The sequence below is a fragment of the Chryseobacterium piscicola genome, assembly GCF_900156685.1.
Classification (GTDB): domain Bacteria; phylum Bacteroidota; class Bacteroidia; order Flavobacteriales; family Weeksellaceae; genus Chryseobacterium; species Chryseobacterium piscicola.
The window spans coordinates 1-45,210 of record NZ_FTOJ01000013.1 but is presented as its reverse complement, the minus strand read 5'-3'; the positions used below and the strand labels follow the sequence as shown (position 1 = coordinate 45,210).

Below are 45,210 nucleotides of genomic sequence, written 5' to 3'. Positions count from 1 at the left end.
TCTTGGGTGTTTTCATAATAATTCAAATTTAAGGATTTTGAAAACACTCTCTTAGTTTTGAACTAAATCAGTCCACTTTTTGCTGACGATTTACAGAAGAAAATATGGTTTTCGGAACAGTTGCAGAACAAGCTTATTTAATGCGAAGTATTGCGGTAAGAAATGCACGAAGCAGTCGTCCGGTTTTACATTTATCGATAAGCTTTCATCAGGAAGAAAAAATTTCTGAAGAGATGCGTGAAGTGATTTTTGATAAAATTTTGGAAGAACTGGGAGCGACCAGAGACAATAATCAATTCATCATTGCTCAGCATTTTGATGCAGCACACGAACATTATCATATTGTACTTAATAAAGTCGGTTTCGACAGAAGTAATATTAATACAAGTTATATTATCAACAAATGTCAGGTTATAGCGGATAAAATAGAACTCGAAGTGGGTCTAAGAAGAACCTTGGGGCGAACCGTTGTTTATGACCCCACTAACCCTAAAGGTTTCAGGTATACAACACAAGAAGAGAGAAATGAAAAGAAAATATTTTTAGACAAAAGCGTAGGTATAAGAGATGTGAAAACATTTCTCAGAAATAATATTGATGTCTCAATGCAACAGACTTTCAATGTAAAAGAATTGCTTGAAAAGTTAGAAGAAATTGGCATTGATTGTAATGCTAATTTTAATAGTGAAGGATTTTTAAAAGGTATTTCTTTCAGATACAACAATCAAGCTTATAAGGGAACCCAATTAGGGTTAAAATCTAAAGCAATAGAAAACTATTATAGTCTGAAAAATAAAGATTCAATAGTGGAAAATGAAAAGGCGAATGAAGTGCCAATTCCTGCAGATAAAATTATAAGATCTGAAAAACAAATTTTTGATGAAACTAAAAAAGAACTTTTGACTGCTGTTGAGAAGCTGACAAATTTTGGGGATCATTATAAAAATACGACACAAGAAATAGCAGAAAAAATTAGAGCTGGAGAAAATAGAAAAGATGTATTACTTCAAACATTTGTGGATTCCAATTTTAAGATCCAGGATGATCAACTTATTTACGGAAGATATTCCTTTGATCTCAAAGTCGTTGATGATTGGATTGATAGAAGTATACTTTCTTTTCAAAAACAAGTAATGGAATTTGAGAGGAAGAAATTAGATTATGATACTCTAATGAGTCAGAATCAACAAGACATTTCTTTTTTCATGCTACCAGGCACAAGGACCAGAATTAAATCTGAAAATAAAGAATTAAAATCAAAGCAAGAGCTTGCAAAAACTCCTGAATTGGAAATTTCCGGAATCGGCAATGAGACGAGCTTTCAACAAAAAATTATTTCTCAAATTAAAAAGTATAAAGAAAAATTGCAGGACATTGAATTTAAAGAACGACTTAGAATTTCTCATGAAAGAGAAGTGGCAATAAACAAAGAAGCTGAAAAGTCACTTTCTCATTCAGATTTTAAATCGTATTCAGATAATCGAATGAAGTATAGTACTGCAGAAGATTACAAAACAAATTTTTTAGAATATTATAAGCATGAAAGTACTTTTAAAGATTTGCTTTGGTTAGACAAGCGTTTTAGTATTTTGGAAAATGAAGATGATAAAATTGAATTTTTAAAAGAAAATTTTGGACTTAATGATAAAGAAGCATTTTTTCTAAGTGAGAGATTTTTTGAATCAAATGAAAGAATAGGTATACTTAAAAAAGAGATTATCAATTGGCTTCCAGATCGATTGATAAGAGATGGGGAGAATGAAAATAAGATTGACATAGGTATGAGGTTGAGATAACTTAAATTTTTTTTCTAGAATAAATTAAGGTTCAATTAGTATTTACATCCTTGGTAAAAAGTCTTTCGCTTAGCGAGAGACTTTTTTTATTATCATTCTAATTGTTTTCGATGTTATGGAATAGATGGTCACAGATAATTTTTAAAAGATTTTTACCGGATATTGTTGTTTTGTATTGTTGCTTAGGGTGAGTAGGAGTTTCCGGATATTTCATTTTCACCCAATTTAAATCGAGTATAGGATCAAGATATCTCTTCCTGTTGGTTGAGTTGTTAGCCAATCCTATCTTCGTAAACATTTCCTCTCTACTAATCCAGTCTGTCATTTGATTAAGCATTTCAATAGCTTTATTATTAACAGCATGTTCAACAATAGAATTAACTCCGTCACTAACTCCGTCATCAATAGACTTTATAAGAGATATAACATTATCTAAACTATTGATACTTTTAGGAATACTTTTATTAATAATAGCTTTAATTTCAACTAAAGGATGTGCAGGTAATGTTGCTAAAAAATAGGTACTCTGCGTATCTGTATTGAAACTGGGTTGTGGAGAACCGTTTCTTTCCATCGCTTTATATATTGTGGGAAGACCAGTTCCTCTTCCCTCTGTAAGATCAAGTTCTTTCAAAAAATCTCCAATACGTCTGTTTCGGTAATCTCTTGCAACAATACGTTGTTGACTTTGCAATATTTGAGCATCTACTGGAGGAACAGGACCAGGGTAACTTAATATTTCTATTTTATCAGGCCATATCTGAACCTCAATAGGATTTCCTATCTCATATATTTCGCGGCCATATCATATTCCTCTGGATGTATTTATTTGGCTTGCAATAGCCAAATAAATATCTGCAAAGTGAGGACGCTTTGCAGATAGGGAAGTTGGTAATTTATGATAATAGTTCTATAAAAAGCTGGAAATTATGTTTGAAACAATACCAAATTATTTTTGCTTAAGAAAATTTTCAAAAGAATTTCCCAAATCATCTTCTACTCCTTTTACTAAAACGACTCCTGCTAAGCATTCTAATTTGAAGTCAGCTACTTTATCTACTAATCTATATAAATTGTCCATTTTTTTTTCGTTAAAAAATTTTTCAACATACAAGTCAGGATTATTCCAAGAGAAAATTCCTTGAATATATTCACAATCAGCCAGTATTAGATAAATAACATTATCTGTTTTATTATTTACAATTCTGATTGCAATCTTTTTATGGCTAATTTCATATAAAAAGAATTGAGCTTTGTCTCCTTTAAATCTTTGCAAAATCGTATTTATTCGATTTAGGCTTGTTACGATTTCCATACTATGGTTTTAAAAATTGCGTTCCATCCCAATTAACCTTACTCCCATTTTTTATAAATGTCGTTTTTTGTAGTAAAGAGGGATTACTAATTATATGATTAAATTCAAAATTGGTTATACCTGGTTTATGAAAAAATGGATTAAAACTTGAAACTTCAAATCTTATGGCATTTGCTTTATTTGCTGCTTCTAAAAATGAGGACTTAAAATGATATTTGTCGATAAAAGCTTTCCCCCAATCAACATCTGTTAATCCAGCCTTTTGCCATCCAGCCTCTCTCCAAGTAATTGCTCCTGTACCGCGATGAAGGGCCAAATCATCAGCTATTCCTAAACCTATGGTTTTCCCTTCCGCTCTTAAAACATCATCTGTAGCTTTGCCTCTAGATAACCCTATAGCTAAAATTCCTACAGCGGTTGCAGCATAAGTGTTTTCGGGCTTATTATTAGCTAAAACCAAGCCAACTACATCCCACATATTGCTCATCATTTCCACTTTAGGATGAAATCCGGAAGCACTGAAGGGATCGTATTCTGGGACTTTAGAGGTATCCATGTTATTCAAACTAACATATCTAGTACCTGGAGTGCCAATTTGAGGAGCATTACTTCCATACATTGCAGCTCCAGACATTGGAGTTGGTGTACCTGTCATATTACTTCTTCTGTCTTCGCTAAATGTAGAACCATAATTGAGGTCGGTTACTGTTCCTTTTTGATTAATATATGATCCTGATCTCCCTATACGATATAATGTTTCACAATTCTTTCCTTCAATCTGATCTGCTTGACCTGGATGCCAAGAAACATTACCATAAATATCTCTATACCAATCCTTAGGTCTACCCCCAACTTTTTCCCCCATCATTCCTGTAGGATCTGCTAAGGTAACAGGATCATTCCAAACATAAGCATGAGAGAATTGGTAATTTCAGATAACGGGTCTACAGATAGCCAGAAACTACGTTTTGGGTCGTAATATCTTGCGCCGTAATAGTAATATCCCGTAGCCATATCATGCTCCTTCACATTATATTTGTTAGGGTTATCATAGCTGAAGGTTGTGTTTTCCATCAGCATTTCACCGTACGGCATATATTCATACCAATTGGTGACAATTCCTTTACCGTTTAATAATATAGAAGCTCCGCTGAATGGCACTTTGCGGAGCAGGGCGTTTTTATCTCAGTGAATCCCCACTTTGCGGAGAAAGAAGGTTTGTATTATCAACACTGATTAATATCAAAGATTTCAATTCTATTATTCTCTAAACAAATACCATTATTTTGTTGAGCAATTTCTTCCACTAAAAAAAAACGATTTTCTCGTAATAAAAGCCACTGATATGGTTCACTTTTCTTGTAATCTGTTATGACTTCTTCATTTAAATAATTTGCTATCAGAATTCCAAGTGTAATATTATTATCAAGCCTTACGTCATTTAATTGATTCTCATCTTGAATATAAACGATTAATTCTACATTAAATTCTGAGATATTATCTAAAACCCTATTTTCATATCTAATTAAACAATCTTCTTCACTCAATAACTCTTTAACTTGCGCCTCTTTGTATCCAAAAATATCACTTAACATTTTTTCTAGATATAAATCTCTCCTTTTACTTTTTAAATAAAAAACTAACATATCATCAATATTTTTTAATAAATTCTCTGGCAAAATTAGCATCTGCTGATGAAACTTTCGCTCCTTTTAGTGCTTTATCTAAGCTGCCTGAAGGAACTCTTTTTATTAATTGAATGGCTTTTATTTGGCCTTGCGTTAAATCAATAAATTCAGGAGCTCCTCCACTTCTAGGAAATATGGTTGATCCTTGATTTTTAACACCATATCTTCTACCGTTAATAATAACATCATGACCGGATTGTTTATACCAACCCAAATTGTAACTTGCTAAATCTTTTGCCAATAATTCCCTAGGACCAACAGTTGAATCCATTGTTTTTCCTTTTGCAATGGAATTTGAGTCTAAGAAGTGTCTTGGATCCATTGTAACCTTTTTAGATCCCGAACTTGTAGCTGATGTATGTATATCAACTGCCATCTCTATAGCATCAGCGACATTGCCGCATGGAACACAAACTCTCTTAGCAATTTCTTTCATTAGAGGATTTGAATCAACCATAACATAATCAAAATGACTTCTTCCTCTGGAAGGACTTGGAGAACTTATAGTTGGAGCATTAGAACCTATATTTTTATATATATCATACCAAGCCTGTTTTGGAGGTGATTGAAGATTTGATTGTGAGTATAAATTTTCAGACCAATTCCCGTTTTCACCTAGCACAACAAAGGTACCTTTATCTGAATTGTAAGTATTATTGGTTTTACCATCTGAATACCCATCATAACCAAGTTTTTTATAATTATGTTTAGTTATCTCTTTTTTCCATTCCCACTTATCGCCTTTTCTTCCCCAATCATCTGGTTTATTTAGCTTTTCCCCCATCAACCCCGTAGGATCTGCAAAGTTAACAGGATCATTCCAAACATAAGCATAAGGAGAATTGGTAATTTCAGATAACGGGTCTACAGATAACCAGAAACTACGTTTAGGATCATAATATCTTGCTCCATAAAAATAGTAACCGGTAGCCATGTCATATTCTTTCGCATTGTATTTGTTCGGGTTGTCGTAACTGAATGTGGTATTTTCCATCAGCATTTCGCCGTATGGCATGTACTCATACCAGTTGGTCACATTACCACCATTATCTTTCTAGTGGCGTGTAATCTGCCATACATTCATCAGAAAAAAATTGCGTTCATGCTTCACAAATTTGTCCGCCTTGCATAGAAGCTGAATTATTTAACTGACTTTATTCCGCAAAGAGGCCACCTTGCGGCGCGGGAAATCCTAATTGGTATCCTTTAGAATCACTTTCTAGATCAGGGTCAATATATATTTCTTTTAAAATCAATTTCAAACTTCTTTAATCAGACTATAAAAAAATTTTAATGTTACTCCAAAAGACAATAATTTAAGATCATTATCTCCCGATAAATTCTTTTGAATCATATCAGCTGGTTGGGATATAAAAGATGTACTTGTATCTTGCGTAACCGTATTGTCTTCATCTAGGGTTGTTTCACCATCTTTATAATTAAGATATGATCCAGATCTCTATAGACGTGTGAGTTCTTCTTCATTTTTACCTTTTGTATGATCCTCCTGTTTATGCTGAGATACATTTCCAAATCGGGATCAATGCCCTAAATTACTAGACTATTGAAGACTTTAAGAGTCTGTTTAAATTTTATTCAATAAATTTTTTAAAGCGGATAATTTGACCATGTTTTCTGAATTTTCCATCAGGAGTTCATAATTCCGACACAATCTTCTATCATTATCAAACCAAGCGAAAGTTCTCTCAATAATCCATCTTTTGGAAATAGGCTTAAAATCTTTTTTCTTTTCATCGTTTCTCATCACCACATTTATTAGATAACCAAACTTATTTTTTACCTGTTCTATGACTTCGCCTCTGTAACCTCCATCAGCAAGAATAATCTTCACCGGAGATAAGAAATATGCCAAAGTTCTCATGAGAAAATCTACAGCTTTACTGTCATGAACGTTGGCTACAGTAACCATTATTGCTAATAAAAACCCGTTTTTATCAACTACCACATGTCTTTTAATTCCTTTTACTTTTTTATTCCCGTCAAAACCATTTAATGCACGGTTGTTCCCCCATCTTACACTTTGACTATCCATTATACCTAAACTTGGTTCTTTTTTTTGATTTCTTTTTAATCTGATTTTTTCCCGTAATTTAGAAAGAAGCAGGGGTCAGTCGACGAAACGGAAAATATAGCACGTTAAGGATAGAATCTATTAAATAATTATTTTTTATAGACTGAATAAATTACTTTCTATTGTAAACCTTTATTTCCACATTTCTTTCTCTTAAATATTTATACATTGTCATTTTTGAAATCTTCAAGTCGGCAGCAATTTCGTTGACACTTTTTATCCCCTCATTATAATAATTTTCTGCAATAATAGCTTTTTGCTGAGCTTCCTTACTTAATCCTTTCCTGCGACCTCCTTTCTTACCTCTTTCCCGTGCTGCCTCCAAGCCTGCTTTTGTTCTTTCCCTGATTAGATCCTTTTCAAATTCTGCAAAGGATGCGGAAATATTAAAAAATAATCTTCCTTGCGGAGTCGTAGTGTCTATGTTGTCATGCAAGCTTTGTAGAGCTACATTTTTAGAATTTAATATTTCGACAATTTCTAACAGGTGTTTTAAAGATCTTCCAAGTCTGTCTAATTTATAAACAACTACAACATCACCCTTACGAATTTGCTCTAATAATTTTTTGAGTTGTGGTCTTTCCTTTGTAGCTCCGGAAACTGTTTCCTTAAAAATCATTTCACATCCTAATTTATTTAAAGCGTCTTCCTGCAGATTATAATTTTGATCCTGTGTTGATATTCTGATATATCCAATTTTCATAAGTATAGATAATTGCATTAAAAATTTAAATAAATATACTCAATTTATTATACTAGTTTTTTTTACTTATTTTTATTTTAAAACGTAATTTTCAGAAAACACAAAAAAGTACAAGTAAACGGACGTTTTATTTTACTTAAGAAAAAATATTTTTATGCCTAGAAAACAAGTATTATCAGAGTTTGAGATAAAAGAGTTAATTAAAATTCCAGAAACTGATGAAGAATTAATCATCAACTATTCTTTATCGGAAAATGATTTTTCAATAATAAAAAATCATTGTAGAACAAACACCAATAAGTTGGGATTTGCAGTTAATCTCAGTTATATGAGACATCCAGGGATTATTTTAGCTCCTGAGTTATATCCTGATCGACAAATCTTACAGTTTATTAGCAGTCAACTAGGAATAAATGTTTTAGAATGGGAAAACTATGGAAAAAGAGAGCAAACAAGGAGAGAATATATAAGCATACTGCAATCTGTTTATGGATTTCGAATATTTACAATCATAGATTATACGGTCTACAAAGGGTTGTTACAAGAAATAGCTCTCAAAACAGATAAAGGATTTGTTGTGGCAGAAGAATTAGTTAAATTTCTTCGTAAAAATAAAATCTTACTCCCTGCAACTGGAACAATTGAAAGGCTTTGCTCGGAAGCTCTTATTAATGCGGAAAAGCAAATTTATGATAGCCTGAGTTCTTCATTGTCCAATCATCAGAAACAGTTATTAGATGCTCTTCTCAACTTACAGGAAAAAAGCAGCATCAGTCAACTAAATTGGCTCAAGCAATCCCCACAGGCGGTCAATTCAAAGTTTTTACTGATGCATATAAAGAGGTTGAAGACAATAAAAGAGATCAATCTTCCAAAAGATATTGGTAAGGATATTCATCAGAACCGATTACTAAAAATAGCCAGAGAAGGAAGACAGATGACACCACAGCATCTAAGGGATTTTGAAGAATCCAGGAGATACGCAACATTGGTGGCAATACTTCTGGAAACCAAAGCTTCCATCATCGATGAAATCATAGAAATGAATGATAAGATCATCGGTTCTTTGTTCAGATATGCCAAGAATACGCAAACTCAAAAAATGCAGGATTCCGGAAAATCCATGGGTGAGCAGCTCGGTATATTTTTTAAAGTTGGCAGCGCACTTCTGGATGCCAAGGAAACAGGAGAAGATCCTTTCGATGCTGTTGAGTCAGTTATTTCATGGGACGCTCTGGCTCAAAGTATTTCAGAAGCCAAGAACTTAACAGCTAAACAAAATTTTGACTCTCTTTATTTTATATCCGATAAATACTTTACGATAAAAAAATATGGTGGAGAATTTCTGAAAGAGTTGGAACTCCGCTCTGCCCCTGTAGCAGAAGATATTCTAAAGGCAGTAGGTATCTTGATTGACCTGTATGAAGGAAAAATAAAAAAACTACCGGAAAAAATTCCATCAGGTTTTATCAGAAAAAGATGGGAAGAACTGGTATTTACAGAGAACGGTATAGATAGAAAGTTTTATGAACTATGTATATTTTCTGAACTGAAAAACCATTTGCGTTCCGGTGATCTTTGGGTACAGGGTTCAAGACAGTACAAAGATTTTGAAGATTATCTTATTCCTGCAGGCAGATTCGTTGAAATGAAAGATGAAAATCAAGTTCCTCTGGATGTAGCATTGAATGCAGAAGAGTTTCTTTCGGAGCGAATGGAACTTCTTTCAAATAAAATACAAATAGTATGTAAGCTCATTGAAAATAATGAACTCCCTGAATCTTCTATTATTAATGACAGAATAAAGATTAAACCTCTTGAAAATACAGTTCCTGAAGAAGTTGAAGTTTTAGCAAAAAAAATATACAGTCTGCTTCCTCTTATTAAAATCACAGATCTTTTGAAAGAAGTCGATCAGTGGACGGGCTTTACAGATCAGTTCATTCATCTGAAATCCGGAAATAAAGCCAGTGACAAAAATTTGTTACTCACTGTAATACTGTCAGATGCCATTAATTTAGGTTTAAGAAAAATGTCGGAAGCTTCTCCGGGAACTTCCTATGCAAAACTCTCATGGCTTCAGGCGTGGCATATCCGAGACGAAACGTATTCTTCAGCTTTAGCGAAAATTATCAATACTCAATCCGATCACTCATTTTCTTCTTACTGGGGAGAGGGCAAAACATCTTCTTCGGACGGTCAAAGGTTTGCTACAGGCAGTTATGCGCAGAGAACCGGAAATATTAATCCAAAATATGGAAGCAGTCCCGGAGTTCAGTTTTACACTCATATCTCCGACCAATACGCACCTTTTCATACCAAGGTTATCAATGTAGGAGTAAGGGATGCAACCTATGTTTTGGATGGGCTTCTCTATCATGAATCTGAACTGCAGATAGAAGAACATTATACGGATACTTCGGGGTTTACCGATCATGTATTCGCTTTGATGCAGTTACTGGGATTTAAATTTGCTCCAAGAATCAGAGATTTGAATGATAAGAAGTTATTTATTCCTGAAACATCTACGAGCTATTCTGCGTTATCAGAACATATAGGAGGAACCATCAACAGTAAAAAGATTATTCAAAACTGGGATGAAATTCTAAGATTGGCTGCTTCCATAAAAAATGGAACTGTTACGGCTTCACTGATTGTCAAGAAGATTGGAAGTTATCCACGGCAGAACGGACTGGCTGTAGCATTACGAGAATTGGGTAAAATAGAAAGAACTTTATTTATGCTCGACTGGTACATGAGTCCGGAACTTAGACGCAGAGTTACCGCAGGACTTAATAAAGGTGAAGCCAGAAACGCTTTGGCAAGAGCTGTATATTTTAACAGGTTTGGAGAAGTCAGAGAACGAAGCTTTGAAAATCAACGGTATAAGGCAAGCGGTCTTAATCTGGTTACTGCTGCTATTGTTCTATGGAATACGGTTTATATTGAAAAAGCAGTGCAGCACCTGAAAGAACAGGGCGAAGAAATTAATGAAGAATTACTTCAACACCTTTCTCCTTTAGGATGGGAACATATTCACCTTACCGGAGACTATGTTTGGGAAGATCGTATCAAGTTTAAAAAAGGAGAGTTTAGATCGCTAAGAAATTCTTTATAATAATCACTCTTATCACATTAAGATAAGAGTGATTATAAAAAACTATATATTTCTAGTTTTTAATGAACTTTTTAGTGTACGCAGATTCTTTTGTGTTTACTTTCAGTATATATGATCCGTTTTGTAAATGTGAAATAGAGATCTCTTTTTTCCCGGAAACATCTTTTAAAATCAATTTTCCGGAAAGATCAAAAATTTCAATTGATTTTACGACTTCTTTTATTTTGATATTAATGAAATCTGAAGTGGGGTTAGGATAAACATCTATTTTATCGTTATAATTGTTTTCCGAAGTAGAAAGAAGATCAGCATTTAAAATTTTAATGTTATCCATTGTAAAACCAGATCCTTCGTTATCATAAACGAAGTTGAGAACATTAAACCCCATAACACTATTTGAAATAGGTTGGCTTCCGAGTAAGATATTGTTTAAATAATAAGTTACGGTGTGTGTTGCCAAATTTGCAATTAGTTTAAAATTATACCACGTATTTGCAGAAATGTTTACAGATGTAGCTACACCATCGTCTATAACTCCGTTATATACAAGCAGTCCGCCTTGACTTGGCTCAATGTTGAAACCGCCTACGATATTATCGTCAAGATCTTGTACAACCATATGATATTCTGAAGATCCAACAGCAGAAATTTTGTAATCAAACGAATATTCGGTCTTTGTAAAACCAGAAATACTTTTTGTAACCCCTCCACTGGTACCACTACTATTACTTGTAACAGTCACAGAGTTTGAACCAATTGATGCTGTGGTATTTATCACTTTAGCACTACTCGTAGTAACGCCTCCCCATCTCGACCAGCCCTGTTGGCCTGGAAGATTTCCTAACGTGTATCCTTCAGAAGTTTCAAAAGAAATGTTTTGACTGAAAGCAAATAGACTTAAGGTTATTGCAAAAATTAAAAGTAGTTTTTTATCCATATTTGAAATTTTTTATTTGTTATAAAAAAGAGTCCGTTTTTACTAGGTATGAAACGGACTCTTAATCTTTTTCTTTAATAGCAATTGCCACCACAATCAGTAGCATTCTGATAATCTTCAGAAGTTATTGAATAAGTTTCTACTTGTTCATCATTGAAACTTATATTAAACAAATTTCTAATATTTTCATTATAAATAATCGGATAGGGATTATTAGGAATATTAGCACATGTTGGACACTGTTCTGAGAATACAGTAAAAAGATTTATATGGTTATTATTGTAAATTACACCTACATGAGTAATACTTCCAGCTGCTGTTGCTTTAAACAATCCTGTCATATTAAAGCCAGCTGCACCTGGTGGCTTATACGTATATTTTTTGGTGAATTTTTCGTTATTCGCTAGTGTAATGGCATTTTCCATTTCAGGAACACCATTTATGTAAGGTACTAATTTGATATTTTGTCCAGCATTATTTGATATACTATATGTATAATCAATACTTTCCCCCTGATCAGTTCCACAGCATATCGTAAGCAAACCAAAACTTAGTAATAGTAGTGTTTTCATTATTTTTAATCTTGCCAGTTAGCAAATAATTCATCTACAAAAGGTCTAGTAGGTTTATTAGGATACATTACTTTAACTTTATCTCTATAGTCGTTCCAATATCTCGCGCCTGATAAAGCATTTTCCAGCTCTTTAATTGTATATCCATCTACTTGATCCATTGGATAGCCTGCTCCAAAAATCCTTCTTTGATTAACAGTATCTGTCATATCATAAATCCCAGAAGTATATAAATTCTCTGCTGCGATAGTTCTAAATTGATAATTTTGATAATTTAAAGTAAGATTTTGATAAACTAAATAATTTGGATTATTAAATCTTATCCTATATCTTTCTAGAGTCATAAGAATTTCCACTGCAGTTGGCCAACTCTCCAATAATCTACGATTTCTTTTTCTCACTTGTGTATTTCCAGATAAAAAAGAATCTTGCACAATATCATTATAAGATGATCTATCTTTTACAGAGTGCAAAGCATGGCTTAATTCATGAATTGTAGTCCCATATACTTGATCAGATGGTTTTCCATAATCTTTTATATGAACCTGAGCTGAAAGTCCAAATGTAATTTCACTTCTTAAATGAGAAAAGGAAGATGTAGGACCAGAATTTGATAATCTACCTGCAATTTTTATCTGAGTCTGTCTGCCAAAATTATAAAAATGATTATTCATTGGAGGTGATATTAGAGCAAATCTATTTCCATAATAGAAGTCATGGGCTGCTTGGTGTATTAAAGCGTGATATTCATCTTTACCTCCATTTAGGATAGGATGCCAAGACTGTTGTTTCACATCGGGACCATGTGTTTCTGCCTGAAAAAAAGATCCATCACGAACGCTATAATTATATCTTTCCCACTGAATAACATATCGAGCTTTTCCACGAACAGAAGAAGTGGAAAAATTTCCGTTTCCATCTGTTATTCCTTGTGCAACAGTAAACCATTGTCGCATTAAAACTTGAGCGCCGGTTACGGGTCTTAACCCGGCTATATCATCCTGGACGCGTATGCTTCCACTAGGATACCATTTAGTTCCAAAAATCCATCTCGCTTGCGGGGTTGAATTTTCTGTCAGCAACTCATTCTCGTTACCTGTTTGTTCGTAAGCAGAAAATAAAAGATTATTGAAAAGATCTGTTTTATTTTCAACTCTACCCGTTACCTCATATTCTTTGTAATCTTTAATATCAGCAAAATATTGATCCTGTTCAGGAATATATAATTCACTTAAAATTTCATGTTTTACGTTAGGAAGAATTTTTCCAACAGGAACTGCAGTATAATATACTGAAATAGTATCTCTATCTGGATTTCTATTTTCCAAGTATCCTTCTCTATACTCTGCATCTAACCTATAATCAAAATAATGAATTGTAGAGTCCCGTTTTAGTAATCCCACCTCTTCTTCATTTTCAGGAGTAAATTTAAGATAATAATGAGTGGTATGAATATCAAATTCTCCGAACCCATATTCAGGATTTTTATCTTTTATGGTTTGAAAAGCTTTTGTCATATTTTCCGTAGAATATGGATTCTCTAACATAATCGAATCTCCCGAAAAAGTTCTCGCTGAAAGAGTATTGTTCAATTCCTCTTTAAAAGCTTGTTCATTTTGGACTTCTGCTAATTCGTCCTTACACGAAATTTGAAAGGAAATTAACCCTATTGAAAGGACATAAAGAAATAATTGCCTCAGTTTTAATTTGTCGTTTTGTTTTATCATTATTATAAATTTTTAACTAGCTAAATATAAAATAAAAACTGAATTTCAGAATAAATAATTATACTGATTTTTTATACTCAAATCTTTAATGAAAATTCGTTAACTGAATAGTTATAATAAATTACTTATCAATACTTAATAGATTCCATCATTAACGTGCTATGTTTTCCGTTTCGTCGACTGACCCCTGTTCAGAGCTTCCGTTGTGATTTTGATCTGTTCTACCGTTTCCGCAGGACTGAGCCTTGCCGGATTTTGATTGTTGTTTTCTTCCATAATAGCATTTTTTTATTTTAATATGACATTCCTCTGTCTTTTCCAATGCTTTTTGCGAGGTCTAAGGCAATTTTTTTAATCTTCAGTTTCGGATCGATGTCGCTTAATTTAAAACCCTGTTTTGTTACTTTTTCTAAAACTGAAGGATTTATATTAATGTCGGCTTTCGGGATGATCCTTGCACCGTTCAAGCCTTTGGCGTTTTCGCTGATCTGCATAATATAGCCCCGATTATCCATTCTTGAAACAAGATCGCCCAAGCTCCGACTTTGACTTTTTTCCTCAAGAAGTACATTTTTTATTTCTGCTTTCTTCTCTCCGCTGATCTCCTTTGCGGTCTTCCAGTTTCGCTCTTTTGACAAGATTTCTGCATGGTCTGCAGCTCGTGTTCCGAGATTATGGCTGGTAACCTTATTTTTGCCCTGCTTATCGATACGGTTGGCGATAATATGCAGGTGCTTATCGTCCGTACTTTGGTGCAGATGCACTAAATATTGATTGTCTTTTCCGATGCCTTCACGCTTTAAATAGTCCTCTGCGAGCTTCGCCCAATCGGTAAGGCTCAAATTTTGGCTGTATTCCTTTGGGGGCGAGATCACAGCAGTAACGTATTTTTTCTCCGTTCTCGTATTACAGTCTGCAATTTCTTTAAATTCCGCAAAAAGGTCTTTTGGTTTCTCTCCGGAAAGCCTGTTCCGGCACACTTCAACACTCTGCTCCTTATCGCTCTGTTGGTACTGAATCGATGTAGGACTTACATTTCTTGTAGATGCCGAGATTACCATTTGACCTGTGTTCTTATGCCTTTAATCGTTGCTTCAATTTCTTCGAGCAGATCTGCTCGTTCTTTTTCGGTAAACATTTCTTTCTTCATATAATTGGCGATTCTCCGGAAGTTGGTTGCATATTCTGTGAGCGTATCGTTTTTTTCATAGTCCGGAATTTCTTTTTCTAAGAGAATGATCCGGCTGTAATCGGTAAGCTTCAGATGTTTTTTATCTGCTCTTTCTTTTAGCATTTTCATTTCAGAAACGGTAAAACGAAGGGCTAAACGCTCTGACTTTGATGCGGAAAGCTTCGGGCGACCGCCAAGCTTTCCTTGCTCTCTATATTGATTTTGCCTATCGACTTTCTTAAAATCTTCTATAAATTCAGATTCCCAGTCTGCCATATTTTGACCTTCCATAAGTTCGAGGTATTTTGTATATTAGTGCATCGAAATAATTTTTTTTCAACTTTTTAATTTTTCATAAATTAATAAATTTTCAGCTCCTTGTGCACAGAGGAGCTGTTTTTATTTTCTTCCTTTTTTATTGTTTTTTCCGACTATAAAAATGTCTCAGGCACAGCCTGTCTTTAAGCGGTATGTTTGTCCGTTTATGACGATAGGAATGAACCAAGTTGTCCTTTTGTGGCAAAAATCTACAACGAAGTGTAGGTTTTTGACGTCAAAAGGTACTACTTGCCCTTACTAAAAACATGTATCAGTATACCAAATTTAGCAATTTCTTTTTTATTCTGCAACCTATGCTTATTTTACCCAGGTACAGCTCCCCATAATTCCAAAATGTCGCTCAGCTCTTACCTATTATCAAACAGTCCAAAATGATAATACTTCAGATTGCCCACAAACAAAAATTTAAAATACGGAACAGTTAAGAATACCCCAAATATTCTGCAAATAATAAAGGGCAAAAACAGAAAAGCTGAAGGGCAAATTCAGATTACTTCCGGAAGCGATATCGCCATCAGACAGCCGAACAGCTTACCAAATCACCACACTAATAATAGTTTATATCTATCAATTTATACTATGTACTACATAGTATTTGCCCGCAACCCGATTTATTAGAAACTCTGTTTTTCTTCCTTTTGTTTTTCTTTCACCCTGCACATCACAGAATGTCCGGAAAATTTTCGCTTCAATGGAAAAGATAAAAGTCCGATTGAACAAACGTATTCTTTTAAAATATTTATTACTTTCTTATTTTACTATTTTAAGGTCTTGTAAGTTACTAAATATCAAAATATTGCAAGTTTAAAAACGACCTTTTATAAGTTTAAAACGACCTTTTATAAGTTTAAAACGACCTTTTATAAGTTTAAAACGACCTTTTATAAGCTAAAAACGACTTTTTATAAGCTGAACACGCTATATATTATCGACAGATGTTTTTAAATGCCGTTTTTATTATTATATTTGTTTCTAAAAAAAGCAGTTATGCAATTGATTGACGTAAACAAAGATGATAAACTTGTTTTTCAACACAATGTAATCACTTCCGGTAGATATGATTATTCAGCCTGTATGTTAGATATTCTTTTTATGGTGCTTTCTTGTCTTGAAAAAGATAAGTTGGAATATACGATCCATACTCACGATATTGAAGTAATTACAGGACGTAAATGGAATTATAAGCAATTAAGAGATGCTACCGAAGATATTGGAAGTAGAATGTTTGAGATAGAAACACCAGAAAAATATCGTCAACTTTGGCTTTTTGAATATGTGGATTATATTAAAGGGTCAGGCTCTTTTACTATTAAAATAAACGAAACAGCTAAACCTTACTTTTTTGATCTTAAAAATAATTTCACAGCTTTACAATTAAAATCTGTTTTAAACTGCTCTTCAAAATATGCTAAAAGATTGTACGCAATTGCTTGTCAATGGAGGAGTATAGGAACAAAAAGATTTGAAATCCCGGAACTCAAAAAAATGCTTGGATTAATTGACAAAAAAGGTAACGAACAATTTGAAAGAATAAGTGATTTTAAAATTAAAGTTTTGGATATTGCCCGAAAACAAATTTCAGAAAATACAGATATTGAACTTGATTATGAATTGAAAAAAAAAGGGAGAGAGTTCTATTGGATTACCCTACATATTAATTCACAAAAATTCAAACAATTGGAGATTGACTTTGAAAAACCAATAAACATTCAAAAATTTGCTTCAAAATTGGTCACCTATGGCTTCAGCCAGGAACAGGCGGAGCTGATTGCCGGAAAAGAAAAAGAAAAGGATTTTGATATCTTAATTACAGAGTTGAATGAGAAGATAAGACAGAGAAAACTAAAAATTGAAAATTCTGTCGGTTACTTGGTAGGTGTATATCAGAAAAAAGGTATTTTACCTGTAAAGAATTAATTATATATTTGCATATAAATATATATACATATAAACATATATGCCTTATTTTATTCTTACTACACATCAAAAAGGAGGTGTTGGAAAATCAACACTAACTTATAACCTTGCTGTACATCTTAAAGCCAAAGCAAAGGTTTGTATTGTGGATATGGATGTGCAGGGGTCTTTATCTGATTTTAAAGATTTTTCTCCTGTTCCCATTCTCTCCCCAGACAAATTACCGGAACTGAAAAATTCTGATCTTGATTTTGTTTTTATTGATACTCCCCCATATCTATCCAATAAACTGCCTGAGCTGTGCAGTCTTGCCAATATAATTATTATTCCTACAAAAGCAGGGGTTTTTGATGTTCTTGCAATTAGGTCGACTATTGAGATAGTAAAACAATCTAAAGGAGAAAAAAAGGCACTCATTGTCTTCAATATGGTTAAGCCCAATACTTCTTTAACTGAAGAAATTAAATCTCAATTGAACGAATATAATATTACAGTTGCTCAAACAATGGTTTCCGATTTGGTGGTTTTTTCTCGTTCAGCTCTGCATAATGGAGTAGAAGATAATAAAAAAGCTCTATCCCAAATAGAAGCATTAACAAATGAGATTTTAACAGTATTAGCAATATAGCATATAAATATATGCACATATAAACATATAAGTATATAAGTATATGACAAAAAAAGATAATTCAACAAGTAATTTATTAGGAAAAATCCTTTCTCAAAAGGCTACAACTCCAATACAGGAAAATAAGAACGGTATTATAAAACCAATTGAAAAGACTTTTTTATTATCACTTCCTGAAACAAAATTGCAACAGTTAAAACAAATGGCTTTGGATAAAAAAACCACCGTGAGAAATTTAATAAACTCTGCCATTGATGAAAAATATTTTAATGAAACAACGGATTAAGGATTAGATAATCTTTAATCCGTTGCTTTAAAAATGAAGTAGTCCGGTATCTGAACTTCTACATTCTTTTTAACTGTTACGGAATACATAATTACTCCTGCTAATAAAATTAGCGCTCCCACTATTGCGACAGGGTGGGGTTTCAATTGTTTAATAAAATCTTTCATATTATATATATTGCTTTTTAAATAAATAGTTTGTTTTTCCAAAAGTACTATCGGCTTTAAAAATTCCTTGAACTTATATTATACAACGGGAACCATAAAAAGCGACCAATTCTTAAAATTATTTTCAAATTTTATTATAATCCAAAGATAATATCACATTTATCCTTTTGCCTTTTTGCTTAATTTATCGCTCACACGCACCTCAAAAGAGTTCTTTACATAGTCTCTCCTTAAACCACCTATAATTTACTGATTATTAGTATTTTGGGTTTAAAATAGCTTGTTTTTTATTGCAAGAATTTGTATCTTAGAGCTTTAAAACCTTGCAAATATGTTGGGGAAAAATCCAGAAAAGAAGCCAGAATTATTCCGCCCAATGTTGGTGGATTTTATTGACCACGAGCATGAACTTGTTCTACTTTCAGAAAAAATAGATTGGAATTATTTTGAGAAAGAATTTTCGCCCTTGTATTCCAAAGTGGGCAATCCGAGCCATCCGATTCGGTTTATGGTGGGTTGTTTGCTACTGAAACATTTGTATAATTTGGGCGATGAGACGTTGGAAAAAGCCTGGATCATGATCCTTATATGCAGCATTTTTGTGGCAGGGTTTTCTTTGAACACGAATTTCCTTGTGACCCGAGTAATTTTGTTCATTTCCGAAAAAGAATTGGCGAAAAAGGTATCGAAAAAATCTTTGCCTACAGCGTAAGAATGCACGATGCCAAGACGAACACCTCAAATTTTGTTTTGTCCGATACTACCGTTCAGGAGAATAATACCTCTTTTCCTACCGATGCAAAATTGTGCAAAAAAGTGATTGATTATTGCAACAAAATAGCCGGAAATGAAGGCATAAAACAAAGACAACGCTACACAAAAGTCAGCAAACAAATGGTGCGCAACACCTACAACGGAAAACATCCCAAGCGGGCAAAAGCGGCAAGGAAATCTCAAAGACAGCTCAAAACCATCGCCATGAGACTGATTCGTGAATTGCAACGGAATTTTAATGCAGAACAGCAAGAATTTTATAAAGACTTAATGACATTGTACACCAAGGTTGTCACACAAAAAAGAAACGATGCCGATAAAATTTACAGCATTCACAAGCCTTTTACCCGATGTATTGCCAAAGGAAAAGCGCATAGCCAGTATGAATTTGGGAATAAGGTAGGTTTGATAACCACCGCCAACAAAGGCAAGAAAATCATTCTCGGGATTAAAGCATTTTTGCAAACTCCTTACGATGGTCACACCATAGAACCACTTTTGGAACAGATGGAAACCAGTGGTCAAAAGCTCCCAAAAGAACTCGTTTACGATAGAGGTGGCAGAGGAAAATCAGAAATAAAGGGCGTGAAAATCTCCATCCCAAGCACTCCAAGAAAAAAAGACACTGTTTATCAAAAGCAGACAAAGCGCAAAAAATTTAGAACCAGAGCGGCAATAGAACCTATCATCGGACATTTAAAAACCGATTTTAGGCTGGCAAAAAATTACTTCATGGGAGAAACGGGACCACAAATCAATGCATTACTAGCTGCAACCGCTTGGAACATGAAGAAAATGATGGAACTACTGAAACACAAAATTATTTTCTTATTTTATACGATACAAATTATGCTGTTTTCTAATCCTGTTTTTAAAAATAAATTAAATAGTGGGTTTTGTTAAGGAACGACTACATAAAGATAAATTTTGAAGAAAGTATCTGTATCTTTATTAATTAAAATTTCTATAAGGGCATCGGGACATCTAAAAAGACGGATTCCCAAAAATAATATCATACTGAAGCTTTTACCTTTTTGCTTAATTTCTTCAGTACAAATAGAAAAAATCTCCAATTCTTCTGAAAGGACACGTTTTTACACTTCTTTGTAAACACCATGAATAAAGGATTTGAAAGTATATCACATGATTTCTAATAAAGTTGTGACGCATTCGGAGCGCTGACAGAGATAAAGATAAATTTTGCAGGTGTCGTCTGTTCCGCAAGGTATTACCGCCTTTCAGAAACTTCTGTTACATTAAAAAAGTCACCATTTTTTTTACCCAATTTTGTGTCTTTTTTTGCCTGAGAAATTTTGAACTAAGGAGCAACGAACGGTAGTCGTTTTTTCAAGACGATTGAAAATCTTAAAACAGAGTTAGACTTTTTGAGATTTAATTTTGCTCAGCAGACCGAAACAAGTAAATCTCTGGTGCAGAGCTTGAGAAAAAAACTTTATCGGAGCCAAAGAAAAAGGACTTGATAAGGATTAGTAAATATAATACTCCTAATTATATTTATTCTTAAACTCATATTTGAAATTTTGAATTAAAAACTTACAAATAATAACATTAATTATTGATTATCAGGCTTTTACAAAAAAATTTATTTTTCTTGCATGTTTGATTTATTTTTATACTTTTACGGCACTAATAATAATTATGAAAAAAACTAAATTAATAGCAGCTATGGGGATTGCTGTTACATCATTTTTTAAACAAGAAGGAAATTCTTACCAAAATGAAGTGTACTAACACAAGTAAAAGCATTGAGAAAAAACTTCTCAATGCTTTGTTTTTACTTTTATCTATTTTTGCTTTTTCTCAAGATTATCATTTAAAATTTGGGGTAAAAGCAGGATGGAATTATTCTAATGTCAATGCTATCGATGATAAAGGAGAACCTTCAGGATATTTAAGCAATGGGGGAGAATTATATGGTGGAATTGTTTTAGAAAAACAAATTTCAGAAAAAGCTTATATACAGTCAGGATTTATTGCATCATATACAGACGCCATCACTTTTATCGAACTTCCTGTCTTATACAAATATAATTTTTATAAAAATTTTTCTGTAATTGCTGGACCTAAAATAAATTATATTCCTGACGATGAAACAAGCCAACCTTACAATTTCAAAAGAAGATTTGGTATAAGTGTAGATTTAGGCATTGATTTTAAAATTTCAAATCATTTCACTGCGGAAGGCATTTTTTCAAAAGGCTTAACAGAACAATACGATGATCTTATCTTAACATATTATGATGCTAGAAGAGATGTTTATAGATTGGGAATAATCTACTATTTTTAATCTAAATAAGTTTTAACAACCATATAAAAAGCATTCAAATGGATGCTTTTTTAATTTCCTGTACTAATTGGAAGTGCATAACACTTATATTATATAAGTCTAAATTCGGAACATTTATCATAGTACAAATATAAAATAGACAACATTTTGAACTGTTTAGAAATACAAATTTCTCCCGAATATATGTTGAGAGAATTTATAATTCTCCTCAACATATATGAGTAGGCGAAGCCGATTTATGCGCAATTCTTCAAAATCCGGATTGTTTAATCGCTTTGCTTTACTGGAGGTTTACTCGGATAAAAAAAATTGAGCGATTCTCACCGTCTTAAAACACAGTAATAGTCGGAAAAAACATTTTATTTCTTTCCTTTTTTGAAATCCTGATAGCCTTTATAATAGATTTCTAATGATTCGCTGTCTTTTGGGTTTGACTTCTGCCAAGCTCTCAGAACCTGCGACTGTTCAACATAGCTGTCCCATTTCGATTTTTCTACAATAACCTTTCCGGAACTTTCAATTTCCTGAAGGACTTGCGCCCTGATCTCCTGTTTTGTCCTTACGCTTTCTTGGTAATATTTCATTCCGGAAGATGCGCCGAATACTGCCAGTCCCAAACTGCAAAATAGAATGAACACAGAACCCCAAAATATAGGCTTATAATGCTTAAAATAATCTTTATAAGCTTCCATTTTCTTAATATCTTCCGGTGAGACATTAATCCGGATGTCTGAAATTTTGTTTTCAATTTCCGCCAAACTGTGATCGATCAGCATTTTGCTTTCCCTTAACTTTTGATCTATTCCGGAAATTCCGGAGTTTAATTTTTGAGTTTCCCTGTTCAGGGGTCAGTCGACGAAACGGAAAATATAGCACGTTAAGGATAGAATCTATTAAATAATTATTTTTTATAGACTGAATAAATTACTTTCTATTGTAAACCTTTATTTCCACATTTCTTTCTCTTAAATATTTATACATTGTCATTTTTGAAATCTTCAAGTCGGCAGCAATTTCGTTGACACTTTTTATCCCCTCATTATAATAATTTTCTGCAATAATAGCTTTTTGCTGAGCTTCCTTACTTAATCCTTTCCTGCGACCTCCTTTCTTACCTCTTTCCCGTGCTGCCTCCAAGCCTGCTTTTGTTCTTTCCCTGATTAGATCCTTTTCAAATTCTGCAAAGGATGCGGAAATATTAAAAAATAATCTTCCTTGCGGAGTCGTAGTGTCTATGTTGTCATGCAAGCTTTGTAGAGCTACATTTTTAGAATTTAATATTTCGACAATTTCTAACAGGTGTTTTAAAGATCTTCCAAGTCTGTCTAATTTATAAACAACTACAACATCACCCTTACGAATTTGCTCTAATAATTTTTTGAGTTGTGGTCTTTCCTTTGTAGCTCCGGAAACTGTTTCCTTAAAAATCATTTCACATCCTAATTTATTTAAAGCGTCTTCCTGCAGATTATAATTTTGATCCTGTGTTGATATTCTGATATATCCAATTTTCATAAGTATAGATAATTGCATTAAAAATTTAAATAAATATACTCAATTTATTATACTAGTTTTTTTTACTTATTTTTATTTTAAAACGTAATTTTCAGAAAACACAAAAAAGTACAAGTAAACGGACGTTTTATTTTACTTAAGAAAAAATATTTTTATGCCTAGAAAACAAGTATTATCAGAGTTTGAGATAAAAGAGTTAATTAAAATTCCAGAAACTGATGAAGAATTAATCATCAACTATTCTTTATCGGAAAATGATTTTTCAATAATAAAAAATCATTGTAGAACAAACACCAATAAGTTGGGATTTGCAGTTAATCTCAGTTATATGAGACATCCAGGGATTATTTTAGCTCCTGAGTTATATCCTGATCGACAAATCTTACAGTTTATTAGCAGTCAACTAGGAATAAATGTTTTAGAATGGGAAAACTATGGAAAAAGAGAGCAAACAAGGAGAGAATATATAAGCATACTGCAATCTGTTTATGGATTTCGAATATTTACAATCATAGATTATACGGTCTACAAAGGGTTGTTACAAGAAATAGCTCTCAAAACAGATAAAGGATTTGTTGTGGCAGAAGAATTAGTTAAATTTCTTCGTAAAAATAAAATCTTACTCCCTGCAACTGGAACAATTGAAAGGCTTTGCTCGGAAGCTCTTATTAATGCGGAAAAGCAAATTTATGATAGCCTGAGTTCTTCATTGTCCAATCATCAGAAACAGTTATTAGATGCTCTTCTCAACTTACAGGAAAAAAGCAGCATCAGTCAACTAAATTGGCTCAAGCAATCCCCACAGGCGGTCAATTCAAAGTTTTTACTGATGCATATAAAGAGGTTGAAGACAATAAAAGAGATCAATCTTCCAAAAGATATTGGTAAGGATATTCATCAGAACCGATTACTAAAAATAGCCAGAGAAGGAAGACAGATGACACCACAGCATCTAAGGGATTTTGAAGAATCCAGGAGATACGCAACATTGGTGGCAATACTTCTGGAAACCAAAGCTTCCATCATCGATGAAATCATAGAAATGAATGATAAGATCATCGGTTCTTTGTTCAGATATGCCAAGAATACGCAAACTCAAAAAATGCAGGATTCCGGAAAATCCATGGGTGAGCAGCTCGGTATATTTTTTAAAGTTGGCAGCGCACTTCTGGATGCCAAGGAAACAGGAGAAGATCCTTTCGATGCTGTTGAGTCAGTTATTTCATGGGACGCTCTGGCTCAAAGTATTTCAGAAGCCAAGAACTTAACAGCTAAACAAAATTTTGACTCTCTTTATTTTATATCCGATAAATACTTTACGATAAAAAAATATGGTGGAGAATTTCTGAAAGAGTTGGAACTCCGCTCTGCCCCTGTAGCAGAAGATATTCTAAAGGCAGTAGGTATCTTGATTGACCTGTATGAAGGAAAAATAAAAAAACTACCGGAAAAAATTCCATCAGGTTTTATCAGAAAAAGATGGGAAGAACTGGTATTTACAGAGAACGGTATAGATAGAAAGTTTTATGAACTATGTATATTTTCTGAACTGAAAAACCATTTGCGTTCCGGTGATCTTTGGGTACAGGGTTCAAGACAGTACAAAGATTTTGAAGATTATCTTATTCCTGCAGGCAGATTCGTTGAAATGAAAGATGAAAATCAAGTTCCTCTGGATGTAGCATTGAATGCAGAAGAGTTTCTTTCGGAGCGAATGGAACTTCTTTCAAATAAAATACAAATAGTATGTAAGCTCATTGAAAATAATGAACTCCCTGAATCTTCTATTATTAATGACAGAATAAAGATTAAACCTCTTGAAAATACAGTTCCTGAAGAAGTTGAAGTTTTAGCAAAAAAAATATACAGTCTGCTTCCTCTTATTAAAATCACAGATCTTTTGAAAGAAGTCGATCAGTGGACGGGCTTTACAGATCAGTTCATTCATCTGAAATCCGGAAATAAAGCCAGTGACAAAAATTTGTTACTCACTGTAATACTGTCAGATGCCATTAATTTAGGTTTAAGAAAAATGTCGGAAGCTTCTCCGGGAACTTCCTATGCAAAACTCTCATGGCTTCAGGCGTGGCATATCCGAGACGAAACGTATTCTTCAGCTTTAGCGAAAATTATCAATACTCAATCCGATCACTCATTTTCTTCTTACTGGGGAGAGGGCAAAACATCTTCTTCGGACGGTCAAAGGTTTGCTACAGGCAGTTATGCGCAGAGAACCGGAAATATTAATCCAAAATATGGAAGCAGTCCCGGAGTTCAGTTTTACACTCATATCTCCGACCAATACGCACCTTTTCATACCAAGGTTATCAATGTAGGAGTAAGGGATGCAACCTATGTTTTGGATGGGCTTCTCTATCATGAATCTGAACTGCAGATAGAAGAACATTATACGGATACTTCGGGGTTTACCGATCATGTATTCGCTTTGATGCAGTTACTGGGATTTAAATTTGCTCCAAGAATCAGAGATTTGAATGATAAGAAGTTATTTATTCCTGAAACATCTACGAGCTATTCTGCGTTATCAGAACATATAGGAGGAACCATCAACAGTAAAAAGATTATTCAAAACTGGGATGAAATTCTAAGATTGGCTGCTTCCATAAAAAATGGAACTGTTACGGCTTCACTGATTGTCAAGAAGATTGGAAGTTATCCACGGCAGAACGGACTGGCTGTAGCATTACGAGAATTGGGTAAAATAGAAAGAACTTTATTTATGCTCGACTGGTACATGAGTCCGGAACTTAGACGCAGAGTTACCGCAGGACTTAATAAAGGTGAAGCCAGAAACGCTTTGGCAAGAGCTGTATATTTTAACAGGTTTGGAGAAGTCAGAGAACGAAGCTTTGAAAATCAACGGTATAAGGCAAGCGGTCTTAATCTGGTTACTGCTGCTATTGTTCTATGGAATACGGTTTATATTGAAAAAGCAGTGCAGCACCTGAAAGAACAGGGCGAAGAAATTAATGAAGAATTACTTCAACACCTTTCTCCTTTAGGATGGGAACATATTCACCTTACCGGAGACTATGTTTGGGAAGATCGTATCAAGTTTAAAAAAGGAGAGTTTAGATCGCTAAGAAATTCTTTATAATAATCACTCTTATCACATTAAGATAAGAGTGATTATAAAAAACTATATATTTCTAGTTTTTAATGAACTTTTTAGTGTACGCAGATTCTTTTGTGTTTACTTTCAGTATATATGATCCGTTTTGTAAATGTGAAATAGAGATCTCTTTTTTCCCGGAAACATCTTTTAAAATCAATTTTCCGGAAAGATCAAAAATTTCAATTGATTTTACGACTTCTTTTATTTTGATATTAATGAAATCTGAAGTGGGGTTAGGATAAACATCTATTTTATCGTTATAATTGTTTTCCGAAGTAGAAAGAAGATCAGCATTTAAAATTTTAATGTTATCCATTGTAAAACCAGATCCTTCGTTATCATAAACGAAGTTGAGAACATTAAACCCCATAACACTATTTGAAATAGGTTGGCTTCCGAGTAAGATATTGTTTAAATAATAAGTTACGGTGTGTGTTGCCAAATTTGCAATTAGTTTAAAATTATACCACGTATTTGCAGAAATGTTTACAGATGTAGCTACACCATCGTCTATAACTCCGTTATATACAAGCAGTCCGCCTTGACTTGGCTCAATGTTGAAACCGCCTACGATATTATCGTCAAGATCTTGTACAACCATATGATATTCTGAAGATCCAACAGCAGAAATTTTGTAATCAAACGAATATTCGGTCTTTGTAAAACCAGAAATACTTTTTGTAACCCCTCCACTGGTACCACTACTATTACTTGTAACAGTCACAGAGTTTGAACCAATTGATGCTGTGGTATTTATCACTTTAGCACTACTCGTAGTAACGCCTCCCCATCTCGACCAGCCCTGTTGGCCTGGAAGATTTCCTAACGTGTATCCTTCAGAAGTTTCAAAAGAAATGTTTTGACTGAAAGCAAATAGACTTAAGGTTATTGCAAAAATTAAAAGTAGTTTTTTATCCATATTTGAAATTTTTTATTTGTTATAAAAAAGAGTCCGTTTTTACTAGGTATGAAACGGACTCTTAATCTTTTTCTTTAATAGCAATTGCCACCACAATCAGTAGCATTCTGATAATCTTCAGAAGTTATTGAATAAGTTTCTACTTGTTCATCATTGAAACTTATATTAAACAAATTTCTAATATTTTCATTATAAATAATCGGATAGGGATTATTAGGAATATTAGCACATGTTGGACACTGTTCTGAGAATACAGTAAAAAGATTTATATGGTTATTATTGTAAATTACACCTACATGAGTAATACTTCCAGCTGCTGTTGCTTTAAACAATCCTGTCATATTAAAGCCAGCTGCACCTGGTGGCTTATACGTATATTTTTTGGTGAATTTTTCGTTATTCGCTAGTGTAATGGCATTTTCCATTTCAGGAACACCATTTATGTAAGGTACTAATTTGATATTTTGTCCAGCATTATTTGATATACTATATGTATAATCAATACTTTCCCCCTGATCAGTTCCACAGCATATCGTAAGCAAACCAAAACTTAGTAATAGTAGTGTTTTCATTATTTTTAATCTTGCCAGTTAGCAAATAATTCATCTACAAAAGGTCTAGTAGGTTTATTAGGATACATTACTTTAACTTTATCTCTATAGTCGTTCCAATATCTCGCGCCTGATAAAGCATTTTCCAGCTCTTTAATTGTATATCCATCTACTTGATCCATTGGATAGCCTGCTCCAAAAATCCTTCTTTGATTAACAGTATCTGTCATATCATAAATCCCAGAAGTATATAAATTCTCTGCTGCGATAGTTCTAAATTGATAATTTTGATAATTTAAAGTAAGATTTTGATAAACTAAATAATTTGGATTATTAAATCTTATCCTATATCTTTCTAGAGTCATAAGAATTTCCACTGCAGTTGGCCAACTCTCCAATAATCTACGATTTCTTTTTCTCACTTGTGTATTTCCAGATAAAAAAGAATCTTGCACAATATCATTATAAGATGATCTATCTTTTACAGAGTGCAAAGCATGGCTTAATTCATGAATTGTAGTCCCATATACTTGATCAGATGGTTTTCCATAATCTTTTATATGAACCTGAGCTGAAAGTCCAAATGTAATTTCACTTCTTAAATGAGAAAAGGAAGATGTAGGACCAGAATTTGATAATCTACCTGCAATTTTTATCTGAGTCTGTCTGCCAAAATTATAAAAATGATTATTCATTGGAGGTGATATTAGAGCAAATCTATTTCCATAATAGAAGTCATGGGCTGCTTGGTGTATTAAAGCGTGATATTCATCTTTACCTCCATTTAGGATAGGATGCCAAGACTGTTGTTTCACATCGGGACCATGTGTTTCTGCCTGAAAAAAAGATCCATCACGAACGCTATAATTATATCTTTCCCACTGAATAACATATCGAGCTTTTCCACGAACAGAAGAAGTGGAAAAATTTCCGTTTCCATCTGTTATTCCTTGTGCAACAGTAAACCATTGTCGCATTAAAACTTGAGCGCCGGTTACGGGTCTTAACCCGGCTATATCATCCTGGACGCGTATGCTTCCACTAGGATACCATTTAGTTCCAAAAATCCATCTCGCTTGCGGGGTTGAATTTTCTGTCAGCAACTCATTCTCGTTACCTGTTTGTTCGTAAGCAGAAAATAAAAGATTATTGAAAAGATCTGTTTTATTTTCAACTCTACCCGTTACCTCATATTCTTTGTAATCTTTAATATCAGCAAAATATTGATCCTGTTCAGGAATATATAATTCACTTAAAATTTCATGTTTTACGTTAGGAAGAATTTTTCCAACAGGAACTGCAGTATAATATACTGAAATAGTATCTCTATCTGGATTTCTATTTTCCAAGTATCCTTCTCTATACTCTGCATCTAACCTATAATCAAAATAATGAATTGTAGAGTCCCGTTTTAGTAATCCCACCTCTTCTTCATTTTCAGGAGTAAATTTAAGATAATAATGAGTGGTATGAATATCAAATTCTCCGAACCCATATTCAGGATTTTTATCTTTTATGGTTTGAAAAGCTTTTGTCATATTTTCCGTAGAATATGGATTCTCTAACATAATCGAATCTCCCGAAAAAGTTCTCGCTGAAAGAGTATTGTTCAATTCCTCTTTAAAAGCTTGTTCATTTTGGACTTCTGCTAATTCGTCCTTACACGAAATTTGAAAGGAAATTAACCCTATTGAAAGGACATAAAGAAATAATTGCCTCAGTTTTAATTTGTCGTTTTGTTTTATCATTATTATAAATTTTTAACTAGCTAAATATAAAATAAAAACTGAATTTCAGAATAAATAATTATACTGATTTTTTATACTCAAATCTTTAATGAAAATTCGTTAACTGAATAGTTATAATAAATTACTTATCAATACTTAATAGATTCCATCATTAACGTGCTATGTTTTCCGTTTCGTCGACTGACCCCAAGCAAATCAAAATCCTCAGCATTTGCCCACTTACTGTAATAATAATAGACCAATTCCCATTTGGGAAAATCTCCAGGCAACATCCGCCATTGGCAGCCTGTTTTAACTAAATACATAATGGCATCCCAAATGGTTCTTAAATCATATTTTCGTTTTCTGTTATTGAAGTTTAAAGTCTTTTTTATAAATTGCCATTGATTGTCAGAAATGTTTGTAGAGTAATTTTTCACCGTAGCTTAATTGATTAGTTACCAACAAGTTACGAAAAATAATCTACATAAACAACTGACAATCAATTTTTTAAATTATTTTTTTTACAGATCCACTCCTTACAAATTTTTCTAATTTAATTTTTAAACAGGCTCTAACAATCAAAACAAAATTTATCAAAATGTAGCTTAACGTATAATGGAATTTTTATTTGCATATCCATAATCATCATATAAATCCATTCAGTTAAAAATTATTCTTATAATTCCTCAATGTCAGCATTGTTAATATTATATCTTAGCAGTACAAGATTAACCTTTTCCGAGATAGCTAAAACATTTTCTTTTGTAATAAAAAAATCATCTTTATATGCCTCACCACAAATTTTTAACCAATAAAATTTGGGTAATTCTCTATCAGGATATATCTCTAAAAAAGTTTCAGACTTAGATACAATAACCTCATTAAAACTAATTCCGGTAAATTTATTATTTTCGAAATCTTCTCGTAGTGAGTCGGTTACTATGTAGCATGGGAAAGACTCCAAAATATCATCTCCTAACCATCCACTAAATTCATAATGAAGTTTTTTTACATGAGGAGGAAACACTGAATTATCCAATTCTGTTTCTCTGCCTAAACTACCTGCAACTTCAGGTTCTATTAATTTGTACATAATTATTATTTTAAAGGAGGTGAAAATTGTGAACCAAATTTTTGGTCAATAATTGTTGCTTGATCTAAAAGTTGTTGTTTAGATGGATTGGGATATTTTTTATAAAATTTATTCCAGATTTTTCTGATCTGACTTAAGTGAACATCATTATTAATACTTTTGGGTATTCCCCTTAAATTTTCTAAACTATGCATTTCTTGTGGAAGAATGACTGCCGGGTACCTCTTTAATACTTGTTGTTCTATAGCGTGATGAACAATAACTTCACCTTCTAGCTCTGGGAACGCATTGAAAAAAGTAGATTTATAGTTTAATGTTTTGGAATATCCTAATTCAGCAGATTTAATTTTACTTTGCGTATCATCAACAGTTTCTTGCGCTTTTACGACAAATTCAATTAAATCAGTTGCGTGATTTCCACCAGAAGAAAAATCTCTTCTTGCTTCCATGCTACTGTAGGCCATTACCCTAAACGTTCTATCCCAAAAATCTTCTCCTTTGTGATACCCAGGATTAGATTGCCATGCCCGATAGCCATCTAATGGGTTATCATAATTACTGCCATTAATAGACGACCATTCAGTGTAAGTTCTTTCCGCATATGAAACATCATTTTGAGAACTTCCCAAATAAACTGGTGCAAAACTTCCACCATTGATACTTCCTTTTTCAATTACAGAATTATCAGCAGCAAAATCTGTATACCCTCCTTTCTTATAAGCCGCATCTCCTTTTTGCATTCCTGCGACATAAGTCCACTTTCCATCTTTAAAACCCCAGCCTTTCGGGCCATTTCTATCACCTCCCACTCTCTCACCTCGCAACCCCGTCGGATCTGCAAAGTTAACAGGATCATTCCAAACATAGGCATAAGGAGAGTTGGTAATTTCAGATAATGGGTCTACCGATAGCCAGAAACTACGTTTAGGATCATAATATCTTGCTCCATAAAAATAGTAACCCGTAGCCATGTCATACTCTTTCGCATTGTATTTATTAGGGTTGTCGTAACTGAATGTGGTATTTTCCATCAGCATTTCGCCGTACGGCATGTACTCGTACCAATTGGTCACAGTTCCTCCACTATTTACCAATATGGAAGCTCCGCTGAAGTGGTCCGGATGTATCCAGTACATTTCAGATTTAACGCTTTCTGGTGGGGTGTATTCGCTCATACATTCGTCTTGTAAGAACATGTTCCATACATCACATAAATTAGCATTGTTCTGTAAGGCCTGAACGTACAACTTAGACAACTTACTATAACATTTTTTATTGCCGGACTGCTGGAATATATACATCTGCTGTTCTATAAACACTGCGCACAGATTATTATTCTGGGTTGATGAAGAAGGTGGTGTGTACGTACCCTGGCTGTCTTCAGTAGAAGGCCATTCAGCTGGTGGTAAATCAGTATTCTTAATAATATCCTTCACCTCGTCATCTAATAACTGAGCCAGCTCAGCATATTCGTCAGCAACATCAATCTTAAATCTATGGGTTGGAACTTTGGATACCCGAGTTGCAATTCTTTGCGAACCCATATAATAGTGTTTGCTCATATTATCAACATTCAAGACCATATAGCCATTGGGATAATACACAAAACTACCCATTTGCGTGAGCTGCTGATTAGAATTTCCATTTACAGAAAAATCTATTGTCACAGCGTCATTTTTCAAGATTCTGTCGCCTCCTGCATCATAAACATAGTAGCTTAAATTTTTATGATTAGTTGCCACGGCTTTCAAACGATTTTCATGATCCCACAGCAATTGTCTGAAATTGACAAGATTTCCTGATTCAGTTTCTTTGGAAACTATCATATTTCCGCTATAATCATAACCGAAGCCCTCAAGAGTGTTTGTCACCGGGTATGCCGGTGCTACAGCCTGGCAGTCCAACGGAGAAATGAAATCTGCATTTTTTGTATAATTAATTGCAGATACTGCATTTGGATGGCTTGGAGAACTATATTCATATTCCCCTAAGTCTCCTTCGTTTTGCGGGTATTGGCAGGCAACATTATTATTGTATGTTTTTACTTTGGAATCTTTACTCAAAATATCTCCTACGGGATTATACCCCATATTTAATTCATAATGCTTTGTAAAATGTTTTCCTTTTGCTGTTATCTGTGCTGAATTTAATCTGCCGAACAAATCATAATTATAATGTTTATTGGTTGCTATTCCCAAATCCATAGAAGGAAAATTCCCTGACATCGGGGTAGTTCCTGCAACATCAGATAGGTTACCATTGCCATCAAAAGTGTATTTGTTTTTTCGTATATTGGTATTATCGATTGCCTTTAACAAAGAGAGTTCTTTTACATTTCCCCAGGTATCATAATCATATTGAGTTTTGGTTCCGTTACCTGCTCTGTATGAAGTTAGCTGATCCCGGTTGTTATAAATCATATCGTAAGCAATATTCTTTGGTTTAGTTTCACCGGGAAGTTTGCTTTGAATATTATTCAGAAGACCTCTCATGTCATAATTATAGGTCACTTCTTCTGTATCAGGATAAAGCATTTTCGTTATTCGTCCATAAATATCATAAGTATAAAATGTTTTAAACATTTTTGGAACGTTGTTAGGTGCTACCACGATACGCATAGTTTCGTTTATATTCCCAAGAAAATCATATTTGTAGGATTCAGTACCAGTTCTGTCGGATTGTTTTATCAGTCTTCCTTTCTCTTCATTAAGATTCTGCCCGTATGTATATTTTACGGAATGATTCGGGTAGTTGACCTCTGTAAGCTGATCAAAATTGTATATATAAAAAACCTCTTCATTCGTTGCCTTAAGATTTGCATTATATGAAGCAATTAATTTACCGCTTAGATCATACTTGTAACCGGAATCGCCAGTATCTGGAGATTTTTTCTCAATTGATCTGCCCAGTTTGTCATATTTATACTGCGTAGGATGGTTTCCTGCGTCCTCCATTGTTGTCAGTTCATTAAGGCGGTTATATCTGTAACCAACCCAAATATCATCTGTTCCGTTGGTTTGTCTTGTTGATGTCGTTCTTCCAAATTCATCAGTATATGTAACGTTAGTAATCCCTAAAGGGCTAACAGTTTTGGTCGAAAACTGAGTGTGCCCATATCTGTCATCATCAAATCCGTAGAAAATCTGAGAGGTAAGATTTTGAGTACCATTATTTGTAATTACATTATTCTGTGTAATGCTGATCGGTCGGTCAAGATTATCATATTGTGTAGTGGAATAAATCTGAGCAGTCTGATCATCAGCTGTCGAATACTCGTCAAACGTCTTCAGAGAAGTCATTATATCTGTACCTGTTGTTATTTTATCTCTTAAAATTGTTTTTACAGGTCTTCCCAATCTGTCTTTCAGCTGATAAACATTATTGGTAAAAGAGTAGGTCTGATTCTCTTTCTTGATTAATTTTTTGATCATCATACCCTCTCCCCATGTATCAGTAAACAGACTGGTAAAATAATTAACGTTCGAATCGCTGTTAACAGCTTTTCTTTCAGTAATGGCAACAGGAACAACATTGAAAGGATAGTAATGTAACTTTACAGTCCAGTTATCATCTGTCGGAGCAAGATAACTTATCAACCTACCGAAAGAATCATAAGTATACTGAGAGATTTGTCCGTTGATATTTGTAATTGATTTTGGTACACCTAACAAATAGTTATTGTCATACTGCGTTGTGCTGCTGAAGCCGTAAGCATCTGTAGTCGATATTAAATAAGTATGATACACCGGATCATAGTTATAAATGTAGAACATACGCTGTCCGTTTTCAGAAACTGGATAGGTTATCTTTGTCATATTCCCGTAGGAATCATATTCCATATCAAAGTCTGAAGTTCCGGCAATTGTACTGGTTCCCAGAGGATCTTTTTTGATTTGTTTAATGTTTTGGTTCGCATCCAGAACTGTCGTGCTCTTCCTCATAATTTCATTATTATGAACTGTGATGACCGATTGTTCTGAAGGAATTCCTACAATATTTTTTGACCCGGGAGCATGATATGAGATAACAGTCTTTACATCATCTGTCGTATTTGTTATTGAAGCCCCTCTGTCAGTAGCCTGCTTCACATTACCATATTTGTCGTACGAGTCTACAGTATTGATTGTTGTCTTACTGTGCTGTCCGGAACCTGTGTATTCTGTAAATGTCTTTTCTGTTTTATACAGTAATGGAATTATTCTTCCGATGTCGTCATATAAAGGTTCTGCCTGTGATTCTGTCAGTTGATATCCTGATGAAGAAGGAACATCAAAATACCTGTAATAATATCTTGTTTCATTTCGCTTTCTATTTTGGTTATCCAACAAGTATGTTGATCTCACCAAACCTTTTTTGTAAAAATACTGTCTTACCTTTGAGTCATTATAACGTACAAAGAAGTTACCTTCATTACCTGTGAAATCTGTTTCATAATGCGTTACCATCGTCTGATGCAGAGTCTGATCATTATAAATTTTGGATTTAACAATACCAAAACCTAAAAATTCTCTTTCCCTTCTGTCCTGAATACCTTTCTCATATTCAAAAGCATATGTCTGTGCTGGTTTTATTGGAGGAGAATTTGGAACTTCACCATCAGACGGCATTGTTGTATCAATCCAGTTAAAGTTTCTTACCAATACTCTGGAGAGAACTCTTTTTGAAAACGGCATCTGATATGTTGTGCCGATAAGAGTTGCAAAGTTGTTTTTTTCATTCTTGTTATCATATTCCAATTCTATAGTTCCCTGTAAAGAACTTTCAAATGAAATAAGAAGATTAGCTTTTGAAAAATTATTGCTGTAATAAGTCAAGCTATTATCATTTTCAGATATTAACAGATCCGGGTATCCATCACCATCAAAATCTCTCAGATCAACTTCTTGCTTACTTACTGAATTATCTGTTGAAGCACCTCCGGAAATACACATTTTAAGTCCAAAACAGGCACAGATTGTCCCGTAAAAATTGAAACCTGCTGAATTCTGCTTACTGTCCAGACTAAAATTTTTATTGAAGTTTTGCGGAGGAACAAACGATCTTCCATCATTAATCCACATCTCATAAGTGTTTCCTACTTTAACGATTTTATCAGCCATACCATCGCCATTAACGTCTATCAGGCCCGTTGTAGCGGTAGATTTTGACTTAGACAATCCTACACCGCCTGCCCAACTTCCATTGGCAAAGCTAAAACCTCCACCTCCTGACACCGCAAAAGAGTCCCCGCTTGATATATTGCTAACGTTCCAGCTGTTATTATCAGTCACAAAATCATTTCCGGTATTAATGTATACGTTTCCATCTGAAACATAGTCAGTAAGCCCATCACCATTCATATCAGCCCATACCCCCGAACCATTAGCCCATGCCTTTCCTATGTTTACACTGACTCCAACACCTAAAGCAAAAGAAGAGGAACCTGCCTGTGAATCCTTTTCAGCCCCAACAGAGAAAAACTTATTATCAGTATTGGTGAATTTGGCTATTGAGGCCGAAGCGCCGATACCAGCACCTATAATTGTTCCCTTATTTTTTATTTCTTTTTCCCAAGTACTGGAAACCTGATCCAACTGCCCAAGAATATTGGTTTTTTGGTAAAGTGAACCTGAAATAATATCAGGATAACGGTCACCATTAAAATCCTGAAAATAATCTGAAGTTTTTTCTGTGGATATCCCCCCATGAGCACTTATACCCAGCCATGGAATAATGGAACCATTGACATAAGCATGTACTGATTCTGATTTTGAGCGAAATATAATCCCTCTAGGATTTGGAACAGCAAATATCGGAGTTGTAGTAATTGTTGAACTGGTGGACGAAACACCAAGTAAATAAGATTGCATTTCATATTCGCCAATCTCTACTGGTTCCATTGGCGAAACATATGCATATAATTCAGCATCCAAATCTAAAGGTGTAAAATATCGGTTGCTGTTTTGTTGCATAATATAATTCGTCAAACATGTATAATAATCAGGAGCTGACGGGTTACATGGCGAAGCTCCACCAGGAGCGGGAACATTTGCAAACGGATTTGCATTGAATTCAGCTTCTCGAATTGACTGTCCTGTATATTTAGATCCATTATAACTAAAGGCACCCCATCCCTGATAAACTAATCCTGTTGTTAGATTGTAATGAGTATTTCCGGAACGGTAACCAAAGTAATCTGCTTTTGAACCAGTGTTGGCCATTAAAGGATCTGTAATAAAGGCAGAATTTAAAATATAAGGATTATTTGCGGATAATTTTTTGGCTACTTCATAATCCGGGGAGCTTATTTCGAAATAGAATGGCAGCAAAACCAATTGTTGATAAGGAATAGGTATTGTAGAGAAAAAGGTACAAATGTCAATTTTGGGAATTGCCATTACATTGTTAACAACGTCCACCGTGTTCTTTGCAGTAAAGACATTTCCATTATCATCTTTAATTTTAAGAGAAAATGTTACTTTAGTATTATGATTTGTGCTTAAACCAATATTGTGTGGATTTGCCGTACTGCTGTCTCCATTAAAATCCGGAAATACAACGACAGCAGGTCCCATCATGTTACATCTCGGGCAGTCCACTTTACCATCACAGAATTCTCTGTCACGGTATTTTTCAAAATTTTTATAAACTGTATTGATCAGCCTTTCAGAGTATGGATTATACTGAACACGTGCTTTAACTTCAGTAGTATCAGTATCAGAACTTATTACGATCCATGGCTTCCATCTTATTTTTTCCCACGATACATTTGTGTCTGATGAAACATCAAAATGGAACATAGTTACCGTTGGATCTGATAGATTCTGATTCACAAGCAAATCTGAAATATCTGAATTGGGAATTTCATTCATTCCCGGACTGATCGAAACCTGATCATTTCCTTTCAGAAGTCTTTGATGATAAATAAGTGTTGTTGAAGCAGGGATTAAAACACCGGTAGTATCAGAAACCGATCTTACACTCTTATATATTTTAAAATCTACATCGTCCGTAAACATCTGACTATCGAGTCTATCCCAAGATATACTCACTTTACTTTTATCACCTACCGCATTGTGTTTCTGACTCGAAGCGAGATAATGACTCCTTGCATTGAACTTATAATAGAAATTATTGTTAGCATCTTTAATATCAAGATTACCACCCCCTGTTATGGAAGTATATCTTATATCATTGTCAATTCTGATTCTGTCTCCATCTTCATTGTTTTTGGATGAAGCCACAATAAAAATTCTCTGGCCTTTGCGCACATGTGTAGTAGCAGAGAGCCCTTGAAATTGATTTTGAGAAACTAAAGTTACTATCGAAGAGATAACAGTGGAATTTGCAGGATTATATGCTGCAACATCTTCATTCGCTTTAATCATCTCTCCCTTTTCGATCCATACATCAATACCGTCTGTGGAGTTTTGATTTAAAGTAATCTCATTACTGATATGAATATCACCCTCTACCGGAGCTTCCCACATTCTTACTATATTCGCTAGAGAAGTTGCCGTGGTTGTAGTTGTTATCGTGTCCTGAACAGCTCCATGGCCTGCAAGAATAGCGTTAGGAGTTTCTTCAGTAACATTAACAGAGGAGCCTTGTGGTTGTGATTGAAACTGTGGAAGTCCATTTCTTATTTTACCGAAATGTACCTCTCCATAGTTTATCATATCAACAAGCCCGTCTCCGTTAACATCAGAAAAGTAGGTTGGTGAATTACTTTTTCCGGTTGAAACATTTGCCCCAACCACTCCGTTACTAAATGAATATTCCAGACCGATTGTTGTATTATACATATTGTGTCTGCTGATTGGCACACCTGCCAAACCAACCGATCCATACACTCCACTAAATCCTGTTCTTAGATTTTTTCTGAAATTTATATTATTGTTTGATCCGTAAAAAACTTTATCAAGCAACCCATCGCCATCAATATCAATTAATTGATTTTTCCCATATGCATGATTATCATCCAAACTTCCGGTAACTCCAATTGTGCCTTTTTTATTAATTCCAAAGAGAAAACAAGCACCACCTCCAAAACTGACTGCACCACGGAAATTTTTGTTTTTACTATAGGTACCTGCTATAAAACTTGTATTTCCTCCGGAGAATGATCCTACATTCGAATTATCCTGCGGTGTACTGTAAACTTTAGTAGCTGTATTATCAAAAACCTGATGCCCCGTATCGTATTTTAGTACATACTTGTTGAAAAAGTTGCCACTGCCATCTTTCTGGATAATTTCTGTCAGTAATCTTTTTGAAAACATTCCCACAACTGTATTCACTAACTGATACTCACGAATTTTTGTATTCGCTCTTTTAACTGTGATCTTACTTAAAATTTTTGAATCCGTAATTTTCACCCCCATCTTATAGTTAAAGGTCATATCACCTCTCACCCCTGCTTCACTCTCAAATTCTACTGCTGTATTATTGCTGTAACTAATACGGGATAGATATTTGTTTTTTCCTCCACTGTCGTATGAATCTGCGTAGGTATAATTGATGGTATTTCCAAACCGATCGGTAACTTTTGAAAGGTACCATCTAACAATATTTCCGGAAGAATTGCCTGATGAAGCTGTAGTGAGCATATCGTAATACTCTTTCTTAGTACCACTGCCATCCAATATCTCCCAATAATAGGTTGACGGAGAATTGCCTTTTCTTGTTATGAGATAACCTTCTTTAATACCATTGCGATAAAAGAATTGCCTGTCTGGGGTTCTAGCTTCATTTAACGGTACCTTGTTCGGGAGATAATCATCTCTGAATACCAGCTGTTCTCCACTGATCATGTATATCTCGGTTTCATGACTTCCAAAAGAGGGGACGCCCCATCTTGTATCAATATCAATTGTTTCATAAGGTATATCCCATCCTGTTCCTGCCCAGCCAAATTTGTTATCACTGTTGTAAACTAACGAGACATTCGGTTGAAAACCACCAACTCCTGCCGGAATTTCAATAGGATAGGAAATATTTGCAGAACCTTGCTGATTGGGTTTTGGCGGTGCTATCATGTTAATTTTCGATGAAGGATTTGCAACCGGCGTATCATTGAATGCAGTCTGCGCGCCACCTCCATTGTCAGGACTTTCAGGCTGCATGGTAATACCAACTATAAAGTCAACTTTTTCTGACAAAGATTTTAATACAACATATTTTTTTTCCACATTAACGCTGTCAATCTTTGCAGGCATCCACCGCTTCTTATCGTAATCAAAACTAAATACTGAAATATCTTTTTCCTTATATCCTTTAGGAAGTTTCTTTTCATCATAAGACAGTTGAAAAGTATTTTCAGAAGAATTTAAATTGTGAATGCGGAAGCCTTCATATTCTTTGCTGATATTTGTAATTGAAAGATCAACAGGGGGAAGGTCAATATATCGAAGCCCAAAAACCGCCATTGACTTATCTGCTAAAAGCGCATTATGATCGAGTTTATCATAAGAATCCGAGCTTGCAATTAAGTAAGATATATCATTTGTTCTAGGAATTTCAATATTTTTTAAATTCCCTTTGGGTGAAAATTTCAGAAAAGTTTCTCCTTTCGAATTCGTTTTATCAGAGAAATATTCAAATTCATTTCCTTTTAAGCTTATCTGTTCACCATTGATTTCTATTGAATGAACCCCTGAATTATTTTTCAGGAAACCTCGTACATAAATAACTTTAGCAGTGTTAACCTGACTGACAAAAGTTACCTCCGGGGACGAAGTTTTCACTTCTGTAATTCTTACATTTTTAACTGTGTAATAATAACCTTTATCAATAGCATTAAATAAAATTCTGTTTTCTCCGGTTCTCAAAAGAGCAGGATCCAGTTTTTCAGATACTTCTGACCATCCATTATTTTTTTTCTTAACATAACCGCCCATTGCATAGCTGCCATTAATGCTTCGGGTAACTGAATTAATGTCAGCATACCCATCAACATCGTAAGTCAACGTATATGATTTTTCTGGATTTACTGAAGATAGCTCTACTTCAAAAATATTATCAGCCGCACTTGCATCACGCATATCGGAATCTATATTTCCTATGATTCCTATGAATCCAGCTCTTGCGAGCGTGTTTGAGTCATATGCTGGCTTTGCGTCTGATTTCTTAGCAGATACTGAGCGGGTTATTAAACTATTGGTATTTGTTTTTAGGACATCAGTGCCTTTATCTTCCTCGGCAAATCCTTCTACAATCTTGTTACTAACAATTCCTGAAGATATTGGTGATCGTAAATTTGCAGTATTTCGAGACGATTTTGGAATTTCATTTATTTGATGCACAAGTCTTGAAGCAACATCTATATAGTAAGAAGTTTCAATTGCTGTCCAGCTGCTCAGGAAAATAATCACCGGGAGAAAAACAGAAAATAATTTCAGATTTTCAGAACTGTTCGTAAAAAGCTTTTTCATATAGTTAATAGTCATCATTTGGTTTTAGTTGATCAAAAAGTTAACACCTTTGCCTTCTTCAGGAATAAATATTTTTATATTATAATATCCTACAACTGCGGGTATCGTCATTGGGATTGTGAAATCTGATGCAGAATTGTACTGACCCTGTTTTACAAGAACCCCCATCGCATTAAAAATTTTAATATGCATTGGTCTGGACGCTTTTAATTCTACATGAACTGTCAGGTTTCCGTCATGTGATGGGTTCGGAGATACTGTAATTTTCTTAAAAAGTGAGTTTGACTGTAAAGTTTGATAGTCCGCCTGATTCAGAACTGCGATTGTTTTAGTTATTTCACAGCCTAGTTTATTCTTAATCTTTAACTGATAATTTCCAACTCCATTCATCTGAAAAGGAGCTGACTGCGTGGTATTTCCAGATGGTGAAGTCAAAACATACTGATAATAGTCCGTATTTAGATCCAGTTCAATCGCAGTTCCACTCCATATATAATGATCATCGATGTTCTGATTTGATATACCTTCCAGGTCGAACATCCTGATAATTTCAGGATATCCTTGCTTTTGGATTCTTAATTTATATTTAGCCGACGGCAAATTGTTAATTTCAATTAGATTTGACAGTCCCTGAGAACTATTAACCACTAGCTGACCGCTTGTCATGTTTTCGATACTATATTGAAATGGGACAATATGATCGGGAACAGAAATTTTCATCACACCATTTATTAAGTCAGTACATGTACTTAGTAACTTAATCTGTAATTCACTCTGACCGTCATCTAAAGTAAAAGTAAAATAATCAGTTTTGCTGTGATCAGTATCCCAGTTGACATTTCTAAAAATAAATAGAGAATCGTTGAGCCTTTCTCCGTTTACATTATTGGAAAGATCATTTTCATAGTTGGATTCATTGGAAAATATTCTAAGTTTAATACTCTCATTTTGTGTTAAACCTGAATGAGTTAGATAAACATTTGATTTTGTAGGATTTGTTTGCGAACTTGTAACCTGTGCTTTCCACAATCTTACCATATCTCTTTTAGGGTGAGCTGAAAGCAGATCTGCTTCCTTAAATGTAAGACTTTGATTGTTATCTCCCCATAAAATGAATGTATTAGGCTGCAGAGTGCTTATATTTTCACTGTTTGTGATCTTCGCTTCCCCCAAAGACATCATCAAATTATTGTCTTCCCAGTTTTTTGACTGCTTTTGATATAATTCGAAAGAATCATCTCTTCCAAGACCTGTTATTCTGAAGTTAAAATTTTTATTCTTCTTCGAGTCCCAAATAACACTATTTTGAGAAGACAGATAGTTTTTTTCAGAAATATCATTTATTGTAATTCCGAACTTTAAAGATAAATAAGTCTCAATTTTTTGTTTGCTAGCAGGTGATAATTCCTGACTAAAAACTAAAATTTCGGGAATCATCAGTAGTGGATCTGTCTTTTTATTTATTAAAACTATCGGATTAATTTTTCTGTAATTATCGTTTTTTGAAAAAGTTAATATTTTATGGCCCGCAACAGAACTTTGTACAGAAAGAGTATCTGTAAAATCAATGATTCCCTGGCTTGATACAATTGAACTGCCTATCTTACAATAAAGCTTATTATCAGCACCACCAAATTTATTGCTGACTATAAAAATAGATGACTGATTCAGACTTGTAGATAACTTATTAAAGTAATTATCTGATACAGTATCTTTCACAAAATGAAAATTCATTAGTCTATTTTGCAGAGTATCTGTAGGCAGAATATTCTCTTTTACGGTTGTTTTTCTAAATGCCAGATCTGATATGCCTCCAAAAATTGTTGTCTGAGAGAACAAGAAAGAACCACAAAATAAAAAAATGAGGAGATAAGATTTATTCATATAATTCATGTGTACAGTTGAATGTTAATTTGCCGGAGTGATTTATGTTATGCCAAAATAAAAAAGAAATCCATTTGAATAATTAGTAATTTATTTTTACATAATCTTAATAATTCTATTAATTGAGAGTACTCAAAGGTCAAGAATGTATTCAAGTTTTCAGCAAAAAAACTTTTTATTAATTAATACTTTCATATAAATATTTAGCATAGGAATTTCACACTTCTATCAACTTTAGGTAAGAGATAAAGTTATAATGCCTACAAATAATAAAATTTGCAGATTATGAAGTATAAATTAAACTATACTGACTGTTAAATTAAGTTTTGAAATGAATTCCTTATTATTTGGAATGCAAAAAAAGATTAGTGCACTAAGTGTAAAATGAGCATAATCAAGGAATAGAAAACAGAAGTGATTTCATATTATTTGGTTTTAAGTTTTTATGGTGTGTGAATTATTTCGCAAACATAGAAAAAAAATTTTAAAAAAAGTTAAAAGCTGTATTTTATTATAAGTTTATCTTGTAATTGTTGGTAATTATTTAATTAATCATTTGTTTAATTAATATTTATGTATTAGTAAAAATTATAGAGGTTCAAATTTTTGGAATTCTATTTTAATCTTTTTCAAATGTTAGTATTATATAAACGGTGGAATAATGAGATTTCTTAAAGGTGTCGAATTCGACACCTTTAAGTTTAAAATATGTTTCTCAAAAACTCGTATCATTTATCAAAGTTCATTAAATTAGCAAATGATGAGTTTAATGTAACTAATTATGAAAATAGGATATGCTAGAGTTTCTACTAAAGATCAAAATTTGGACTTGCAGACTGAAGCTTTAGAAAGAGCAGGATGTGAAAATATTTTTAAGGAAAAAATTTCTGGAGCAACGAAGAGCCGTCCGGAACTTGACAAAATGATTGCTCATTTAAGAAAAGGTGATGAATTATTTGTTTGGAGATTAGACCGACTTGGTAGAAGCTTGAAGCATATTATTGATTTAGTTCTAAGTTTAAGCGAGAAAGGAGTAGTAATTAAAGGTATTGCTGATGGTGTAGATACGTCTACTTCAAGTGGTCGGCTTTTTCTCAATATAATGGCTTCTTTGTCTGAATATGAAAGGGAATTGATAAGAGAAAGAACTAATGCAGGGCTGCAATCTGCAAGAGCAAGGGGAAGAACAGGAGGGCGACCAAAAGGATTTACTAAAGAAACGGTTTCAAAGTTATTAATTATGCGGTCAGTTTATCGTGATTACACGAAAACTCCCGAAGAAATATATAAACCGCTTGGATTAACAAGAGCAACATATTATCGATATGCTAAAATTTTAGACAATCATACAAATGAAGAAATAAAAAAAATGACAATCAAAAAATAAAAAGTGTTGCGTGTTAAAAATGTAATGTGTAACTTTACACTATACAAATATCGGTTATAATGATATACTCCATAGCGCATAAAGGCTTAAAAAAATATTGGACGAAAGATGATTCAAGTAAGTTGCCTTCAGAAATGATTGATAGAATACGTGAAATTCTAGATATTATTGATAATATTGAGGAAGTTCCTCAAGACTTTGAGCCTTTTAAAAATTTGCGATTACATCCATTAAAAGGTAAATTGAAAGGATTTTGGTCTGTTGATGTTACAGGAAACTTTAGAATAATTTTCAAATTTGAAAATAAAAATGCTTATGAAATAGATTTATTAGATACTCATTAAACAGAAGAATTGTAGAATCGTAAAATCGAATTTAAATTATATGAAACCTTTAACTCGTGCTATAAAGCACAATACACATCCGGGAGAAATCCTATTGAACCAAATTGTTAAACCAAATAACTTAACAGTTGATAAAACTGCAAAATATTTGGGGATTACAAGACCTACATTGTCGAATATTGTTAATGGAAAGAGTGCAATAACTCCTATTATGGCAATAAGAATATCTAAAGTTTTTGGTGGCAATCCTGCATTTTGGGTTAGACTACAAACATCTTACGATTTGAGAGAAGCAGAAAAGGTGTTTGAAGAGAAGCATATTAATCTCGATAGATTTGAATTTGTATAATCTTAAAAAACGATAATTCTGTCATCTTTTGCATAAAATAATAAATGTTTTCTTCTAATTCGTAAATTTCAAACTAAGGACAGATCCTAATGAACAATCACAATTATAAAACTAAATGCAATAAATGTACAACAGAGATGAAAAAAGAGTATGATACAGACTATTGGATATACTAATTTAACGTCCAGTTAAAGTTAAGCATAAAACCTTAATTTTAAGATATGAAACAAGAACGAAAAATTTATGATCCTGCTTTCAAAACCCAAGCAGTTCAATTGAGCAGAGAGAGAAATAATATATCAGAATTAGCCAGAGAACTCGGTATTAAAGTGACTTTGCTATACAAATGGCG

The 45,210-nt window shown here is 33.7% G+C and carries 34 protein-coding genes; 12 read left to right on the top strand and 22 right to left on the bottom strand.

Annotated elements, in window-relative coordinates:
• Positions 1-104 precede the first annotated feature (104 nt).
• Positions 105-1,796, top strand: coding sequence for a relaxase/mobilization nuclease domain-containing protein (locus tag BW939_RS15165; RefSeq protein WP_076452856.1), 1,692 nt, complete (start codon positions 105-107; stop codon positions 1,794-1,796).
• Positions 1,797-1,893: 97 nt separating this feature from the next.
• Here the strand turns inward: BW939_RS15165 and BW939_RS15160 are convergent, their stop codons facing one another.
• From BW939_RS15160 to BW939_RS15125, 8 genes are all read right to left on the bottom strand, one after another.
• On the bottom strand, positions 1,894-2,568 hold the full coding sequence (locus tag BW939_RS15160) for an ATP-binding protein (RefSeq protein WP_228417258.1): 675 nt from the start codon (positions 2,566-2,568) through the stop codon (positions 1,894-1,896).
• Between the two features lie 177 nt (positions 2,569-2,745).
• A complete protein-coding gene (locus BW939_RS15155) occupies positions 2,746-3,111 on the bottom strand; it encodes a hypothetical protein (RefSeq protein ID WP_076452854.1) in 366 nt (121 codons plus the stop codon).
• 1 nt (position 3,112) lies between these two features.
• Complete coding sequence (locus BW939_RS15150) at positions 3,113-3,979, bottom strand: hypothetical protein (protein WP_076452853.1); 867 nt, start codon at positions 3,977-3,979, stop codon at positions 3,113-3,115.
• Between the two features lie 14 nt (positions 3,980-3,993).
• Positions 3,994-4,272 carry an RHS repeat-associated core domain-containing protein gene (locus BW939_RS15145; protein ID WP_076452852.1) on the bottom strand — a complete coding sequence of 93 codons (279 nt, stop codon included), beginning with the start codon at positions 4,270-4,272 and terminating at the stop codon, positions 3,994-3,996.
• Between the two features lie 65 nt (positions 4,273-4,337).
• Entirely contained in the window at positions 4,338-4,790 is a 453-nt protein-coding gene (locus BW939_RS15140) for a hypothetical protein (protein ID WP_123891596.1), read from the bottom strand.
• Positions 4,762-5,835: an RHS repeat-associated core domain-containing protein gene (locus BW939_RS15135; RefSeq protein ID WP_076452850.1), complete on the bottom strand. Its 1,074-nt coding sequence runs from the start codon at positions 5,833-5,835 to the stop codon at positions 4,762-4,764. The genes BW939_RS15140 and BW939_RS15135 overlap by 29 nt, the downstream gene beginning before the upstream one ends.
• Before the next feature lie 549 nt (positions 5,836-6,384).
• Positions 6,385-6,924: an IS5 family transposase gene (locus tag BW939_RS15130; protein ID WP_228417256.1), complete on the bottom strand. Its 540-nt coding sequence runs from the start codon at positions 6,922-6,924 to the stop codon at positions 6,385-6,387.
• Between the two features lie 79 nt (positions 6,925-7,003).
• Positions 7,004-7,594: a recombinase family protein gene (locus tag BW939_RS15125; RefSeq protein WP_076452857.1), complete on the bottom strand. Its 591-nt coding sequence runs from the start codon at positions 7,592-7,594 to the stop codon at positions 7,004-7,006.
• 154 nt (positions 7,595-7,748) lie between these two features.
• Between BW939_RS15125 and BW939_RS15120 the strand changes: the two genes are divergently transcribed.
• A complete protein-coding gene (locus tag BW939_RS15120; protein WP_076452844.1) occupies positions 7,749-10,712 on the top strand; it encodes a Tn3 family transposase in 2,964 nt (987 codons plus the stop codon).
• 52 nt (positions 10,713-10,764) lie between these two features.
• Here BW939_RS15120 and BW939_RS15115 read toward each other — a convergent pair whose 3' ends face one another.
• The 5 genes from BW939_RS15115 to BW939_RS15095 form a co-directional block, all read right to left on the bottom strand.
• Positions 10,765-11,649: a T9SS type A sorting domain-containing protein gene (locus BW939_RS15115; protein WP_050378465.1), complete on the bottom strand. Its 885-nt coding sequence runs from the start codon at positions 11,647-11,649 to the stop codon at positions 10,765-10,767.
• A 74-nt stretch (positions 11,650-11,723) separates the two neighbouring features.
• On the bottom strand, positions 11,724-12,221 hold the full coding sequence (locus BW939_RS15110; RefSeq protein WP_050378464.1) for a hypothetical protein: 498 nt from the start codon (positions 12,219-12,221) through the stop codon (positions 11,724-11,726).
• A gap of 5 nt (positions 12,222-12,226) precedes the next feature.
• Positions 12,227-13,813: a hypothetical protein gene (locus tag BW939_RS15105; RefSeq protein WP_143754002.1), complete on the bottom strand. Its 1,587-nt coding sequence runs from the start codon at positions 13,811-13,813 to the stop codon at positions 12,227-12,229.
• 428 nt (positions 13,814-14,241) lie between these two features.
• The gene (locus BW939_RS15100) at positions 14,242-15,009 is read right to left on the bottom strand and encodes a relaxase/mobilization nuclease domain-containing protein (protein WP_050378469.1); all 768 of its coding nucleotides are present in this window, start codon (positions 15,007-15,009) and stop codon (positions 14,242-14,244) included.
• Positions 15,003-15,410 (bottom strand): plasmid mobilization protein, encoded by a 408-nt coding sequence (locus tag BW939_RS15095; protein ID WP_076452848.1) that lies wholly within the window; start codon positions 15,408-15,410, stop codon positions 15,003-15,005. The genes BW939_RS15100 and BW939_RS15095 overlap by 7 nt, the downstream gene beginning before the upstream one ends.
• A 1,035-nt stretch (positions 15,411-16,445) precedes the next feature.
• On the opposite strand from BW939_RS15095, the gene BW939_RS15090 reads away from it, so the two are divergent.
• From BW939_RS15090 to BW939_RS15065, 5 genes are all read left to right on the top strand, one after another.
• The gene (locus BW939_RS15090) at positions 16,446-17,375 is read left to right on the top strand and encodes a replication initiation protein (protein ID WP_076452847.1); all 930 of its coding nucleotides are present in this window, start codon (positions 16,446-16,448) and stop codon (positions 17,373-17,375) included.
• A 40-nt stretch (positions 17,376-17,415) separates the two neighbouring features.
• Complete coding sequence (locus BW939_RS15085; RefSeq protein ID WP_050378457.1) at positions 17,416-18,003, top strand: ParA family protein; 588 nt, start codon at positions 17,416-17,418, stop codon at positions 18,001-18,003.
• Between the two features lie 43 nt (positions 18,004-18,046).
• The gene (locus BW939_RS15080) at positions 18,047-18,289 is read left to right on the top strand and encodes a hypothetical protein (protein ID WP_050378458.1); all 243 of its coding nucleotides are present in this window, start codon (positions 18,047-18,049) and stop codon (positions 18,287-18,289) included.
• A 755-nt stretch (positions 18,290-19,044) separates the two neighbouring features.
• Complete coding sequence (locus BW939_RS15070) at positions 19,045-20,133, top strand: IS5 family transposase (RefSeq protein WP_262484472.1); 1,089 nt, start codon at positions 19,045-19,047, stop codon at positions 20,131-20,133.
• An 835-nt stretch (positions 20,134-20,968) separates the two neighbouring features.
• Positions 20,969-21,538 (top strand): outer membrane beta-barrel protein, encoded by a 570-nt coding sequence (locus BW939_RS15065; protein WP_076452846.1) that lies wholly within the window; start codon positions 20,969-20,971, stop codon positions 21,536-21,538.
• Between the two features lie 359 nt (positions 21,539-21,897).
• Here the strand turns inward: BW939_RS15065 and BW939_RS15060 are convergent, their stop codons facing one another.
• The gene (locus BW939_RS15060; protein ID WP_076452845.1) at positions 21,898-22,314 is read right to left on the bottom strand and encodes a hypothetical protein; all 417 of its coding nucleotides are present in this window, start codon (positions 22,312-22,314) and stop codon (positions 21,898-21,900) included.
• A gap of 148 nt (positions 22,315-22,462) precedes the next feature.
• Positions 22,463-23,053, bottom strand: coding sequence for a recombinase family protein (locus tag BW939_RS15055; RefSeq protein ID WP_076452857.1), 591 nt, complete (start codon positions 23,051-23,053; stop codon positions 22,463-22,465).
• Positions 23,054-23,207: 154 nt separating this feature from the next.
• On the opposite strand from BW939_RS15055, the gene BW939_RS15050 reads away from it, so the two are divergent.
• Positions 23,208-26,171 (top strand): Tn3 family transposase, encoded by a 2,964-nt coding sequence (locus tag BW939_RS15050; protein WP_076452844.1) that lies wholly within the window; start codon positions 23,208-23,210, stop codon positions 26,169-26,171.
• A gap of 52 nt (positions 26,172-26,223) precedes the next feature.
• Here BW939_RS15050 and BW939_RS15045 read toward each other — a convergent pair whose 3' ends face one another.
• From BW939_RS15045 to BW939_RS15015, 7 genes are all read right to left on the bottom strand, one after another.
• Positions 26,224-27,108: a T9SS type A sorting domain-containing protein gene (locus BW939_RS15045; RefSeq protein ID WP_050378465.1), complete on the bottom strand. Its 885-nt coding sequence runs from the start codon at positions 27,106-27,108 to the stop codon at positions 26,224-26,226.
• Between the two features lie 74 nt (positions 27,109-27,182).
• Positions 27,183-27,680: a hypothetical protein gene (locus tag BW939_RS15040; RefSeq protein WP_050378464.1), complete on the bottom strand. Its 498-nt coding sequence runs from the start codon at positions 27,678-27,680 to the stop codon at positions 27,183-27,185.
• A 5-nt stretch (positions 27,681-27,685) separates the two neighbouring features.
• The gene (locus BW939_RS15035; RefSeq protein ID WP_143754002.1) at positions 27,686-29,272 is read right to left on the bottom strand and encodes a hypothetical protein; all 1,587 of its coding nucleotides are present in this window, start codon (positions 29,270-29,272) and stop codon (positions 27,686-27,688) included.
• Positions 29,273-29,535: 263 nt separating this feature from the next.
• The gene (locus tag BW939_RS15030; RefSeq protein WP_394333840.1) at positions 29,536-29,826 is read right to left on the bottom strand and encodes a transposase; all 291 of its coding nucleotides are present in this window, start codon (positions 29,824-29,826) and stop codon (positions 29,536-29,538) included.
• A gap of 239 nt (positions 29,827-30,065) precedes the next feature.
• Positions 30,066-30,482: a hypothetical protein gene (locus BW939_RS15025; protein WP_076452842.1), complete on the bottom strand. Its 417-nt coding sequence runs from the start codon at positions 30,480-30,482 to the stop codon at positions 30,066-30,068.
• 5 nt (positions 30,483-30,487) lie between these two features.
• Positions 30,488-40,912 carry an RHS repeat-associated core domain-containing protein gene (locus BW939_RS15020; RefSeq protein WP_084566675.1) on the bottom strand — a complete coding sequence of 3,475 codons (10,425 nt, stop codon included), beginning with the start codon at positions 40,910-40,912 and terminating at the stop codon, positions 30,488-30,490.
• Positions 40,913-40,918: 6 nt separating this feature from the next.
• A complete protein-coding gene (locus BW939_RS15015) occupies positions 40,919-42,778 on the bottom strand; it encodes a DUF8202 domain-containing protein (RefSeq protein WP_105170208.1) in 1,860 nt (619 codons plus the stop codon).
• Between the two features lie 781 nt (positions 42,779-43,559).
• On the opposite strand from BW939_RS15015, the gene BW939_RS15010 reads away from it, so the two are divergent.
• The 4 genes from BW939_RS15010 to BW939_RS14995 form a co-directional block, all read left to right on the top strand.
• A complete protein-coding gene (locus tag BW939_RS15010) occupies positions 43,560-44,165 on the top strand; it encodes a recombinase family protein (protein ID WP_076452839.1) in 606 nt (201 codons plus the stop codon).
• A 59-nt stretch (positions 44,166-44,224) separates the two neighbouring features.
• Positions 44,225-44,509, top strand: a complete 285-nt coding sequence (locus BW939_RS15005) for a type II toxin-antitoxin system RelE/ParE family toxin (protein WP_076452838.1) — start codon at positions 44,225-44,227, stop codon at positions 44,507-44,509.
• Positions 44,510-44,549: 40 nt separating this feature from the next.
• Positions 44,550-44,858: a HigA family addiction module antitoxin gene (locus BW939_RS15000; protein WP_076452837.1), complete on the top strand. Its 309-nt coding sequence runs from the start codon at positions 44,550-44,552 to the stop codon at positions 44,856-44,858.
• Positions 44,859-45,079: 221 nt separating this feature from the next.
• Positions 45,080-45,210: transposase (locus BW939_RS14995; RefSeq protein ID WP_143753986.1), on the top strand; the 131-nt coding region annotated here is incomplete at its 3' end.

Bases quoted from the DNA above. Each gene is read 5' to 3' on its own strand.
- BW939_RS15115 (WP_050378465.1), bottom strand. From the start codon at position 11,649: ATGGATAAAAAACTACTTTTAATTTTTGCAATAACCTTAAGTCTATTT.
- BW939_RS15155 (WP_076452854.1), bottom strand. From the start codon at position 3,111: ATGGAAATCGTAACAAGCCTAAATCGAATAAATACGATTTTGCAAAGA.
- BW939_RS15045 (WP_050378465.1), bottom strand. From the start codon at position 27,108: ATGGATAAAAAACTACTTTTAATTTTTGCAATAACCTTAAGTCTATTT.
- BW939_RS15000 (WP_076452837.1), top strand. From the start codon at position 44,550: ATGAAACCTTTAACTCGTGCTATAAAGCACAATACACATCCGGGAGAA.
- BW939_RS15165 (WP_076452856.1), top strand. From the start codon at position 105: ATGGTTTTCGGAACAGTTGCAGAACAAGCTTATTTAATGCGAAGTATT.
- BW939_RS15085 (WP_050378457.1), top strand. From the start codon at position 17,416: ATGCCTTATTTTATTCTTACTACACATCAAAAAGGAGGTGTTGGAAAA.
- BW939_RS15020 (WP_084566675.1), bottom strand. From the start codon at position 40,912: ATGATGACTATTAACTATATGAAAAAGCTTTTTACGAACAGTTCTGAA.
- BW939_RS15100 (WP_050378469.1), bottom strand. From the start codon at position 15,009: ATGGTAATCTCGGCATCTACAAGAAATGTAAGTCCTACATCGATTCAG.
- BW939_RS15125 (WP_076452857.1), bottom strand. From the start codon at position 7,594: ATGAAAATTGGATATATCAGAATATCAACACAGGATCAAAATTATAAT.
- BW939_RS15110 (WP_050378464.1), bottom strand. From the start codon at position 12,221: ATGAAAACACTACTATTACTAAGTTTTGGTTTGCTTACGATATGCTGT.
- BW939_RS15065 (WP_076452846.1), top strand. From the start codon at position 20,969: ATGAAGTGTACTAACACAAGTAAAAGCATTGAGAAAAAACTTCTCAAT.
- BW939_RS15015 (WP_105170208.1), bottom strand. From the start codon at position 42,778: ATGAATAAATCTTATCTCCTCATTTTTTTATTTTGTGGTTCTTTCTTG.
- BW939_RS15050 (WP_076452844.1), top strand. From the start codon at position 23,208: ATGCCTAGAAAACAAGTATTATCAGAGTTTGAGATAAAAGAGTTAATT.
- BW939_RS15095 (WP_076452848.1), bottom strand. From the start codon at position 15,410: ATGGAAGGTCAAAATATGGCAGACTGGGAATCTGAATTTATAGAAGAT.
- BW939_RS15010 (WP_076452839.1), top strand. From the start codon at position 43,560: ATGAAAATAGGATATGCTAGAGTTTCTACTAAAGATCAAAATTTGGAC.
- BW939_RS15070 (WP_262484472.1), top strand. From the start codon at position 19,045: ATGCAGCATTTTTGTGGCAGGGTTTTCTTTGAACACGAATTTCCTTGT.
- BW939_RS15150 (WP_076452853.1), bottom strand. From the start codon at position 3,979: ATGATGGGGGAAAAAGTTGGGGGTAGACCTAAGGATTGGTATAGAGAT.
- BW939_RS15080 (WP_050378458.1), top strand. From the start codon at position 18,047: ATGACAAAAAAAGATAATTCAACAAGTAATTTATTAGGAAAAATCCTT.
- BW939_RS15060 (WP_076452845.1), bottom strand. From the start codon at position 22,314: ATGCTGATCGATCACAGTTTGGCGGAAATTGAAAACAAAATTTCAGAC.
- BW939_RS15055 (WP_076452857.1), bottom strand. From the start codon at position 23,053: ATGAAAATTGGATATATCAGAATATCAACACAGGATCAAAATTATAAT.
- BW939_RS15090 (WP_076452847.1), top strand. From the start codon at position 16,446: ATGCAATTGATTGACGTAAACAAAGATGATAAACTTGTTTTTCAACAC.
- BW939_RS15120 (WP_076452844.1), top strand. From the start codon at position 7,749: ATGCCTAGAAAACAAGTATTATCAGAGTTTGAGATAAAAGAGTTAATT.
- BW939_RS15025 (WP_076452842.1), bottom strand. From the start codon at position 30,482: ATGTACAAATTAATAGAACCTGAAGTTGCAGGTAGTTTAGGCAGAGAA.
- BW939_RS15040 (WP_050378464.1), bottom strand. From the start codon at position 27,680: ATGAAAACACTACTATTACTAAGTTTTGGTTTGCTTACGATATGCTGT.
- BW939_RS15005 (WP_076452838.1), top strand. From the start codon at position 44,225: ATGATATACTCCATAGCGCATAAAGGCTTAAAAAAATATTGGACGAAA.